This is a genomic window from Streptomyces sp. NPDC046931 (assembly GCF_040644655.1).
Taxonomy (GTDB): domain Bacteria; phylum Actinomycetota; class Actinomycetes; order Streptomycetales; family Streptomycetaceae; genus Streptomyces.
This window is the reverse complement of the sequence record NZ_JBEYWX010000031.1, coordinates 1-56236: the sequence shown is the minus strand read 5'-3', so window position 1 is coordinate 56236 and position 56236 is coordinate 1. Positions and strand designations below refer to the sequence as shown.

Annotated in this window: 50 protein-coding genes and 4 pseudogenes (1 of these 54 cut by a window edge); 19 read left to right on the top strand and 35 right to left on the bottom strand. The window is 71.1% G+C overall.

Translation table 11 applies throughout. The annotated features are described in order from the left end of the window. Nucleotides 1-313, top strand: partial view of a class F sortase gene (locus tag ABZ876_RS34415; protein WP_361789178.1) — the 3' portion only. Its footprint begins 344 nt before the window's first position; 313 of the gene's 657 nt are visible here — the last part of the coding sequence; its start codon lies beyond the left edge, outside the window; the stop codon is at nucleotides 311-313. 23 nt (nucleotides 314-336) lie between these two features. On the opposite strand, the gene ABZ876_RS34410 is transcribed toward ABZ876_RS34415, so the two are convergent. Beyond that, the gene (locus tag ABZ876_RS34410; RefSeq protein ID WP_361789176.1) at nucleotides 337-1182 is read right to left on the bottom strand and encodes a polysaccharide deacetylase family protein; all 846 of its coding nucleotides are present in this window, start codon (nucleotides 1180-1182) and stop codon (nucleotides 337-339) included. Nucleotides 1183-1375: 193 nt separating this feature from the next. Between ABZ876_RS34410 and ABZ876_RS34405 the strand changes: the two genes are divergently transcribed. The 5 genes from ABZ876_RS34405 to ABZ876_RS34385 all read left to right on the top strand — a co-directional run bounded on the left by ABZ876_RS34405 (nucleotide 1376) and on the right by ABZ876_RS34385 (nucleotide 5511). Beyond that, nucleotides 1376-1837, top strand: a complete 462-nt coding sequence (locus ABZ876_RS34405; RefSeq protein ID WP_361789174.1) for a universal stress protein — start codon at nucleotides 1376-1378, stop codon at nucleotides 1835-1837. 163 nt (nucleotides 1838-2000) lie between these two features. After that, entirely contained in the window at nucleotides 2001-3425 is a 1425-nt protein-coding gene (locus ABZ876_RS34400) for an amino acid permease (RefSeq protein ID WP_361789172.1), read from the top strand. A 97-nt stretch (nucleotides 3426-3522) separates the two neighbouring features. Further along, complete coding sequence (locus ABZ876_RS34395) at nucleotides 3523-4068, top strand: sigma-70 family RNA polymerase sigma factor (RefSeq protein ID WP_361789170.1); 546 nt, start codon at nucleotides 3523-3525, stop codon at nucleotides 4066-4068. Nucleotides 4069-4203: 135 nt separating this feature from the next. Continuing rightward, nucleotides 4204-4716 carry a hypothetical protein gene (locus tag ABZ876_RS34390; RefSeq protein ID WP_361789169.1) on the top strand — a complete coding sequence of 171 codons (513 nt, stop codon included), beginning with the start codon at nucleotides 4204-4206 and terminating at the stop codon, nucleotides 4714-4716. 138 nt (nucleotides 4717-4854) lie between these two features. Then, nucleotides 4855-5511, top strand: a complete 657-nt coding sequence (locus ABZ876_RS34385) for a zf-HC2 domain-containing protein (RefSeq protein WP_361789167.1) — start codon at nucleotides 4855-4857, stop codon at nucleotides 5509-5511. A gap of 11 nt (nucleotides 5512-5522) precedes the next feature. Here the strand turns inward: ABZ876_RS34385 and ABZ876_RS34380 are convergent, their stop codons facing one another. Both ABZ876_RS34380 and ABZ876_RS34375 read right to left on the bottom strand, forming a co-directional pair. Further along, on the bottom strand, nucleotides 5523-6383 hold the full coding sequence (locus ABZ876_RS34380; RefSeq protein ID WP_361789165.1) for a DNA-formamidopyrimidine glycosylase family protein: 861 nt from the start codon (nucleotides 6381-6383) through the stop codon (nucleotides 5523-5525). A 47-nt stretch (nucleotides 6384-6430) separates the two neighbouring features. Continuing rightward, the gene (locus tag ABZ876_RS34375) at nucleotides 6431-8506 is read right to left on the bottom strand and encodes a SpoIIE family protein phosphatase (protein WP_361789163.1); all 2076 of its coding nucleotides are present in this window, start codon (nucleotides 8504-8506) and stop codon (nucleotides 6431-6433) included. A 148-nt stretch (nucleotides 8507-8654) separates the two neighbouring features. On the opposite strand from ABZ876_RS34375, the gene ABZ876_RS34370 reads away from it, so the two are divergent. Further along, nucleotides 8655-10076: a lipase maturation factor family protein gene (locus ABZ876_RS34370; protein WP_361789161.1), complete on the top strand. Its 1422-nt coding sequence runs from the start codon at nucleotides 8655-8657 to the stop codon at nucleotides 10074-10076. 85 nt (nucleotides 10077-10161) lie between these two features. Here ABZ876_RS34370 and ABZ876_RS34365 read toward each other — a convergent pair whose 3' ends face one another. Both ABZ876_RS34365 and ABZ876_RS34360 read right to left on the bottom strand, forming a co-directional pair. After that, nucleotides 10162-13179 (bottom strand): glycoside hydrolase family 38 C-terminal domain-containing protein, encoded by a 3018-nt coding sequence (locus ABZ876_RS34365; protein WP_361789159.1) that lies wholly within the window; start codon nucleotides 13177-13179, stop codon nucleotides 10162-10164. Nucleotides 13180-13217: 38 nt separating this feature from the next. Further along, nucleotides 13218-13415: pseudogene (locus ABZ876_RS34360) on the bottom strand (hypothetical protein); the annotation flags it as partial. Nucleotides 13416-13727: 312 nt separating this feature from the next. Between ABZ876_RS34360 and ABZ876_RS34355 the strand changes: the two are divergent. Then, nucleotides 13728-15074, top strand: a complete 1347-nt coding sequence (locus ABZ876_RS34355; RefSeq protein ID WP_361789157.1) for an amidase — start codon at nucleotides 13728-13730, stop codon at nucleotides 15072-15074. A gap of 170 nt (nucleotides 15075-15244) precedes the next feature. Here the strand turns inward: ABZ876_RS34355 and ABZ876_RS34350 are convergent, their stop codons facing one another. Next, nucleotides 15245-15664 carry a CBS domain-containing protein gene (locus tag ABZ876_RS34350; protein WP_361789207.1) on the bottom strand — a complete coding sequence of 140 codons (420 nt, stop codon included), beginning with the start codon at nucleotides 15662-15664 and terminating at the stop codon, nucleotides 15245-15247. A 210-nt stretch (nucleotides 15665-15874) separates the two neighbouring features. Here ABZ876_RS34350 and ABZ876_RS34345 point away from each other — a divergent pair, with 210 nt between their 5' ends. Together ABZ876_RS34345 and ABZ876_RS34340 are read left to right on the top strand one after the other, a co-directional pair. After that, nucleotides 15875-17059: an alcohol dehydrogenase catalytic domain-containing protein gene (locus tag ABZ876_RS34345; protein WP_361789155.1), complete on the top strand. Its 1185-nt coding sequence runs from the start codon at nucleotides 15875-15877 to the stop codon at nucleotides 17057-17059. A gap of 33 nt (nucleotides 17060-17092) precedes the next feature. Continuing rightward, complete coding sequence (locus ABZ876_RS34340) at nucleotides 17093-17458, top strand: TraR/DksA C4-type zinc finger protein (RefSeq protein ID WP_361789153.1); 366 nt, start codon at nucleotides 17093-17095, stop codon at nucleotides 17456-17458. 7 nt (nucleotides 17459-17465) lie between these two features. On the opposite strand, the gene ABZ876_RS34335 is transcribed toward ABZ876_RS34340, so the two are convergent. From ABZ876_RS34335 to ABZ876_RS34320, 4 genes are all read right to left on the bottom strand, one after another. Continuing rightward, nucleotides 17466-18989, bottom strand: a complete 1524-nt coding sequence (locus tag ABZ876_RS34335; protein WP_361789151.1) for an FAD-dependent oxidoreductase — start codon at nucleotides 18987-18989, stop codon at nucleotides 17466-17468. 90 nt (nucleotides 18990-19079) lie between these two features. Next, nucleotides 19080-19964 (bottom strand): SDR family oxidoreductase, encoded by an 885-nt coding sequence (locus ABZ876_RS34330; protein WP_361789149.1) that lies wholly within the window; start codon nucleotides 19962-19964, stop codon nucleotides 19080-19082. A 214-nt stretch (nucleotides 19965-20178) separates the two neighbouring features. Further along, on the bottom strand, nucleotides 20179-20661 hold the full coding sequence (locus tag ABZ876_RS34325; protein WP_361789147.1) for a GNAT family N-acetyltransferase: 483 nt from the start codon (nucleotides 20659-20661) through the stop codon (nucleotides 20179-20181). A 54-nt stretch (nucleotides 20662-20715) separates the two neighbouring features. Then, entirely contained in the window at nucleotides 20716-20892 is a 177-nt protein-coding gene (locus ABZ876_RS34320; RefSeq protein WP_234516545.1) for a hypothetical protein, read from the bottom strand. A 481-nt stretch (nucleotides 20893-21373) separates the two neighbouring features. Here ABZ876_RS34320 and ABZ876_RS34315 point away from each other — a divergent pair, with 481 nt between their 5' ends. Both ABZ876_RS34315 and ABZ876_RS34310 read left to right on the top strand, forming a co-directional pair. Further along, entirely contained in the window at nucleotides 21374-21868 is a 495-nt protein-coding gene (locus ABZ876_RS34315; RefSeq protein ID WP_361789145.1) for an HD domain-containing protein, read from the top strand. Between the two features lie 68 nt (nucleotides 21869-21936). Beyond that, nucleotides 21937-23184, top strand: a complete 1248-nt coding sequence (locus ABZ876_RS34310) for a glycosyltransferase 87 family protein (protein ID WP_361789143.1) — start codon at nucleotides 21937-21939, stop codon at nucleotides 23182-23184. Between the two features lie 6 nt (nucleotides 23185-23190). On the opposite strand, the gene ABZ876_RS34305 is transcribed toward ABZ876_RS34310, so the two are convergent. The 8 genes from ABZ876_RS34305 to ABZ876_RS34270 all read right to left on the bottom strand — a co-directional run bounded on the left by ABZ876_RS34305 (nucleotide 23191) and on the right by ABZ876_RS34270 (nucleotide 33485). After that, the gene (locus ABZ876_RS34305; RefSeq protein WP_361789141.1) at nucleotides 23191-23928 is read right to left on the bottom strand and encodes a nucleotidyltransferase domain-containing protein; all 738 of its coding nucleotides are present in this window, start codon (nucleotides 23926-23928) and stop codon (nucleotides 23191-23193) included. Between the two features lie 241 nt (nucleotides 23929-24169). Then, nucleotides 24170-24403 (bottom strand): hypothetical protein, encoded by a 234-nt coding sequence (locus ABZ876_RS34300; RefSeq protein ID WP_361789139.1) that lies wholly within the window; start codon nucleotides 24401-24403, stop codon nucleotides 24170-24172. A gap of 97 nt (nucleotides 24404-24500) precedes the next feature. Continuing rightward, nucleotides 24501-25991 carry an SDR family NAD(P)-dependent oxidoreductase gene (locus ABZ876_RS34295; RefSeq protein ID WP_361789137.1) on the bottom strand — a complete coding sequence of 497 codons (1491 nt, stop codon included), beginning with the start codon at nucleotides 25989-25991 and terminating at the stop codon, nucleotides 24501-24503. A 259-nt stretch (nucleotides 25992-26250) separates the two neighbouring features. Then, entirely contained in the window at nucleotides 26251-27612 is a 1362-nt protein-coding gene (locus ABZ876_RS34290; protein ID WP_361789135.1) for a wax ester/triacylglycerol synthase family O-acyltransferase, read from the bottom strand. 149 nt (nucleotides 27613-27761) lie between these two features. Beyond that, nucleotides 27762-30092, bottom strand: coding sequence for a GH92 family glycosyl hydrolase (locus ABZ876_RS34285; RefSeq protein WP_361789133.1), 2331 nt, complete (start codon nucleotides 30090-30092; stop codon nucleotides 27762-27764). 183 nt (nucleotides 30093-30275) lie between these two features. Beyond that, nucleotides 30276-31493, bottom strand: a complete 1218-nt coding sequence (gene glgC, locus ABZ876_RS34280; protein ID WP_361789131.1) for a glucose-1-phosphate adenylyltransferase — start codon at nucleotides 31491-31493, stop codon at nucleotides 30276-30278. Between the two features lie 45 nt (nucleotides 31494-31538). Then, a complete protein-coding gene (gene glgA, locus ABZ876_RS34275; protein WP_361789129.1) occupies nucleotides 31539-32690 on the bottom strand; it encodes a glycogen synthase in 1152 nt (383 codons plus the stop codon). A 75-nt stretch (nucleotides 32691-32765) separates the two neighbouring features. Next, on the bottom strand, nucleotides 32766-33485 hold the full coding sequence (locus tag ABZ876_RS34270; protein WP_361789127.1) for a (2Fe-2S)-binding protein: 720 nt from the start codon (nucleotides 33483-33485) through the stop codon (nucleotides 32766-32768). 229 nt (nucleotides 33486-33714) lie between these two features. Here ABZ876_RS34270 and ABZ876_RS34265 point away from each other — a divergent pair, with 229 nt between their 5' ends. Continuing rightward, complete coding sequence (locus tag ABZ876_RS34265; RefSeq protein ID WP_361789125.1) at nucleotides 33715-34725, top strand: DMT family transporter; 1011 nt, start codon at nucleotides 33715-33717, stop codon at nucleotides 34723-34725. Here the strand turns inward: ABZ876_RS34265 and ABZ876_RS34260 are convergent. Then, complete coding sequence (locus ABZ876_RS34260; protein WP_361789123.1) at nucleotides 34695-35909, bottom strand: transglycosylase family protein; 1215 nt, start codon at nucleotides 35907-35909, stop codon at nucleotides 34695-34697. The genes ABZ876_RS34265 and ABZ876_RS34260 overlap by 31 nt on opposite strands. Before the next feature lie 330 nt (nucleotides 35910-36239). Between ABZ876_RS34260 and gndA the strand changes: the two genes are divergently transcribed. Continuing rightward, entirely contained in the window at nucleotides 36240-37679 is a 1440-nt protein-coding gene (gndA, locus tag ABZ876_RS34255) for an NADP-dependent phosphogluconate dehydrogenase (RefSeq protein ID WP_361789121.1), read from the top strand. 518 nt (nucleotides 37680-38197) lie between these two features. On the opposite strand, the gene panD is transcribed toward gndA, so the two are convergent. After that, on the bottom strand, nucleotides 38198-38617 hold the full coding sequence (panD, locus tag ABZ876_RS34250; RefSeq protein WP_361789119.1) for an aspartate 1-decarboxylase: 420 nt from the start codon (nucleotides 38615-38617) through the stop codon (nucleotides 38198-38200). 476 nt (nucleotides 38618-39093) lie between these two features. Here panD and ABZ876_RS34245 point away from each other — a divergent pair. After that, nucleotides 39094-39274 (top strand): annotated as a pseudogene (locus ABZ876_RS34245) (ISNCY family transposase); the annotation flags it as partial. A 393-nt stretch (nucleotides 39275-39667) separates the two neighbouring features. Here ABZ876_RS34245 and ABZ876_RS34240 read toward each other — a convergent pair. The 14 genes and pseudogenes from ABZ876_RS34240 to ABZ876_RS34175 form a co-directional block, all read right to left on the bottom strand. Next, the gene (locus ABZ876_RS34240) at nucleotides 39668-40060 is read right to left on the bottom strand and encodes a DUF2267 domain-containing protein (protein WP_361789117.1); all 393 of its coding nucleotides are present in this window, start codon (nucleotides 40058-40060) and stop codon (nucleotides 39668-39670) included. 322 nt (nucleotides 40061-40382) lie between these two features. Continuing rightward, nucleotides 40383-40619 (bottom strand): annotated as a pseudogene (locus ABZ876_RS34235) (MFS transporter); the annotation flags it as partial. Nucleotides 40620-40706: 87 nt separating this feature from the next. Beyond that, nucleotides 40707-41207: an Hsp20/alpha crystallin family protein gene (locus ABZ876_RS34230; protein WP_361789206.1), complete on the bottom strand. Its 501-nt coding sequence runs from the start codon at nucleotides 41205-41207 to the stop codon at nucleotides 40707-40709. Nucleotides 41208-41260: 53 nt separating this feature from the next. Then, on the bottom strand, nucleotides 41261-43075 hold the full coding sequence (locus ABZ876_RS34225; protein WP_361789115.1) for an FAD-dependent oxidoreductase: 1815 nt from the start codon (nucleotides 43073-43075) through the stop codon (nucleotides 41261-41263). Beyond that, complete coding sequence (locus ABZ876_RS34220) at nucleotides 43075-43338, bottom strand: UBP-type zinc finger domain-containing protein (protein WP_361789113.1); 264 nt, start codon at nucleotides 43336-43338, stop codon at nucleotides 43075-43077. The genes ABZ876_RS34225 and ABZ876_RS34220 overlap by 1 nt, the downstream gene beginning before the upstream one ends. 5 nt (nucleotides 43339-43343) lie before the next feature. Continuing rightward, a complete protein-coding gene (trxA, locus tag ABZ876_RS34215; RefSeq protein ID WP_361789111.1) occupies nucleotides 43344-43790 on the bottom strand; it encodes a thioredoxin in 447 nt (148 codons plus the stop codon). Beyond that, nucleotides 43787-46426 carry an ATP-dependent chaperone ClpB gene (gene clpB, locus ABZ876_RS34210; protein WP_361789109.1) on the bottom strand — a complete coding sequence of 880 codons (2640 nt, stop codon included), beginning with the start codon at nucleotides 46424-46426 and terminating at the stop codon, nucleotides 43787-43789. Before clpB ends, trxA begins: the two co-directional genes overlap by 4 nt. Next, the gene (locus ABZ876_RS34205; protein ID WP_361789107.1) at nucleotides 46417-46791 is read right to left on the bottom strand and encodes a chaperone modulator CbpM; all 375 of its coding nucleotides are present in this window, start codon (nucleotides 46789-46791) and stop codon (nucleotides 46417-46419) included. The genes clpB and ABZ876_RS34205 overlap by 10 nt, the downstream gene beginning before the upstream one ends. After that, nucleotides 46784-47728, bottom strand: coding sequence for a J domain-containing protein (locus ABZ876_RS34200; RefSeq protein ID WP_361789105.1), 945 nt, complete (start codon nucleotides 47726-47728; stop codon nucleotides 46784-46786). Before ABZ876_RS34200 ends, ABZ876_RS34205 begins: the two co-directional genes overlap by 8 nt. A gap of 6 nt (nucleotides 47729-47734) precedes the next feature. After that, on the bottom strand, nucleotides 47735-48319 hold the full coding sequence (locus tag ABZ876_RS34195) for a nucleotide exchange factor GrpE (RefSeq protein ID WP_361789103.1): 585 nt from the start codon (nucleotides 48317-48319) through the stop codon (nucleotides 47735-47737). Between the two features lie 10 nt (nucleotides 48320-48329). Continuing rightward, a complete protein-coding gene (dnaK, locus tag ABZ876_RS34190) occupies nucleotides 48330-50234 on the bottom strand; it encodes a molecular chaperone DnaK (RefSeq protein ID WP_361789101.1) in 1905 nt (634 codons plus the stop codon). Nucleotides 50235-50315: 81 nt separating this feature from the next. Further along, on the bottom strand, nucleotides 50316-50843 hold the full coding sequence (locus tag ABZ876_RS34185; protein ID WP_361789099.1) for a general stress protein: 528 nt from the start codon (nucleotides 50841-50843) through the stop codon (nucleotides 50316-50318). Nucleotides 50844-51549: 706 nt separating this feature from the next. Beyond that, a complete protein-coding gene (locus tag ABZ876_RS34180; RefSeq protein ID WP_361789097.1) occupies nucleotides 51550-52116 on the bottom strand; it encodes a type 1 glutamine amidotransferase domain-containing protein in 567 nt (188 codons plus the stop codon). Nucleotides 52117-52313: 197 nt separating this feature from the next. Continuing rightward, entirely contained in the window at nucleotides 52314-52763 is a 450-nt protein-coding gene (locus tag ABZ876_RS34175; protein WP_361789095.1) for a DUF1931 family protein, read from the bottom strand. A gap of 495 nt (nucleotides 52764-53258) precedes the next feature. Here ABZ876_RS34175 and ABZ876_RS34170 point away from each other — a divergent pair, with 495 nt between their 5' ends. The 4 genes and pseudogenes from ABZ876_RS34170 (at nucleotide 53259) to ABZ876_RS34155 (ending at nucleotide 55496) form a co-directional block, all read left to right on the top strand. Then, complete coding sequence (locus tag ABZ876_RS34170) at nucleotides 53259-53441, top strand: hypothetical protein (protein WP_361789093.1); 183 nt, start codon at nucleotides 53259-53261, stop codon at nucleotides 53439-53441. Nucleotides 53442-53709: 268 nt separating this feature from the next. Further along, complete coding sequence (locus tag ABZ876_RS34165; protein ID WP_361789091.1) at nucleotides 53710-54087, top strand: DUF2267 domain-containing protein; 378 nt, start codon at nucleotides 53710-53712, stop codon at nucleotides 54085-54087. A 94-nt stretch (nucleotides 54088-54181) separates the two neighbouring features. Further along, nucleotides 54182-54394 (top strand): annotated as a pseudogene (locus ABZ876_RS34160) (glycogen debranching N-terminal domain-containing protein); the annotation flags it as partial. 46 nt (nucleotides 54395-54440) lie between these two features. Beyond that, complete coding sequence (locus tag ABZ876_RS34155; RefSeq protein WP_361789089.1) at nucleotides 54441-55496, top strand: LLM class oxidoreductase; 1056 nt, start codon at nucleotides 54441-54443, stop codon at nucleotides 55494-55496. Nucleotides 55497-55535: 39 nt separating this feature from the next. On the opposite strand, the gene ABZ876_RS34150 is transcribed toward ABZ876_RS34155, so the two are convergent. Beyond that, the gene (locus ABZ876_RS34150; protein ID WP_361789087.1) at nucleotides 55536-56144 is read right to left on the bottom strand and encodes an NAD(P)H-dependent oxidoreductase; all 609 of its coding nucleotides are present in this window, start codon (nucleotides 56142-56144) and stop codon (nucleotides 55536-55538) included. Nucleotides 56145-56236 lie beyond the last annotated feature (92 nt).

The window sequence follows — 56236 nt, the reverse complement described above, 5'->3', positions numbered from 1 at the left end:
CTCGCCCGGTGAGAAGGGCACGGCCGTGCTTGTAGGCCATGTGGACAACAGCCAGGGACCGGCCGTGTTCTACGGACTGGGCAGGCTGAGGAAGGGCGACCAGGTGGAGGTCCGGCGCGAGGACGGCAGGACGGCCGTGTTCAAGGTGTACGGCGTCGAGGTCTTCAGCAAGGCGAACTTCCCCGGGGCCCGCGTCTACGGCAGCAAGGGAGTTCCGGAACTGCGCGTCATCACCTGCGGCGGAGCCTTCTCCGAGCAGAACGGCTACGCGGGGAACGTGGTGGTGTTCGCCCGGCTCGCCGCGGTGCGCTGAGGGCCCCACCCGTGGACGGGCGCTCAGGTGGACCGGCGCCTGGGCACCGTGAGGTGGTAGCCGGAGTCCCGCAGGTACGGCAGATACTCGCGCAGCGCCTGCACGCTCTGCGAGCGGTCTCCGCCGGCGTCGTGCGAGAGGACGATGACGCCCGGGGCGGCATTGCCCTCCACCCGACGGACGATGGTGGGAGTGCCGGGGGTCGCCCAGTCGAAGGAGTCCACCGTCCAGGCGAACGGCTCCATGCCGAGTTCGGCGCCGAGCTGGAAGGCGGCCCGGTTCCAGGCCCCGTACGGAGCGCGGAACCACAGGGGGGGCTCGCCGTAGGCGTCCGCGATGACCTCACAGGTGCGTTCCATCTCGTAGCGGATCCTCGACCGGGGCAGCCGGGTCAGCAGAGGGTGCGTCCAGGTGTGGTTGCCGACGACGTGACCGTCGTCGGCCATCTCGCGCAGCAGGTCCTTGTGGTCGACGGCCATCTCCCCGCAGACGAAGAACACCGCACGCACGTCGTACTCCCGCAGCGTGCGCAGGATGGCGGGCGTGTAGCGGGGATCGGGACCGTCGTCGAAGGTCAGCACCATGCTGGTGCCACGGCCCGACAGGCGCAGGATCGGCCTTCCGCGGACGGCGGTGCGCGCCGGCCCGCCGCGCGGCGGGCTGTAGCCGGTCATGGGCCGCAGACGGAAGGCGGACGGCTTCGGGGGCACGCCCGCCTGTGGGCCCGCGGCCGCGGCGACACTCCGCACCGGGCGTGCCGGGGGGTCCGCGGTGAGCAGCCGGGCCGTACCGGTCGCCCCGGCCGCGCCCAGAACGGTGGCACCGGCGAGCAGCGCCCGGCGCCGGGTGAGCATCTGATCCTTGTGCATGACTCATGAGTCACGTGAGGGGATGGCGCCGGGACCGCGCAACACCGGTGAGGAGACGAGAAGCACTCGATGGGATCAGCATATTTACCCATATCCCGGATTTCCGGGCTGCTCCCCGGCCGGTCGCCGTCGTTGCGCATTCCTCCGCTGCCCGCCCGGTTGCGGACCTGCGGATTCCGATAGCCTCGGTACCGTGACGGAACAGCACTCGCATCAGTTCGAGCGGGGCACCGACGGGCCCAAGGTCATCGTCGTCGGCGTGGACGGCACCGACTCCTCACTCCGTGCGGCGGCGTACGCCGGAGGCCTGGCACGGCGGCAGCACGCGCTGCTCGCGGTCGTGTACGTGCAGCCCGTGATGGCTGCGGGGGCCGCGCTCGGGGTGCCGGTGGCCGAGACGACGGACGAGATCGCGGAGGATCTGGTCACCTACATCCGTGAGGCCACCGAGCGCGTCAAGGGCATATTCGAGGTGCGCTGGGAGTTCCACACCTTCCGGGGCGATCCCTACAACGGCCTGGTGAATGCGGCCGACGAACTCAAGGCGGACGCGGTCGTGGTCGGCGCGTCCGAGCAGGCCGGCCACCGGATCATCGGCTCGGTGGCGGTCCGGCTGGTGAAGGCGGGGCGCTGGCCGGTCACCGTCGTGCCGTAGCAGGACCGCCCCCGGTCGCGCACCCATCGCCGCCCAGGGCCGACGACGGCTGCGCGGCCCTCGGCCCGTGCGGCGCCATGCGCGTGCGGTCTTCCGTCCCCGCCGTCCCTGCGCCATCATGATCCGCCGTCAGCCGGTTGCCGCTCGCGAAGAGGTGAGGCTCATGGCCAGGCTCCGCATGGGTGAGGGGATTCTCCGCCGCAAACCCATCGAGCACATCGGAGAGACGGAAGTCGGCGAGGGCGCCCGGCTGGAGCGTTCGCTCGGCCTGTGGCAGCTCACCGCGATCGGCGTCGGCGGGATCATCGGCGCCGGCATCTTCACCCTCGCCGGGACCGTCGCCAACGGCACGGCCGGGCCCGCGGTCCTCGTGTCGTTCCTGATCGCGGGCGTGGCGAGCGCGGCCGCCGCGCTGTCGTACGCCGAGTTCGCCGGGCTCATCCCGAAGGCCGGCTCGGCCTACACCTACGGCTACGCGGTGCTCGGCGAGTACGCCGGCTGGTTCATCGGCTGGGACCTGCTGTTGGAGTACACGGCGATCGTGGCCGTGGTGGCCATCGGCATCTCCGGCTACTTCGGCTTCCTGGTCGGCGAGACGGGCGTCCATCTGCCGGCGTGGATGCTGGGCGCCCCCGGCACGGGGGCCGGCCATCGGGTCGACCTGTTTGCGGTCGTCCTGTGCCTGCTGATCGCGTACCTCCTGAACCTCGGCATCCGCAACGCGGCCCGTTTCGAGACGTTCGTGGTGGCCCTGAAGATCCTCGTCGTCCTGCTGGTGATCGGCGTCGGCGTGTTCCACATCGACACCGGCCATTACCGTCCCTTCTTCCCGTACGGCGTCGGCGGCGCGTTCACCGGCGCGGCCACCGTCTTCTTCGCGGTGTTCGGCTACGACGCCATGTCGACCGCGGCGGAGGAGTCGAAGGACGCACAGCGCCACATGCCGAGGGCGATCCTCTACTCGCTGGCGATCTCCATGGTCCTGTACGTGGCGGCCTGCCTGGTCCTCACGGGCATGCAGAACTACAAGGACATCGACAAGGAGAGCGGCTTCTCCAGCGCGTTCAAGGCGGTCGGCCTGAGCGGGCTCGCCGACGTGATCGCGGCCGGCGCCATCATCGGCATCCTCACCGTGATGTTCACGTTCATGCTCGGGGTCACCCGGGTGTGGTTCGCGATGTCCCGGGACGGGCTGCTGCCGCAGTGGTTCGCGAGGACGCATCCCACCCGCCATGTCCCGACCCGCGTCACCTGGATCGTCGGGGCGGCGTCGGCCGCCATCGCCGGCTTTCTGCCGATCGGCGAGGCGGCCGAACTCACCAACATCGGGATCCTGTTGGCGTTCGTGGTGGTGTGCACGGCGGTGATCGTGCTGCGGCACCGGCGGCCGGACCTGCCGCGCTCCTTCCGCACGCCGTGGATGCCGTTCGTACCGGCCCTCGGGGTGGTCTTCTCGATCTGGCTGATCACCTTCCTCGAGTGGCAGACCTGGGTGCGGTTCGCGGTGTGGTTCGCGATCGGCCAGATCGTCTACTTCGGCTACTCGTACAAGCGCTCGGCGCTGGCCCGGTCGGGCGAGGCCTCCTGACCGCTCGCCGTGCCGTTCACCGACGAACAGCGACCGTCCACCGCACGGTCCGGCGCGCGCCCTGTCCCGGTGGTGCGGACCGCGTTGGCATACGCCCATGACGGCCGGAACCACCACCTCTCCCGGGACGAGCGCCGAGCACGAGTTGGCCGCGCTGCAGCGCGAGCACGGCCGGCCTCTCTTCGCCCTGCTGCTCAGGCTGTGCGACGGCGACCGGCAGCGCGCCGAGGATCTGCTCCAGGAGACGCTCGTACGCGCCTGGCAACACCCCGAAGCGCTCCGCGCGCAGGAATTCGACTCCGTGCGCCCCTGGCTGCTCACCGTCGGCAGGCGGCTCGCCATCGACGCGCGCCGGGCCCGCCAGGCGCGTCCCGCCGAGGTCGGGGACGGCGTCCCGGAGAGCGCACGTGTGGTCGCCGACCACGCGGAGCGGTCCGTCGCGATGCTCGATGTGCGGGAGGCTGTGAAGACACTCACTCCCGAGCACAGGGAAGTCCTGGTGCAGGTGTACTTCCGCGGGGCGAGTGTGGCGGAGGCCGCCCAGGCCCTGGGAATTCCGCCCGGTACGGTGAAGTCCCGCGCGTACTACGCGCTGCGCGCCCTGCGCCGGGTTCTTCCCGGATACGCGGCCGACCTGCGGTGAAACCGAGGGCCGGGTCAAACCTCCGTAAAGCGCCTTGCTGCGGACCATGGTTGAGCAATCAGCTTGCCTCATCCGTGTTCCGCAGCGGGGCCCGGAACCGGGCGACGCGCACGTACCGGAGGAAGGCAGGAAGGGATGCTGCACAGAGGCCAAGAGAGCAGGGACGGCACCGGCGACGGTGATCTGGCCGTCCCCATGGCGTGGCTGTACGCCGAGTACATCGCGGACGAACTGCTGCGGACCGGCGACCTCATGCCGCCCACGTCCTTCGAGTTCCGTGCCGGGCGCGACGCCCTGGCACTGACCATTTTCCTGTCCGACACCGGCGGCGAACTGCCCGGGATCCGTGTCGTCTCCCAGCTGGAGACCTGGCTTTCGCTGACGGCGTACGACCAGCCGTGGGAGGACTGGGTGCGCGAGCGGATGGCCCAGGTGACCGCCGAGGCGGCCCGGTCGCGCGGCCCGGCACCGGACCTGGAGCTGGCCTCGGCGGCCTGGCGCTGGCTGGAGGAGACCGAGCTGCTCGCCCCGGACCTGGACGCGGTGCCCGGCGGCTCGGTGACGGGGGAGGACGACGGCCCCCAGGTCTGGACGCCCGCCTGGCAGCTCGGACTCCCCCTGGGACATCTCGCCATCCATCTTTTTTGAGGACGGACCAATCCGCCGGGCCGACGGCTCCGAATGTCTTGGCCGCGATTCGGTAACGGCCTTGAGTGATTCGGCCGCCTGGTCCGTACCCGTGGGCAACAGCAGCATCACACCCCGCTCACGGCATGAGGATTTGGTATGAGGTCCCTGGAACGCCATCGCGACGTCGGCGCCTACGCGCTCGGCGTGCTCGACGAGGCGGAAGCCTTCCGCTTCGAGGAGCACCTCATGGAGTGTTCGAGTTGCACGGCCCATGTGAGCGAATTCCGGCCCGCAGCACGGCAGTTGATGCTGTACCGGAGGGCGACCCCGCGGTCGGTGCACCCCTTCGCCTCCCCCGGGCCGCGGCTGCTGGAGCGGCTGCTCGACGAGGTGACGACCAAGCACCGCAGCACGCGCAGGCGCCGGCTGTACGCGGTCGCGGCGGCCGTGGCGTTCGCGGTCGGCGGATCGACGGTGGCGGTCGTCTCCGGACACGAGTCCTCGCCCACCGCCGCCGCGATGGACGCGACCGACCCGGAGACGGGCGTCTGGGCGCAGGTCACCGCGCAGGACCGGGTCTGGGGCAGCGAGGTCGACGTGACGGTCAAGGACAAGTCCGGTCCGCACTCCTGCCGGCTGGTCGTGGTCGGCAAGGACGGCTCGGAGCAGACCGTGACGAGCTGGATGGTGCCCGCGGACGACGGCGAGGCGACCACGGTGCAGGGCGGAACCGCCCTCGCCTCGCAGCAGATCGACCGCTACGAGGTACGGACCGAGGACGGCCACCGTCTGGTCACCCTGAAGCCCCGCTGACCGGCCGGCGGCTACTTCAGCAGCCGTGACATCCTGCGGTCCGCGAGCGGCTTGCCACCGGTCTGGCACGTCGGGCAGTACTGGAGCGAAGAGTCGCTGAAGGACACCTCGCGGATGGTGTCGCCGCACACCGGGCAGGGCTCCCCCGTGCGGCCGTGGACCCTGAGGCCGCTCTTCTTCTCCGCCTTCAGGCGCCCGGCGGCCAGACCCCGTGAGCGCTCGACCGCCTCAGCGAGCGTCGTGCGCAGCGCCTCGTACAGGCACCGCACATCCTCCGGCGACAGCGACGACGCCAGTTTGAACGGGGACATCCTCGCCGCGTGCAGGATCTCGTCGCTGTAGGCATTGCCGACGCCCGCGATCACACTCTGGTCGCGCAGCACACCCTTGATCTGACGGCGTTCGCCCGCGAGGAGCTTCGCGAGGCGCTGTTCCTCGAAGTCGTCGGCCAGCGGATCCGGACCCAGCCGGGCCACTCCTGGGATCTCCTGCGGATCCCGCACGACGTACACCGCGAGCCGCTTCTGGGTGCCGGCCTCCGTCAGGTCGAAGCCCTCGCCCGTCTCCAGTGCGACCCGCAGGGCGAGCGGGCCCTTGCCGGGGCGGGGCGGGCCGTCGGGCAGGCGGTCCCGCCACTGGAGCCAGCCGGCGCGGGCCAGATGCGTGACGAAGTGCACTCCGCCGGCCTGGAGGTCCAGGAACTTGCCGTACCGGCGCACGGCCGTGATCGCGCGGCCCTCCAGGGCGGAGACCGGCGGGTCGTAGGTCTTCAGAACACTGATCGCGACGGGCAGCACACTGACGACCTCGTGGCCGACGACATGGTCGGTGAGGAAGTCCTTGAGGGCTTCGACCTCGGGCAGTTCCGGCATGTGTCCAGGGTGCCACCGGCCACCGCGCTCGCGACCCGTGGCGCGGCTCAGCGGCGGGGCGCGACCCTGAACTCGGCCCAGACGACCTTGCCGACGCCGCGTGACTCCACGCCCCACTGGTCCGAGAGCCGGTCGACGAGCAGCAGGCCCCGGCCCGAGACACCCAGGACACCCGCGTCACGACGGCGGGGCAAGGCGCTTGAGGAGTCCTCGACCTCCACCCGGAATCTGCGGTCGTGTCCGGTGATGACCCGCAGGGTGACTATCGCCGGGCCCTCGGTGTGCATGAGGACGTTGGTGATCAGTTCGTCGGCGACCAGTTCGATCTCGTCGGACCGCTCACCGGCGCCCCAGGAGCGGACGGCGGAGCGGATCATACGGCGGGCCTCGACGAGGGCCTCCGGGTCGCCCGGAGCGACAGCCTGCTGAAGCCGGCCTCCGGAGCGCTGGGCCAGGCCCCCGCGCCGCAGCAGCAACAGGGCCACGTCGTCGTCTCCGCCCCGTTCCGCGGCCACCGCGATGAGCCGGTCGGCGAGGTCCTGCACATCGTCCGGGCCGCCACAGACCAGCTTCTGCAGGGCCTGCACACCCTCGGAGAGGTCGGCCCCCGGCCGTTCGACCAGTCCGTCGGTGCACAGCAGCAGGGTCTGGCCGGGTTCCAGCTCGATGGTGGTGACCGGGTAGGTGAGCCGGCCGAACTCGGCGGACAGGCCGAGGGGCAGTCCGCCCTCGACGGGCAGCGGCCGGCAGGAGCCCCCACGGGCAGACCGCAGCATCGGGTCGATATGGCCGGCCCGGACCAGCTGCACCACCCCGGTGGACAGGTCCGCCTCGGCGTAGAGGCAGGTCGCGAAGCGATCGGGGTCGAGTTCCTTGAGGAACACCGAGGCGCGCGCCATCACGGTGGCGGGGTTGTGGCCCTCGGCTGCGTACGCCCGCAGCACGATCCGCAGCTGGCCCATGACGGCGGCCGCGTGCGTGTCGTGGCCCTGGACGTCGCCGATGACCGCGCCCACCCGGCCGCCGGGCAGCGGAATCAGGTCGTACCAGTCCCCGCCGATGTCCCGGCCGAGCGACGGCGAGCGGTAACGGACGGCGATGTCGGCCCCGGGCACGCTCGGGATGGAGCGCGGCAGCATCGCCTGCTGCAGGCCCTGGGCGAGGTCCATCTCCTGGTCGTAGAACATGGCGCGCTGGAGGCTCTGCGCGATGCAGCTGCCCAGCGCGAGGAGGACGTTGCGTTCCTCCGGGGTGAAGCCGCGGTGGTCGTCGTAGAGCAGGCCCATCGCGCCGATGGTGCGGGCCTGCACGATCAGCGGCAGATAGGCGGCCGAGGTGATGTGCAGGTCCGTGAGGTGCGGCCACAGGATCGGGTAGTGCTCGGCGAACTCCTCCGGGGACTCGATGAACCGGGGGCTGAGGGTGCGGACCACCTCGCTCATCGGATACGGCTCGTCGATACGGGTGACCTTGGTGCCCGGTACGGAGGCGCTCGCGGGCCCTTCGGCGACCAGCCGGATGCGCCCGGCCTCCACGAGGCCGACCACCAGGCTGGCGGCGCCCAGGCGGGTGAGTCCGTGGCTGTCCTTGAGGACGTCGATGACGTCCCGGACGGTGCGGGCGTGTGCGAGCGCCGCGGTGGTGGCCTGGACCACGTTCGTCTGCTGGCGTACGGCCTCGTCCTGAAAGGCCTGGTCGGCGCGTGCCCGGCTGTCGCGGAGCTCCTGGGTGGCGTCACGGACGATGCCGATGATGCGGCGCGGCCGGCCCGTCCCGTCGCGCCGGATATAGCCCTGGGTGTGGGTCCAGCGCAGGGTGCCGTCGTGGCGGCGGACGCGGAAGTAGGCGCCGTAGTTCTCGCTGCCGTCCTTGATGGCCCGGGCGATCAGGGCGTCGAGACGCCGGCCCTCGTGCGGCGGGACCCGGCAGGTCAGGGTTTCGATACGGCCGTCGAACTCCTCGGAGCGCAGGTCGAAGATCTCGTGAGCCTGGGCGTCCATGTGGAAGAGTCCGGACTCGAGGTCCCAGTCGAAGCTGCCCATGCGATTGAGCGCCAGGACCGGATCCGGGTGGGACGGCCAGTTCTCCGGGAGCGCCAGGGCGCTCGCTCCCCGCTCAGCCATGGGGCCACCATGCCAGGGATTCCGCGAATCTTCGAGTTCTGCCCGCGGGGCAGGTGACATACGTGGTGGGCGGCCTGCGCACCGCGATGGCCGGACCGGCCCGGGAAGGGGTACCAGGGCCACACTGGAGGGAGAGGAGCGGTCACCCGTGAACTGGTTCGTCGCACCGGAGTACTGGCTGAGCCGGCTGGTCTTCCAGCGGGCCCTGGCGGTGGTGTACCTCTTCGCCTTCCTGACGGCGGCCTTGCAGTTCCGTGCGCTGATCGGGGAGCGCGGAATGCTGCCGGTGCCGCGTTTCGTCGCCCGGGCACCCTTCCGGCAGGCGCCGAGCGTCTTCCACCTCCACTACTCGGACCGCTTCTTCGCCGCCTGGTCCTGGGCGGGGTGCGCGGTGTCGGCGGCGCTGATCGCCGGGCTCGACTCCCGGGTGCCGCTCTGGGCCGCGATGGTGCTCTGGCTGATCCCCTGGGCGCTGTATCTGTCGATCGTCAACGTCGGCCAGACCTGGTACTCGTTCGGCTGGGAGTCACTGCTGCTGGAAGTCGGCTTCCTGGCGGTCTTCCTGGGCAACGACGAGGTCGCCCCGCCGGTCGTGGTGCTGTTCCTGCTGCGCTGGATCCTGTTCCGCTTGGAGTTCGGCGCCGGGCTCATCAAGATCCGCGGGGACGCCTGCTGGCGGCAGCTGACCTGTCTGGACTACCACCACGAGACCCAGCCCATGCCGGGCCCGCTGAGCTGGTTCTTCCATCATCTGCCGAAGCCTGTGCACCGGGCGGAGGTGGCGGCCAACCATGTCACCCAGCTGATCGTCCCGGTGCTGTTGTTCACCCCGCAGCCGATCGCCACGGCCGCCGCGTCCCTGATGATCCTGACCCAGCTGTGGCTGGTGCTGTCCGGCAACTTCTCCTGGCTGAACTGGATCACGATCGTGCTGGCCCTGTCGGCGGTCGAGTTCCCCACCACCGCCGCGAAGGGGCCCGGACCGCCACTGTGGTACGAGGTCCTGGTGCTGGTCGTCGGTGCGGGCCTGGTCTGCCTCAGCTACCACCCCGTGCGCAACATGGTCTCCCGCGGCCAGGTCATGAACCGCTCCTTCGACCCGCTGCATCTCGTCAACACCTACGGCGCCTTCGGCAGCGTGAGCCGGACGCGCTACGAGGTGGTGGTCGAGGGCACGGCGGACGACGTGCCGCGCGAGGACTCGGACTGGCGGGAGTACGAGTTCAAGGGAAAGCCGGGCGATCCACGGCGCTGGCCGCGCCAGTACGCCCCCTACCATCTGCGACTCGACTGGCTGATGTGGTTCGCGGCGCTCTCCCCCGCGTACGCGGGGTCGTGGTTCGGCGGCCTGGTCGAACGCCTGCTCGAAAACGACCGGGACACGCTGCGGCTGCTGCGCCGCTCCCCGTTCCCGGACACGCCACCCCGATTCGTAAGGGCCAGTCTGTACCACTACCGGTTCACCACCTGGCGCGAACTGCGGGAGACGGGGGCGTGCTGGCACCGGAGCTACGTCCGGGAGTTCATGCCGCCGACACGGCTGGCCGCCCCCATGGCGCAGCGGCGGTAGACGCGCCGGCCGGTGCCCTCGAGGATCTGCAGGCGTCGCGTCGCAGGTGCACCACGGGCTGGGCCAGCGGTGCACCCATAGGCGCTCAGGCCCGCTTCAGCCGCAGCGTCACCAGCTCGAACGGGCGCAGCCGCAGAGTGATCCGGTCCCCGTCGCGGTGCGGTGCGGGCCGGTCGGCGAGCGGGCGCTCCAGGAGGTCCGTCGCGGTGACCGCCGCGACGTCGAAGTCCGCCGTGAGTGTGGCCCGCGTACGGCCGCCACGGGACTCGTGGAAGCGTACGACCACGTCACCGCTGCCGTCGTCGGCCAGTTTGACCGCCGTCAGCACGACCGCGTCCTCCGCCACGGTCACCAGCGGCGCCACCGCGCGCCCCCCGCTCAGCCGCCGCTCGGGCAGGTTGATCCGCCAGCCTTCGCGGACCGCGTCCGCGATCGTGGCCCCCGGGACCAGGGCGTGCCGGAAGCGATGGACGCCCTGGTCCGTCTCCGGGTCGGGGAACCGCGGGGCGCGCAGAAGGGACGCCCGGACGACGGTGGTCGTACCGGAATCCGTCTCCCGCACCGTGCGCGTCACATCGTGGCCGTAGGTCGAGTCGTTCACCACGGCCACCCCCCAGCCGGGTTCCTCCAGATGCACGAAGCGGTGGTTGCACGCCTCGAACTTCGCCGTCTCCCACGAGGTGTTGGTGTGCGTCGGCCGGAAGAAGTGCCCGAACTGGGTCTCGGACGCATACCGTTCGGCATGCAGGTCCAGCGGGAACGCCAGCTTCAGGAACTTCTCCGTCTCGTGCCAGTCCACCTGCGTGTCGATCTCCAGCCGCCGCTCCCCCGGCGCCAGCGAGAGCACCTGGGTGACGCGGGACGCGCCGAAGGACCGCACGACCCGGACCGAGGCGCCGTCCTCGCCGGGGACGACCTCCTCGGCATCCAGCAGGTCGGTGACCGTGTTCCGGTAGAACGCGTCCACGTCCCAGGCGTCCCACATGTTGGGGAAGTCGGGGTGGAGCTGGAGGAGGTTCGCGGCGCGTCCCGGTGCGACGGTCTCCCGGCCGGCCTCGATGTCGTGCACGGAGACGACCAGTCCCCGCCCGTCGATCTCCACACGCAGCAGCCCGTTGTCGAGGACGAAGCCGCCGCCCGGCCGTGTCTCCCGGGCGACCTGGCCCGCGTCGGCGGGCGCGCCCGCGCCGCCCGCGGGGATCCCGGAACGGGCGTGCGGCGCCGCGTTGAACGTCAGCGGCAGGTTCCCCTGGCCGGCCAGCGCCCGCTGCGCGGCCCCGGTGATCCCGTTCAGCTCCGCCGCGATCCGCTCGTATGTCGCCCGTGCCTCCCGGTGCACCCAGGCGATCGACGAGCCGGGCAGGATGTCGTGGAACTGGTGCAGCAGGACCGTCTTCCAGATGCGGTCCAGTTCCTCGTACGGGTAGCGGAACCCGGTGCGGACGGCGGCCGTCGCCGCCCACAGCTCGGCCTCCCGCAGCAGATGCTCGCTGCGCCGGTTGCCCTGTTTGGTCTTCGCCTGGCTGGTCAGCGTGGCACGGTGCAGCTCCAGATACAGTTCGCCCACCCAGACCGGCGGGTGAGCGTACTCCGCCTCCGCCTTGGTGAAGAACTCCCGCGGCGTCTCCCACACCACCCTCGCCGAACCCTCGAGGTCGTGCAGCCGCGCAGCCTTCGCCACCATCTCGCGCGTCGTGCCGCCACCCCCGTCGCCCCAGCCGGTCGGCGCGAGCGAGTGCCGGGCCACCCCCTTGTCCTTGAAGTTCCGTACGGCGTGGGCGAGCTCGCTGCCCTTCATGGAGCAGTTGTAGGTGTCGACGGGCGGGAAGTGGGTGAAGATCCGTGTCCCGTCGATGCCCTCCCACAGGAAACTGTGATGCGGGAACTTGTTCGTCCGGCTCCAGGAGATCTTCTGGGTGAGCAGCCACTTGGAGCCCGCCGCCTTGATGATCTGCGGCAGCCCGGCCGCGAAGCCGAACGTGTCGGGCAGCCACACCTCGTCGTTCTCGATCCCGAACTCGTCGAGGAAGAACCGCTTTCCGTGCACGAACTGACGGGCCATCGCCTCCGAGCCCGGCATGTTGGTGTCCGACTCCACCCACATACCGCCCGCGGGCACGAACCGGCCCTCCGCGACCGCCTTCTTCACCCGGGCCCACACCTCGGGCCGGTGCTCCTTCACCCACGCCCACTGCTGCGCCTGCGACATGGCGAAGACGAAGTCCGGTTCCGCCTCGATCAGCGCGGTCATGCTGGACGTCGTCCGGGCGACCTTGCGCACGGTCTCCCTCAGCGGCCACAGCCACGCGGAGTCGATGTGCGCGTGCCCGACGGCGCTGATGCGGTGGGCGGAGGGTGCAGCGGGAGCCGCCAGGACATCGGCCAGCCGGGCCCGGGCGCCTTCGGCCGACCCGCCCACGTCCTGGAGGTCGATCGCGTCCAGCGCCCGCTCCACCGCGCGCAGGATCTCCCAGCGCCGTCCCGACTCCACCGGCAGCTCCGCCATCAGCTCGCCGAGCACCTCCAGGTCCATCACGAGCTGCCACACGGTCTCGTCGAAGACGGCGAGGTCCATGCGCGTGAGCCGGTACTGGGGCTCGCTTCCCGCGGTCTCCTTGTCGCCGAGTTGTGTGGGCAGGAAGGGGTGGTAGCCCAGGACGACCGGATTCGACGCCGCCTCGATGCGCAGGTCCACCTGCTCACCGCCCTCGACGGGAGAGCCGATCCGTACCCACTGGTTGCGCGGGTTGAGGCCCTTCACCGGGGTGCCGTCGGGCCGGTAGACGAGCCCCTCGCACTGGAAGCCGGGCATGTTCTCGTCGAAGCCGAGGTCCAGCAGCGCCTCGACGGTCCTCCCGGTCCAGGCGTCCGGGACGGTCCCGGTCACCCGGAACCAACTGGTGCCCCACGGGGCACCCCAGCGTATGCCCACCGCGATCGGCTCGGCCGGGGCGGCCAGGCCCTCGGCGACCGGGACGGGTTCGCCGGGCGCGTGCCACACCGCCACCTGCAGCGGTACGGACTCGGGGTACACGGCGGGGCGGATGCGCTCGTCGAGGACGCGCCTCAGACGGGCCTCGACCAGGGTGCGGTCGTCATGCATGGGGTGCTCCGTGGGGGTGAGGATGCGGGGTTCCGGTGTTACCAGCGGTGGGTGGTCGTGGCGGGCGTCGAGACGTTGTAGAGCTCCCCGACCGCGCGCAGTTCGAACCGTGCGGCGCTCTCGCCCTGCTCGGGGACGAGCCCGCCGACGTAGCAGGCGCGCTGGCAGGTGCCGCCGAGGAAGCGGCGCGTGCCGTCGGGCAGGACGCGGTCCAGCTCGTAGTGGCGCGGGGCGGGGGCGGCTGCCCGGTGGACGGCGCCGGGGGCCGGACCGGCGGCCGGTCCCGCAGACGTTCCCACAGCCGTACCCGCGGCCGGTCCGGCCGCCGGTCCCGCAGACGCTCCCACAGCCTTTCCCGCCAACTCGCCACTCGTGCCGGGGAGCCGGCGAAGTGAGCGACGCGACGTCGGTGACCGGCGGGACCTGCGTGACGCTGGTGACATGACACCGTCAGGCACTCGACGCGGGACCGAGGACCGGGCACAGTGCTCTCGTACTCGCCAGTACGTCCACGCCTCAAACACGCCGAGCACCGACAGGGAGCGCCCGTGAGCAGCTGGGTCGGCCGTACCGCCGCCGAGATCGCCACCGCCGTACGCGAGAAGCGGGCCACCCCGCACGAGGTCGTCGCGGAGCACCTCGCCCGGATCGCACGGCTCGACGGCCGTGTCGGCGCCTTCCGCCACGTACGCGCGCAGGCGGCGCTCGCCGAGGCCGAGGAGGTCGCGGACCGCCCCGACCTGGCCCATCTCCCCCTGGCCGGTGTGCCGGTGGCGGTCAAGGACAACCTGGCCGTGCGCGGCGAGTCCACCCGCAACGGGTCGGCGGCGACCCCGGACACCCCTGCCGAGCACGACCATGTGACCGTGGCCCGGCTCCGCGCGGCGGGAGCGGTCGTCGTGGGTCTGACGAACGTGCCTGAGCTGTGCGTCTTCGGCACCACGGAGGGGGTGCACGGGACGGCCCGCAACCCGTGGGACACCTCCCGCACGGCGGGCGGCTCCTCGGGCGGCAGCGCGGCGGCGGTGGCGGCCGGCATGGTGCCGATCGCACTCGGCAACGACGGGATGGGCTCGCTGCGCATCCCGGCGGCCAACTGCGGGCTCGTCACCCTCAAGCCGGGCCATGGCACCGTCCCGGCCGGGATCGGCAACGGCGACTGGTTCGGCATGTCGGAGAACGGCCCCCTGGCGACGACGGTGGAGGACGCCCGGCTGATGTTCGACGTCCTCGCGGACCGGCGGGATACCCGTGAGGCGCCGGAGACGGCCGCACGGACCGTCGCCCTCTCGCTCCGCAGCCCCCTGCCCGGGGTGACCGTGAGCCGGCCGTACGCGGAGGCGGCCCGCGCGGCGGCCGGGCTGCTCGCGAGGGCGGGCCACGACGTGCGTCCGGCCGAACCGCCCTACCCCTGGTGGCTGGGCACGATGTCGCTCGCCCACTGGACGGCGGGTACGGCGGTCGACGCCGAGGGCCTCGACCCGCGCCGGCTGTCCCGGCGGACCCGGGTCCACGCGGCGGTGGGCCGCCGTTTTGTGAAGGGCGTACGTTCCGGCGGCCGCCGCGAGCAGCTGCGGCGGCACCTTGAGCCGTTCTTCGCCGGACACGACGTCCTGCTCACTCCCGCGCTCGCGCGCCGCGGCCCGGCCGCCGCGGCGTGGCACGAACGCGGCTGGCTGCGCAATCTGCTGGCCAACACCACCTACTCCCCCATGACCCCGCCGTGGAACCTCACGGGATGGCCGGCGATGGCGGTCCCGTTCGGCACGCTCCCCAGCGGGGCGCCCTGCGCGGTCCAACTGGCCGGACGGCCGGGCTCGGAGACGGCGCTCCTGGAGGTGGCGGCGCAGCTGGAGGCCCTGCGGCCGTGGCAGCGCACGGCGCCCCTGGACTGAGCGGGCCGATCCGAAGGGCCCGGGCCGAGTGAGGACCCACCGAGTGCACGCCGGGGAGGCCGGGGCACGCGATCGCGCGGCGGTCTCCGCCTCCGCTGCACGGCATCCGGCCCGGCTCCCCCTCTCCCTGGTTCCGGTCCCACTCTCCGCCGTGGGGCCGGTGCGATCGGCTAGGCGTTCGGCCGCGCGGCGCTGATGTCGCCGAGCGCCGACCCCGGATCCCGTTCGATGGCCAGGTCGCCGAGGGAGATGATCCCCACCGGGTGCCCGCCTTCCACGACCGGGATGCGGCGGACATGGTGCTCGCGCATCAGGTGCACCGCCTGGTCGATGTCCTCGTCGGGGGTGATGGTGACGAGATCGGCACTGCAGGCACGGGCCACCGTGGTCTCCCCCGGGTCCACACCCTCGGCGAGCGCGCGCACCACGAGATCGCGGTCGCTGCACAGACCGCGCAGCTCATCGCCCTCCGTCACGAGTACGGCGCCGATGTTCTGGTCGCGCATGATCTGGGCAACCCTGGTGACCGCGGTCTGCGGTTCCACCGTCACGGGTTCCGCGGTCATGACGTCGCGTACGTGCTGGGCCATCTCGGATCCCTTCTCCCGGGCGGCGGTGCCGTTCACCGCCGCTTCAGCCGTCGGGTACCCGGCGAACGGGACGCTGCACGTCACGGGCCCGCGCAATCCGGGCGCCGCGTGCGACGCGGACGTGCCTCCCGTCCCCCCCGGGTGTCGAACGCGGGTCCGAGGGGACTCGTCAGGACCTGGACCGAAGCTTCAGACGGCAGGAGAGCGCACATGCGAGCACTGACCTGGCAAGGTCGGCGGGACGTCCGTGTCGAGACCGTCCCCGACCCCCGGATCGAGAAGCCCGATGACGTCATCGTCCGGATCACGTCCACCGGCATCTGTGGTTCGGACCTGCATCTGTACGAGCTCCTCGGCCCCTACCTCGAGCCCGGCGACGTCCTCGGCCATGAGCCCATGGGCGTCGTAGAGGAGGTCGGACCCCAGGTTCACGCGCTCCGTCCGGGCGACCGGGTGGTCATTCCGTTCAACGTGTCCTGCCGTGACTGTTTCATGTGCAACCAGGGCCTGCATTCCCAGTGCGAGACGACCCAGGTCAGGGAGCGGGGCACGGGCGCCGCGCTGTTCGGGTACACCAAGCTGTACGGGCAGGTGCCGGGCGGGCAGGCCGAGTTGCTGCGGGTGCCGTTCGGAGACAAGCTGCCCGTGAAGGTGCCCGAGGGGCCGCCGGACGACCGTTACGTGTACCTCTCCGACGTCCTGCCCACCGCCTGGCAGGCGGTGGAGTACGCCGCGATACCCGAGGGCGGAAGCGTGACCGTCCTCGGCCTCGGCCCCATCGGCGACATGGCGGCCCGGATCGCCCTGCACCGCGGCGCCGGCCTGGTGATCGGCGTGGACCTGGTGGACGAGCGTCTGGAGCGCGCCGCGGCACGCGGGGTCACCTGCCTGGATCTTCGTCTGCACGGCAAGGATCTGGTCGAGGCCGTGCGCGAACTCACCGACGGGCGCGGTACGGACGCCGTGATCGACGCCGTCGGCATGGAGGCGCACGGCGCGCCGTTCGCCAAGGCGGCGCAGTGGATCACCGGACTGCTGCCGGACGCCGTGGCGCAGCCCCTGATGGAGCACGCCGGAGTGGACCGGCTCGGCGCCCTGCACGCGGCGGTCGAGCTGGTGCGCCGGGGCGGCACGGTCTCGGTGTCCGGGGTGTACGGCGGGGCCGTCAGTCCGATGCCGCTGCTGACGATGTTCGACAAGCAGATCCAGATGCGCATGGGACAGGCGAACGTGTGGAACTGGGTGGAGCGGATCCTCCCGCTGCTGACGGACGAGGACCCACTCGGTGTGGGCACCTTCAAGACCCATGCCATGCCGCTCGAGGACGCCCCCAAGGCCTATGCGATGTTTCAGGCCAAGGAGGACGGGATGGTCAAGACTCTCCTGAAGCCCTGAGCGTGTCTTTGTCCCGACGGAGGTGGAGCAGCCATGCCCACGAAGTTGTCGGCCGACGACCTGCGGGAGATCACCGACCGGCTCACCGCGGAGGCGGACGCCCTGCGCGAGGAGCTGTCGGCGGCCGAATCGAAGATGCCCACCCTCTACGCCGACTGCGATCTCGACGCGGCCGATGTGGGCGCCAAGGTGATCGCGCTGGAGGCCCTGCGCGCGGACGCGGAGCGTGCCCGGGCCCTGTTGAACCGGGTCCTCGCCACCCTGCCGAAGGTGGGGACTCCCGGCTACGGCAGGTGCGCGGTGTGCGGTGACGTCATCGGCCGGGACCGTCTGCTGGCTGTGCCGCACACGGAGGTGTGTATCAACTGCGCCCGGGCGGGGGCCGGCGCCGGAGCCTGAGAGGCCGCTACGGATCCCGCCTCTCCAGCGGCCGGGTGGCCGGGCCCTGGAGGACGCTCCCGTCCAGGCCGAAGCGTGAGCCGTGGCAGGGGCACTCCCAGGCCTGCTCGGCGCGGTTGAAGGCGACCAGGCAGCCCAGATGCGTACACCGCGCCGACAGGGCCCGTACCTGTCCCTCCTCGTCGCGGGCCACGGCGCACACACGGGTACCGACGCGGATCACCGCGCCCTCGCCGGGGGCGATGTCGTCGACCGAGCCCCCGGCCAGCGGTGGCAGCCGGTCCCAGACGAAGTGCTGGGCGACCTGGGCCTGGTGCTTGACGAAGGCGGGCGCCTCCCGCACCACGGCGGCCACTCGGCGCGGGTCGTACAGATGTGCCCACGGCGGTTCCCGGCCGTCGATCAGGGCGGAGAGCAGAAGTCCGGCCATGATGCCGCCGCTGAGACCCCATCCACCGAAGCCGGAGGCGACATAGGTGTGGCGGCTCGCGGCATGCAGGGGGCCGACGAGCGGCACCGTGTCGGTGGAGTCGTTGTCCTGGGTGGCCCAGCGGTATGTGAAGTCGAGCGGCCCGAAGTGCCCGGTGGCCCAGTCGGCCAGGCGGGTGAAGCGTTCTTCGACGTCCGCCGTGCCGGGGGCAAAGTGCTCCCCGGTGACGATCAGCAGCCGGGTGCCGTCCCCGTGGGGAGCGGTACGGAGCGAACGGGTGTTCTCTTCGGGTGTGATGTACATGCCCCTGGGTGCGCGGCTCGCGTCGATCGGGGCCGTGAGCACCAGTTCACGCCGCGGGGAGAGCCGGGCGAACAGCATCGCGCGGTCGAAGATCGGGTAGTGGGTGGCCACCACGACGTCCCGGGCCGTGACCGTGTGCCCCGCCTCGGTACGCAGACGGCAGGGGTCGCCCTCGTGGAGCCCGACGACGCGGGTGTGCTCGTGGAGCCGGGCACCCCGGTCCTCGAGCGCGTCGGCCAGCGCGAGGAGGTACTTGCGCGGATGGAACTGCACCTGGTCGGTGACCCTGACCGCCCCCGCGACGGGATAGGGCAGCTCCGTCTCGGTGACGAACTCGGCCGGCAGCCCTGCCTCCCGGGCGGCCTCCGCCTCGGCACGCAGCTCCGGAATCCGCTCGCGGTCCGACGCGTAGGTGAACGCCGGCGCGGTCTCCCAGTCGCAGTCGATGCCGAGCTGCCCGACCAGCTCGGCGGCCCTGCGGAGGGCCTCCGTCTGGGAGCGGCCGTACAGCCTCGCGCCCTCGGCGCCGCGGGTGCGGCGCAGACGCTGGTAGACGAGCGTGTGGAGGGCGGTGAGCTTGGCCGTCGTGTGCCCGGTGACACCCCCGGCGAGACGGCCTGCCTCCAGTACGGCGACGCTGCGGCCGCTCTGCGCCACCTCCCAGGCGGTGCTGAGCCCCGCCATCCCGGCGCCGACCACGGCCACGTCGACGGTGAGATCCTCGGTGAGGGCCGGACGGGGAAGCCCCGGCGCCGTCTCGATCCAGTACGACGCCTGCGCGCCGGTGTGCTCGCTCATGGGAGCCCGGGTTCCCAGAACCCGATCTCCGAAGCGTGCTCCGGTGTCCGGTGGTCCGCCGCGCCCGGACGGCGCCCGGCACCGCGCTGGTCAGGGCAGTGGCGTACCTCCCGTGGCGTTGAGGATCTCGGCGGTGATGTAGCTCGCCTGCTGCGAGGCGAGGAACACGTACGCGGGGGCCATTTCGGCCGGCTGGGCGGGCCTGCCCAGGGGAGCCTGTTTGCCGAACTCGGTCGTGTCCGGCATGGTCGCGGGGATGAGCGGTGTCCAGACCGGACCGGGGGCCACCGCGTTGACGCGGATGCCGTCGGAGGCGACCATCTGGGCCAGGCCCTGGGTGAACGTCACGATGGCGCCCTTGCTCGCCGCGTAGTCGAGCAGGTGCGGACTGGGCTTGTACGCCTGCACGGAGGTGCTGTTGATGATCGACCCTCCGGGAGGCATGTGGGGCAGCGCCTTCTTGCACAGCCAGAACATCCCGTACAGGTTGGTGCGCATCACGCGGTCGAACTGCTCGGTGCTGATGGCCTGGATGCCGTCGGGCTGGGACATCTGGTACGCGGCGTTGTTGACCAGGACGTCTATGCGCCCGAACTCGGCGAGGGCCCGCTCGACCAGCCGGTCGCACTGCTCCTCCTCGCGGATGTCGCAGACCACGGGGACCGCCTTTCGGCCCGCCTCCTCGACCAGCCGCGCCGTCTCACGCGCCTCGTCACCCTCCTCCGCCAAATGGGTGAACAGGACGTCCGCGCCCTCGCGGGCGAAGGCCAGTGCCACGGCCCGCCCGATCCCGGAGTCACCCCCTGTCACCACGGTCTTGCGGTCCCTGAGCAGACCGCTTCCGCGGTAGGAGTCCTCGCCGTGGTCCGGCGGCGGGTCCATCGGGCCGGTCCAGCCGGGATGCGGCTGGTCCTGCTGGGGGAACTCCGGCCGGGGGTGCCGCTTTCCGGGGTGCTGCTGTGCGTTGTCCTTCACGTCCCTGCCTTCCTGCCGGTACGGGCGGTCCGGGCGGAGGGCAGTCGGCCTCCCCGTGCCCGGCCACAGCAGTGGGGCGCGACCGCTCGGGCTCCCACCCGCACCGGCTCACGCCCGCACCCCCATCGAGTCCCCCGCCGCACGTGATCGACACGTGCGTCTTCCGGCAGGCCGTCCCCGGCGCACCGCACCGGCGGCCGCCGGGGACGGACCCTCACAGTGGCCGATACATGACATGGAGCCCGACCGTGCCGAAGCGCGGGTGCTCGTAGGCGTCCGGGATGGTACCCAGGATGGTGAAGCCGAGGGACAGCCACAGCCTGACGGCCGGATTGGTGTCCACGACCGCGTTGAAGACCATGGCGCGGTAGCCCTGGGCCCTCGCCGCGTCCAGGATGTGTTCGGCGAGCGCACGGCCGATGCCCTGACCTGCGTGATCCGGATCGACCATGAAGGCCGCGTTCGCGACGTGCGCGGCGGGGCCGCCGTAGTTCGGGGTGACATATGCCGAGCCGACGACCGCACCGGCGTCGTCCTCGGCGACGTACACGCGTTTGCCCGGCCCCATCCACAGGGCGCGGGCCGCGTCCTCGGGGGTGTCCGGGTCCCAGGTGTAGGTCTCGGCGGCGGCGACGATCCGGCGCCGGAAGGGCCATATGCGCGGCCAGTCCTCGGCCGCGGCTTCCCTGATCAGCATGGGCGCGAGTCCGGCACGCCCATGCGATCAGCGGTCACGACGGTTTTCCTGAGGTCAGTCCACACTCGGCAGGATGTGTGGCTCGGCAAGGTCGTCCTCGTAGCCCGCCAGCCGGATGGGAGCGGACCTGGCCCACACGTCCAGACTGCCGAGTTTCTGCTCCGTCCGCCGGCCCCCGCGCTCTCCGCGTTCCTTGGGGCGCTGATCGCGATTCGTTTTCTCCGGTGTCACCGCGCACTCCTTATGTGTCGGGTAACCCTCGGGACGTTCCGGTCCAGTCTGCCGCTGCGCCCTCGACGTCCGCTCGGGTCTGAGTCGAAAACAGGTCGGACGCGGTGGCGCCGGCAACTCGTACGAGAGCAGGCCGTGGTGACCGGCTTGTCCCGGGACGGACCGCGGGTTGGATGGAACCCAAAGACTGTCCGCACGGTCCAGGTTAACCAAATGAGCGGGTGCCCGCTCGATGGGGCTGAAACAACCAGGTAACTGTCGTGAGTCATCTGGCGCTCATCCGGTCAGATTATTAACCGTTTTGACATGAGAAACCCTGTTTACGACCACTCGTTCAGCGCCGTCCTCGAATCGGTTACCGATACCGGGGGTGTCCGGGTCGGAGCCTACGGTGCTCAGTTCAGGTCCTGTTGGCTGAGTCGCAAGCTCCACATGATCTGCTGAGCGTCGGCAACGGCTTTTCTCGCGGGAGGACTGACGCATGGAGCTGCGCAGCGTCGAGGAGCTGATGGATCTGCTGCACGCCTGCCGAGGAGCGCGGCGCACGCCGCACCGCGGCGGCAAGCCGGTCGATGTGCACGAACACGCCCTGCAGACCGCCGCCCTGCTGCGCCGAAGTCACCCCGCGGACAAGGAACTCCAGGTGGCCGGCCTGGTGCACGACATCGGGCTGCTGCTACGACCGGACGACGACAGCGGGCACACGGACCGGGCGGCCGACGCGGTACGGCCCCTGCTCGGTGAACGCGTCTCCCGTCTCGTACGCCTGCACTCTGTCGCGGGGCGCTATCGGGCGATGACACCGCAGGAGGCGGCCGCGTTCGCCCGCGACCCGCTGGCCGACGACGCCCTCACCTTGCGTCAGGCGGACGAGGCGGCCCACGTGAGGGGCCTGGACGCCGGTGTGCTGGAGGACTGGCGGACGGTGCTCGAACTGGTGGCGGCCCGCCATGCCCGGTTGGGGGCCGTGGACTGAGGCGTGCGACGTGCGGCCGTTCGGAGCAATGGCTTCGACGGCCGTCCCTCCGTGCCACACTCTGCGGGGTGCGCCGCCGACACCCCACCGCTCCCGGCAGGGGCCGGGCCATCCGCACATGGATGACCCGGCATGCCGGGTGGTGTCTGGCCGCCTCCCTGACTGTGCATCTGCTGGCCGTACTCGCCTTCCCTCCCGGCCCCCTGGATCTGCGGGTCTACCGCGAGGCGTCCCCGCTGGTGCTCTCCGGCGGCCTCTACGACTACCGGCTGCACACGGATCCGCCGATCCCCGTGCTTCCGTTCACCTATCCGCCGTTCGCTGCACTGGTGTTCCTGCCGCTCGCACAACCGCCCTGGACGGTCCTGGTCGTTCTGTGGCAGGCGGCCTCCGTGGGGGCCCTCGCGGTGGTCGTCGGCTGTGCCGACCGGCTGCTGTCCAACGGCAGTGAGCGGCCCGTACGGTCCCGGGTCCTGCTCTGGACCGCCGCCGGCCTGTGGCTGGAACCGGTGCGCCACACCCTGGACCAGGGCCAGGTCAATCTGCTGCTGTGCGCCCTGGTCCTGGCGGCGTTCGCGGTGCCGCGCACACCGGCGGCCCGGGGAGCGGGCCTCGGCCTTGCCGCCGCGGTCAAACTGACTCCGGCCTTCGGCGGGTTGTATCTGCTGGCGACGCGGCAGCGGCGGGCCGCGGCGTGGGCCGTCGTCGCCACCGCCGGGGCGACGGCCCTGGCCTGGGTGATCGCCCCGCGGGAGTCGGCACGCTACTGGTTCGGCCTGGTGACGGACACTCAGCGCATCGGTCCCGCCTGGTCGGTGCGCAACCAGTCCCTGCGCGGAGCGCTCGAACGGCTCCTCGGCCCCGACGCCCTCGCCCAGCCTGTCTGGTGGGCAGGACTCGCGCTGGTCACCGCTCTGGCGGCCGGTGCCGTGCGGAGCGCCGTACGGCACCATGACCCGCTCGGTGTCCTGGTCGGCGTCGAGCTGTACGGGCTGCTGGTCTCTCCCATCTCGTGGAGCCATCACTGGGTCTGGTGCCTGCCGGCCATGATGTGGCTGGCGCACGGGCCGGGCCGGCGGCGGCCGCTCCACCGGGTCGCGCTGGCGGCCTGGGCCCTGGCCGCGGCCGGCCGTCTGGTCCCGCTGCTGATCCGCGCGGAGGACCGGCTGCCGCACCCGAGCCCGTACCCGGCCCTGCTGGCCTGGCCCGGAACGGCCTACGCCGTCTGCGCCTTCCTGTCCCTGCTCGCCATCGCCGCGAGCCCCGACCGGACCCCCGCCCGGGAGGCCGCGGATCTCTCCGCCATCCGTGCGTAGGGCGCCTCAGCGCCGTTGCCCGGGGACGTCCACGGCGCGTCCGGAGGCGACCGCGGCCCCCGGGGCGTAGAAGCGGGCGCGCACGCGGCGCAGCCATGCCTCGGCCGGTGCCTCGTCGGGCTGTTCCGGCAGCACGCTGGGCCTCTCGTCGAAGGCGCTCTCGTAGGACCGGAGCAGCGGCACTGCGACGGAGGGGTCCGCGGCCACCCGCTCGCCGAAGTCGTGGTACTCGTGCGGGTTGTCGACGCGGATCGTCAGCCGTCCCGTCGTGTACAGCTCCAGGCCCTGGTGGCACAGCCGCTTGAGGTGGCGGGCGTGTTTGGCCGTGCGTGTGCGGGTGTCCGCCGGGAAGGAGCCGTCGCCGCGGGCTTCGAGGCGCCGGAACTGCTGGGTGGCGTACCCGAGATAGGCGTCGCGGACGCGCCTCGCGCACAGGAACGACGTACGGATGCCGATCAGCTCCTCGCCGAGCGGCGTGCGCACCTCGTACAACTCCTCGGGCAGCCATACGAGTTCCATGGCGGTCGGGTTGCCGCCGAGGACGAGCCGGCACCACTTGGCGGCCTCGTGCAGGGTGCGGTCCGGGGCCGTGGTGACATGGGACTCCTTCGGCCGGTGCAGACCGTGCAGTTGCTCGGTGGGCGCCGCGAACAGGCCGAGCCGGTCCACGTCGGAGCCCTGGTGGGCGAGCCCGTACGCGGTCGAGCCGACGATGCCGGAGAGAAGGACATGGGGATCGGTCATGGCCGGCCGGCCTCCTTGAGCGCTGTGGTACCGGGGGACGCGGAGTCCCGCCGGCCGGCGTCCCGGAGGGCGGCTCGGACGGGGTGGACGAAGTCAGCGGGAAGCCGGGTCATGCCGGGGACGCTAGCCAGCGGCCCCCTTTCCCGGCCAACCGTTTTTCGCACGTCTGCGCAGGGCGGCGCGCGCCCCGGAGTCCTCCGCCTCCGGGGCGTACGCCGTCACGCGTGGGACGTTCGATCTCTCAGGGGAACAACGCGATCCCGGCCGCGATCAGCAGGAAGATGCAGACGATCAGCAAGAACGTGCTCCACGCACCGCGGTGCCTCAACGGTGCAGGGGCCGTGCCGCCGCGTGGCCGGTCCTCCGGCAGGACGGAGTCCGCCGGGCGGTCGGACCGGTAGAACTGTTCGTCGCTCACATACCGATTGCGGGGATCGCCGGCGGCACGCGGGTCGATCTCGTGGGGAATGGACATGAGAACTCCTTGCGGTGCTCATCAGAGCGAGTTCCCGTCCGACACCGGTCCACGCGCCGGGGGCGGCTCGTCACCGCCTGCCGGGCCGAGGCCCGGCTCACCACTTGCCGGGCGCGTAGTCCTTCAGGAAGACGCCGTACAGGTCCTCACCCTGCTCGCCGCGCACAATCGGATCGTATACCCGAGCAGCGCCGTCCACGAGGTCGAGCGGGGCGTGGAAGCCGGCGTCCGCCAGGCGCACCTTGTCGGGGTGCGGGCGCTCGTCGGTGATCCAGCCGGTGTCGACCGCCGTCATCAGGATGCGGTCCTTCTCGAACATCTCCTGGGCGCTGGTGCGGGTGAGCATGTTCAGGGCGGCCTTGGCCATGTTGGTGTGCGGGTGCCCCGCGCCCTTGTATCCGCGGGCGAAGACGCCCTCCATCGCCGAGACGTTCACGATGTACGTGCGCCGGGCCGCCGCGGCCGTCATCGCCGGGCGCAGGCGGCTGATCAGTATGAACGGGGCCGTGGAGTTGCAGAGCTGCACCTCCAGCAGCTCGACCGGCGTGACCTCCTCGACGGTCTGCACCCAGCTGTTGGTGTCGTGGAGATCGGGTACGAGTCCGCCCGCGTCGATGGCCGTGCCGGCCGCGATCCGTTCCAGCGAGGCCGAGCCGGAGACCAGCGCCAGGCCGGTGACGTCCTCCGCGGTCAGCGCGCCGCCGCCGGCCACGGGCAGCGCGGCCACGGCCCCGGAGCCGAAGGTGCCGATGACCTCGGCGGACGGCAGTTCGCCCGCGGGCAGCGGCGCCGACTCGGCGGCCACCAGCTCGCTGTATGCCTGCGGGGAGCGGCGCACGGTCTGCGCGGCATTGTTGATCAGAATGTCGAGGGGGCCCTCGGCGGCCACCGAGTCGGCGAGCGCCACCACCTGGGCCGGGTCGCGCAGGTCGATTCCGACGATCTTCAGACGGTGGATCCACTCGTCGCTGTCGGGCTGGGCCTTGAAGCGGCGGATCGCGTCGTTGGGGAAGCGTGTGGTGATGGTGGTGTGCGCGCCGTCCCGCAGCAGTCGCAGCGCGATGTACATGCCGATCTTGGCGCGACCGCCGGTGAGCAGGGCCCGCTTGCCCGTGAGGTCGGTGCGGGCATCACGGCGGGCCCGGTTCTCGGCGGCGCAGGCCGGGCAGAGCTGGTGGTAGAAGTAGTCGACCTCGACATAGCGGGACTTGCAGACGTAGCAGGAGCGGGGGCGCTGGAGTATCCCCGCGACCTGGCCGGTCTCGGTCGCCGACGACGGCAGGATGCCCTCGGTCTCGTCGTCGATGCGCTGCGCGGAGCCGGTCGCCGTCGCCTCGGTGACCGCCTTGTCGTGAGCGGTCTTGGCGGCCCGGCGCTCCTGCCGTCGACGCTGCTTGACCGCGCGGTAGACGTGCGAGGTGGCCCTGCGCACCTTGATCGCGTCGGGGTGGTCGACGTCCAGCCCGTCGAGTTCCTCCAGCACGCTCAGGCAGACGGCCAGGCGCTCCGGGTCGATGCCGGGCACGTATGGCACCTCGTCCGTGGCCGCCGAGCCGCCGCCCGTCAGGCCGTCCTCTGTCACCGTCATCGCGCTGCCGTTCCTCGCTCACCCGCGCAGCGCTCCGACCGCGCTCGCCTTCGAACGCGGAATTTTACGGAGCGCCGGGCCCGGTCGCCAAACCCGGGCCGATGGCGACGGCGGGCGGTGACCGGCCGGCGGAACCGGACGGCCCGGAACAGGGGCGGCGAGCCGTGGGCGTCGTGCCGTCCACCGGGTACCGGCGCGGGCCTCACCCGCGGCGCGCGGGCGAGCCCCCGCCGAGCCCGGGGGCGGCCGGAGGCGTCGGTCAGGTGCCGCAGGCCGCCAGCAGCGCCTCCACCTCCTCCGTCACCGCACGTGCCAGCAGTTCCAGGTCCGGGACCGCCCGGCCGTCGGCGACGAGGCCGTAGTGGACCCTGCCGCGGTACGTCGAGACCGCCACCGCCAGGGACTGGCCACTGGCCAGCGGGGCGAGCGGGTAGATCTCGGTGAGCGGGTTGCCGCCGAGCTTCAGGCCGAGGCTGGGCAGCGGCACGCTGGTGACCAGGATGTCGAACCAGAGCCGTGCGGCCTGGCTGACCAGCGGTCCGCCCAGCCGGTGGCCCAGCGCGGGCACATGGTCCGCGAGCAGTGCGACCGCGCCCGCGCCGCGGTTGGGCCCGGCGTCCTTGTTGCGGTCCATGGCCGTGCGCACCGTCCGCAACCGCTCCAGCGGGTCCGGGTCACCGACCGGGAGCCGTATCAGGTAGCCGGAGAGCCGGTTGCCCTGGGGCTGGGCGGTGCGGGGGCGGCGGTTGGAGACGGGGATCAGGGCGCGCGGCGCGACGCCCTCGCTGCCGTCGCCGCGTTCGTCGAGCCAGCGGCGCAGGGCTCCCGCGACGACCGCGATCAGTACGTCGTTGACCGTGCCGCCCGCGGACTTGCGCACCCGGTGCACGTCGTCGAGGTCGAGGACGACTCCGGCGGTGCGGCGGGTGCCGCTGGGCTCCGAGACCAGCGCTGAGGAGGTCCGCATGCCGAGGGTGGACAGTGCGACGGAGGCCCCGATGTCCAGGGCACGGCCCATGTCGGCGAGGGTGCCGCGCAGGAGACCGGGGAGTTTGCGCACGTCGGGGAGGAGTCCACGGGCGGGCTGCGGGGGGCGTGGGCGAGGCTCCGGCATGTCCATCGGGTCCATGACGGCGGCCGCGAGCGTCAGGGCGCGCAGTCCGTCGGCGAGGGCGTGGTGGAACTTGAAGAGGACGGCGAAGTTGGTGCCGGACTCCCCCGGCAGCACATGCGCCTCCCACGGCGGCCGGCCCCGCTCCAGCGGGCGCTCCATGAGCCGGCCCGCGACGGCGTGGAAGTCGGTGGTGGGCGCATGCAGCCGCACATGGTCCAGCGGGTCGAAGTCGGGGGCGGGTTCGCGGGTGGCGCCGCCGAGGGCGAGCGGCAGCCGCACGCCGGCGAGGTCGCGGGGAAGACGCACGGCCGGCAGCCAGACGTCGCGGATTCTCATACGCAGCCCGGACACCGCGGCGGCGCGCGCCGCCAGGAGATCGGCGGCGTGGGCGCCCGCGGTGGGCGAGTGGCACGAGAAGACGCCGAGCGCCCCGAGGTGCATCGGGTGCCGGGCGGACTCGATGTTCCAGAACGCCAGGTCGAGTGGTGCGAGCAGGTCAGAAGTCAATGGCTTGCCTCGCGTCGACGGTGGGTGAAGCAAGAAGTCAACCTCCGACAGGTGATTACGGTCAAGTACGATCAGGCTACGTACAGTTAATGGCGGATTAAGTCCCTCCTCTTGGGTGAGTGGGGGACTCGGGGAAGTGGTGACGGCGGTCACCTCAGCGAAGGCGGCGCGGCGTCCGGCGCCGTGCCCCACTCGGACGGGCGCGGGCCGACCGTGAACTCCAGCGTGCCCAGACGGCGCAGTGCGCCGGTCGTGATGTACGTCCGGTCGTAGTCCACCCCGTCGATGCGGACGTCCTGTACGTACCGGTTCCGGTCCGAGGTGCCCGGCGCGGTGATGGTCAGTCCGCCGCGCGGGTAGTAGGCCGGGTCCAGGACCAGGTCGACCCGGTCGAAGACGGGCGTGCTCAGGCCCCAGGTGCCGAAGCCGGGCTGCACCGGGAAGACGCCGATCGACGACAGGACGTTCCAGGCGGACATCGTGCCCAGGTCGTCGTTGCCGGTCATGCCGGTCGGCCCGTCCGTGAAGAGGGTCAGCGCGGCGTGCACCACGTCCGTGGTCTGCCACGGCCGGCCGGTCCACAGATAGGTGTACGGGGCGATGAGATCGGGCTCGTTCTGCGGGTTGTACCTGTCCGCGTTGTAGTACGCGTAGGGGCCGTTCACCCAGACCTTGCGCGCCGTCCCCGCCGGGTCCTTCAGCAGGCGGTCGTAGGCGAAGAAGGCGTCGAGGCGTTCGTTGGCCGCCTTCTCGCCGCCGAGCAGGCCGACCACGCCGCGGAGGTCCTGCGGCACGAGCCACTGGTACTGCCAGGCGGTACCCTCGTGGAAGCCCTCGCTCCTGGACGGGTCGGCCTGCCCGGTGAAGGCCCCGGAGGCGTCCCGGGCGCGGAAGAAGCCGGTCGAGGGGTCGAAGATGGTGCGGTAGTTGCGCGACCGGGCCGCATAGCGCGCCGCGTCCGCGCGGTGTCCGAGGTCGCGCGCCATCTGGGCGAGCATCGCGTCGGACAGCGCGTACTCCAGGGTCACCGAGGCACCGTGGTGGTAGTCGGAGTCACCCGGCTTGGCGTACGGGCGGCCCTTGACGTACGGCGCGAAGCCGTGCGCGATGTAGTCGCGGTTGGCCTCCCTGCCCACGTACATGGTGTCGGGGGGCGGGATGCCGTCCGCGTTCTTCTTGAGCGCGCGATACGCCCGCTCCTCGTAACCCTTGAGCAGTCCCTGCTGGTAGGCGTGGGTGAGGAACGGGGTGACCGGGTCACCGCTCATGATGTTCGTCTCGACCGTGCCGTAGCCCCACTTGGGCAGCCAGCCGCCCTGCTCGTCGACCTTGAGCACGGAGACCGCCATGTCGCGCGCCTCGCGCGGCGCGAGCAGGCTGAGCAGCTGGGACTGGGTGCGATAGGTGTCCCACAGGGACCAGTTCTGGTAGTACGTGAACCGCGTCGCCCGGTGGATCCGCTGGTCCCAGCCGGTGTACCGGCCGTCGGCGTCGCTGCCGATGTTCGGCGCCAGGAACGACCGGTACAGGGACGAGTAGAACGTGGTGCGCAGGGTGTCGTCGCCGCCCTGGACCCGCACATGGCCGAGGCGGTCCTCCCATGCTCGGCGGGCGTCCTCCCTGAGCCGGTCGAACGAACGTCCTTGCGTGGTAGTGAGGTTGACAGCGGCGCCGTGCGCGTCGACATAGGACAGCGCGGTGGTCGCCTCGACGGTGTGGTCCCCGATGGTGTCGAAGGTGACGTACGCGCCGTTGCGCCCCGGGCCCGACGACTTCGTCGCCCCCGGCGTGATCGAGTCCTGGTACCAGGTTCCATGCGCGGTGAACGGCCGGTTGAAGCGGGTGACCGTGTAGAGCCGGTACGGCCGGGTGGAGCGGCAGAAGCCGCTGCCCGTGATCTCGGTGCGCACCGTGCGGTCGTCGAGGATCTCAACGGTGGACGAAACGTTCTTGTGCAGCGCCTGGCCCGCGTTGAGCAGGACGTTCGCCTTCTCGGTGGGCGGGAAGGTGTAGCGCTGCACTCCGGTGCGCTCGGTCGCCGTCAACTCGGCCTCGACGCCATCCTCCAACCGGACCCGGTAGTACCCGGGGCTCGCCTGCTCGTCGGCGTGGCGGAAGCCGGCCGCGTACCTGGCGTAGTCCGTCTCGGTCACGTCCCCCGTCGTCGGCAGGACGGGCAGGTCCCCTCCGATGGCGCATCCGACACCGGAGAGGTGCACCAGGGAGAACCCGCGGATCCGGTGCTGGGTGTAGTCGTAGCCGGTGCTGTGGCCGGTGTCCGGCGAGAGCTGCACCATGCCGAAGGGAACGGCGGCACCCGGGAAGGTGTTGCCCTCGTTCTGTGTGCCGATGAAGGGGTTGACCAGGTCGGTGAGCCTGCCGTCGTTCGGCTCGGCGGCATCGCCGGCCTGCGGCGACACCAGCGCGGATACCGCCAACACGCCCACGGCGCACACCCGCAGGCGCCGGGTCCATCTCATCTGGGAAGACCTCCGGAAGATCGACATCGTTTGGTGCACATGGTGGTGGCGCGATGTCGGATTCCGGAGCAATGAACGGATTTGACCTGCGGCGCGTCGCGGTCCATCGGCCTACCGCGCGCCCCCTGGGGTGCCAGGGGGCGCGGCTGGCAGGCTCCTGCGGCCGGGCGGGGCGGGGGCGGTTCAGGACACGCGTCGGCCCTTGCCCAGGGCGATCACCCCGCCCTTGGAGACCGTGTAGAGCTCCGCGTCCCGGTCCGGGTTGACGCCGATCGTCGCACCCGGCGGCACCTCGACGTTCTTGTCCAGGATGGCTCCGCGCACGATCGCACCCCGCCCGACGTGCACATTGTCGTGCAGGACCGATCCCTGGACGACGGCACCCGGATCCACCACGACCCCCGGCGAGAGGACCGAGCGTGTCACCTGGCCCCGGATCAGACAGCCGGCGCTGATGATCGACTCGCTTGTGATGCCGCCCGCGTTGAAGCGGGCCGGTGACAGCTGGCCGGAGTGGGTGTAGATCGGCCAGCTGCGGTTGTACAGGTTGAAGGCGGGACGCTCGGCGATCAGGTCCATGTGCGCCTCGTAGTAGGCGTCCAAAGTGCCGACGTCCCGCCAGTAGCCCTGGTCTCGGCTGGTCTCCCCGGGCACGTGGTTGGCGCTGAAGTCGTACAGCCGGGCCTCGCCGCGGTCGGTGAGCGCGGGCAGGATCGAACCGCCCATGTCGTGCACCGAGTCGGGGTCCTCGGCGTCCCGCTGGAGCGCCTCGACCAGCACCTTGGTGGTGAACAGGTAGTTCCCCATCGAGGCGAAGACGCACTCGGGGTCGTCCGGCAGACCGGGGGGATCGGCGGGCTTCTCCAGAAAACGCTCCACGGACTGGCCGTCGGAGCCAGGGCTGATCACGCCGAAGGAGGACGACTCGGCGCGCGGGACGCGTATTCCCGCCACGGTCACCCCCGCGCCGCTGTCGATGTGCTGGGCCAGCATCTGCCGCGGGTCCATGCGGTAGACGTGGTCGGCGCCGAACACCGCCACGTACTCGGGCCGTTCGTCGTAGATCAGGTTCAGGGACTGAAGGATGGCGTCGGCGCTGCCCAGGTACCAGCGCGGCCCGAGCCGCTGCTGGGCCGGGACGGGGGTGACATAGTTGCCGAGCAGGCTGGACATCCGCCAGGTGGTGGTGATGTGCCGGTCCAGCGAGTGCGACTTGTACTGCGTGAGCACACAGATGCGCAGGATGTCGGCGTTGACGAGGTTGGAGAGCACGAAGTCGACCAGGCGGTAGGTCCCGCCGAAGGTCACGGCCGGTTTCGCGCGGTCCGCGGTCAGCGGCATCAGCCGCTTCCCCTCACCACCGGCCAAGACGATTCCCAGCACCGAAGGTCCACCGCGCATGCCGCCGCCCCTCTTCGCCCGGTTGTGCCGCTCTGTGATCGATGACTACCCGTGTGCGAGGACTTTCTCGTACAGATGAACCGTCCGGCGGGCCACCGTGTCCCAGCCGAACTCCCGTACCGCGCGCTGGCGTCCGGCCTCGCCCATCCGCCCCGCCGCCACCGGGTCCGCGAGGACGGAGTCCAGGGCGCGAGCGAGGTGCTCCTCGAAGTCGTCGTCCACGTCCACCAGAAGGCCGGTGCGGCCGTCGTCCACGACCTCCGGGATGCCGCCCGTGCGCGAGGCCACCACGGCCGTGCCGCACGCCATGGCCTCCAGGTTGACGATGCCGAGCGGCTCGTACACCGACGGGCAGACGAACACGGCGGCGTGCGTGAGGAGCTGGATCACCTCCGGGCGCGGCAGCATCTTCGGAATCCAGTGGACGCCCTCGCGGATCCCGCTCAGCTCGGCGTACAGGGCGCGGAACTCCCGGTCGATACCGGGTGTGTCGGGGGCGCCCGCGCACAGCACGATCTGGGCCTCGGGGTCGATGTGCCGCACCGCGCGCAGCAGATGCGGCACGCCCTTCTGGCGGGTGATGCGGCCGACGAACAGGACGTAGGGACGGTTCGGGTCCAGGCCGAGGCGGGCGAGGACGTCCGTGCCGTGGTCCGGCCGGTACAGCGAGGTGTCGATGCCGTTGTGCACCACGTGGACCCGCGCCGGGTCGAGGGCCGGGTAGCAGCGGAGGATGTCCTCGCGCATGGCACCGGAGACGGCGATCACCGCGTCCGCGGCCTCCATCGCGGTGCGCTCCGCCCAGCTGGACAGGGCGTATCCGCCGCCGAGTTGCTCTGCCTTCCAGGGGCGCAGCGGCTCCAGCGAGTGCGCGGTCAGCACGTGGGGGATGCCGTACAGCAGCTTGCCGAGGTGGCCGGCGAGATTGGCGTACCAGGTGTGCGAGTGGACCAGTTCCCGGTCCGTCAGGGCGGCGGCGACGGACAGGTCCACCGAGAAGGTGCGCAGCGCGTCGTTGGCGGTGTCGAGGGCGGGCCACGGCCGGTGGCGTACGACGCCGCCCGCGCCGCCCTCCCCCCAGCAGTGCACGTCCAGGTCCGTCAGAGAGCGCAACTCCCGGGCGAGGAACTCGACATGGACGCCCGCACCGCCGTACACGTCCGGCGGGTACTCCCGGGTCAGCAGCCCCACACGCACCCGGAACCCCCTGTCTCAGCGGCTGGTCCCCACATGGTCACCCAGATACGGCCGTTGTGGAAGACCACGCGTGATTCACCGGCGGCCCGGCGGCCGGTCGAAGCAGCAGTCGCCGCACAGGCCGCCGCCGGGCACCCGGTAGTACAGGCAGCAGGTGCGGCGCCGGCCGGTGGCGGGGTCGACGGTGCGCGCCAGGTCGGGGTGCGTGAACAGCCCGGCGGCCAGGGTGCGGGCCCGGTCCGCCACGTCCCGTCGCCCGCCGGTACGCGCCCAGCGGTCGATCATCCGGACGCTGCTCGCGAGCGCGGCGCCCGCGTTGCCCCAGAGCAGTCGCGCGGAGACCCGGTGACGAGCGCTCAGCACGGCGGTGAGCGGGACCAGATGTCCCTCGCGTACGACCGCGTCGAGCGAGTCGACCGGCAGCGCGCGGACCTCACCGAGCCACAGGTCGTCCGGCGCGCCGCCGTCCGGGTCCCAGTGCATCAGCCGCGGATCGAGGTCCGGCACCCGCCCGTACACGGCGGCACAGCCGAGGGCGACGGACCACAGCCGCGCCGCGAGACCCTGGTGGGCGAGGGAGGCGGAGACGCGGGACTCCGGCGTGCCGAGACTGCCGGCGACCTTGCGGACGCGGAAGGTCATCGGATCCGCGTACCTCCCCCCGTGGGCAGCGTGCGCCGCGGGCGCGTACGCCCGCGCGAGCGTCGGCAGTCCGGTGCGGGGCGGCACTCCGGTGTGCAGGACGAAGAAGCCGCCGAGGGGGCGCAGCGCGGCGAGTCCGGGGTCGAGATCCACGAAAGTCAGTAGTACCAAGGCTTCCCGGAGAGCTCCTGCCCGGGGCGACGCGTGCACGGCGCCCCTCCTGAGGTGGACGGAAACGCAGTCGTACTCCATCGGCGGTATGACCCAATGCGTGCTCAGGTACGACGACGGGAAGAGCAGCGGGCGGCATCGTGGTGACCATGCAAGACGACCGTTCGCCGCGCCGGGCTTCCTGTCCCGGTCCCACGCGAAGGAGCCGCTGGTGAGCGCCCTCGCGTTGTCCGTGCTTCTGTCGCTGGTCTCCGCCGTCGCCTACGCGGGCGGGGCCATCGTGCAGGAGCAGGTCGCCGTGTCCACCCCCGACCGGCCCTACGCGCCGCTGCGCCGGCCCGCCTGGTGGGCCGCCGTGGTGCTGAACGGTCTCGGCGGGGTACTGCACGTGGTGGCGCTGGCCTGCGGTCCGCTGAGCCTGGTCCAGCCGCTGGGCGCGCTGACCATCGTGTTCGCCCTGCCGATGGCCGCCTTGTTCGTGCGCCGCAGAGCGGGGTCGACCGCCTGGCGGGGCGCCGTCATGGCGACCGTCGGACTCGGGGGCCTGCTGGCCCTGATCGGCGCCTGCGACCCCCGGTCGCTGAGCGGCGCCCAGCGTGTGACGGCCGCCCTGGTGACCGCCGGCGGGGTCGTGGCACTGATGGTCGCGGCCCGCGCGACGCACCGGCATCCGGCGGTCCGCAGTGTGCTGCTGGCGGTGGCGGCCGGGGCCGCGTTCGGCATGTCCTCCGTGTTCACCAAGACGGTCGCGGTGGACTGGAGCGGCGGGGTACGGCTCGCTGATCTGCCGAGCCTCGCGGTGATAGGCGTCCTCGCCACCGCCGGCACGCTGTTGTCACAGGCCTCCTACCGGGGCGCGGGCCTCGCGGCGCCGCTGTCCACGCTGACGGTCGTGAATCCGGTGGTGGCGGCCGGGGCGGGCATCACCATGTTCGGGGAGACCTTCCGCCACGGTACGGCAGGCACCGCGCTGGCCCTCGGCTGCACGGTCGTCGCCGCGGGCGGTCTGATCCTGCTGACCTCCGAGCGGATCGGCGCGGAGGAGGCGGCCCGGGTGCCGGCGCCCGTCCGGCAGGCGCCGACCGGGGGCCGGGAGCCGGTGCGCCACGGCGAGCCCGCGCACCCGTACGACCCCTTCCCCGACGGGCCGCTCGTACCCGTTCCGGCCCCGGAACTCCACCGGGACCCGGGTCAGATCCTGATGCCGCCCGCGCGGAGATAGGCGATCGGGTCGATGTCACTGCCGAACTCGGGCCCCGTCCGCACCTCGAAGTGCAGATGCGGGCCCGTGCTGTTCCCGGTGGAGCCGGAGCGGCCGATCCGCTGGCCGGCCACCACGCTCTGCCCGTCCTTCACGGAGATCGCCGACAGATGGGCGTACTGCGTGTAGCGGCCGTCGGCGTGCCGGATGACGACCTGGTAGCCGAAGGAGCCGCCCCAGCCCGCGCTGACGACCTGGCCGGCCGCCACCGCCTTCACGGAGGATCCGGTGGGCACGGGGAAGTCGACGCCGGTGTGGTAGCCCTTCGACCAGGCGGATCCCGCGGCGTGGTACGGCGTGCCCGTCGCGGCGTTCACCGGGGCGACCAGCGCGTGGTGGGTGGTCGCCCGGCCGGAAGTGGCCTTCTCCGCGGACGACTTGTGCGACGGCGGGGACGATGTGTGGGCCGGGCCGCGGGACGGCTGGTGGGCCGGGTGGCCGGACGGCTTGTGGGGCGCCTCATGGGTGCGGGTGGAGGGTGCCTGAGGGTGCGCGGGCGCCTTGGCACGCAGGTTCAGCCGCTGACCGGGCAGGATCAGGTCCGGGTCCGCGCCGACGGTCGTTCGGTTGGCCCCGTAGAGCCGCTGCCAACCGCCCTGGACCCGGTGGGAGTCGGCGATGGCGGAGAGCGTGTCGCCGTGCACCACCGTGTACATCTCGGTGGTGCCCGCCCGCGACTGCGGCGTGGTCTGCGGCTTCACATCGCGGACGGAGCGCTTGGCGCTCTGCGTTGCGGCACGCGAGGTGTCCGGGTCGGGGACGGAGTCTCCCCGGGCGAGTCCGGCGCGCCCGGAGCAGACCGGCCAGGCTCCGGGACCCTGACCGGCCAGGACCTTCTCGGCCACGGCGACCTGCTGGTCCCGGGTGGCGAGATCGGCGCGCCGGGCGTAGGCCGTGCCCCCGTACGCCTCCCAGGTGGACTGGGTGAACTGGAGTCCGCCGTAGTAGCCGTTGCCGGTGTTGATGCTCCAGTTGCCGCTCGACTCGCAGGCGGCCACCTTGTTCCAGGTGTCCACGTCGGCGGCGTGCGCCACGCCGGCGCCGATGAGCGGTATCGCCATGCCGGCGCCGCTCGCCGTGACAGTGAGCGAGGCGCGGTTGATCCGAGTCGGCTGATACCGGCGATGGCGACCGCGTACGGCCATGGTGAGCCCCCTCGACACGCGTCAGGAGGGGCAAAAGTATGCGCCGGGAACACGCCATGACAAGGCGGCAATCGGCCGCTCCCCCACTCCAACTGACCGGGAATCGCCCCTTGTTGTGAAAGCGCGTCACGGAAACGGCCGGGACGGCGGGAACTCGGGCGGGAGCCGCACGGGCGCCCCGCCGACACGCCCGGATGTGCGGCGGGGGTACCGGCACGCCAGGATGGTCACCGGGCAATACTGACGTGCACGACCGGCACCACGCATCGAGGACGTCCTGCAGGACCGAACCGGTACCGACGATGCCAGTACCTCTAGGAGCCAACCGTTATGAACGCTTCCGCCCAGATCGGCGTCACGGGTCTCGCGGTCATGGGCCGCAATCTCGCCCGGAACTTCGCGCGCAACGGCTATACGGTCGCCCTGCACAACCGGACCGCCTCGCGGACCCATGACCTGGTGAAGGAATTCGGGCACGAAGGCGACTTCGTGTCGACCGAGACCGCCGAGGACTTCGTCGCGGCGCTGGAGCGGCCGCGACGCCTGATGATCATGGTGAAGGCGGGCGAGCCGACCGATGCGGTGATCGAGGAGTTCGCGCCGCTCCTGGAGCCCGGAGACATGATCATCGATGGCGGCAACGCGCACTTCGCGGACACCCGCCGCCGTGAGAAGAAGCTGCGCGAGCAAGGCATCCACTTCGTCGGCACCGGCGTCTCGGGCGGCGAGGAGGGCGCGCTGCACGGACCGAGCATCATGCCCGGCGGCTCGAAGGAGTCGTACGGCTCTCTCGGCCCGCTGCTGGAGAAGATCTCCGCGAAGGCGAAGGACGGCGCGCCGTGCGTGACCCACGTCGGACCGGACGGGGCCGGCCACTTCGTGAAGATGGTCCACAACGGCATCGAGTACGCCGACATGCAGCTGATCGGTGAGGCGTACCAGCTGCTCCGCGACGTCGCGGGCTACTCCCCCGCCGAGATCGCGGAGATCTTCCGAACCTGGAACACCGGCCGCCTGGACTCGTATTTGATCGAGATCACCGCAGAGGTCCTGTCGCACGTGGACGCGGCGACGGGCAAGCCGTTCGTGGACGTGGTCCAGGACCAGGCGGAGCAGAAGGGCACCGGGCGCTGGACGGTCCAGATCGCGCTGGACCTCGGGGTACCGGTCTCGGGTATCGCCGAGGCGGTGTTCGCCCGCTCGCTCTCCGGGCACACGGCCCTGCGGGAGGCGTCGCGCCACCTGGCCGGCCCCAAGGCCACGCCGATGGGCAAGGCGGAGGCGGGGGCCTTCGCGGACCGCGTGGAGCAGGCGCTGTACGCATCGAAGATCGTGTCGTACACGCAAGGCTTCCACGAGATCGCGACGGGCAGCGAGGAGTACGACTGGAACATCGACCTCGGCCAGGTGGCCTCCATCTGGCGCGCGGGCTGCATCATCCGCGCGGCCTTCCTGGACCGCATCCGCGCCGCCTACGACGCCCGTCCGGACCTGCCCAGCCTGCTGTCGGACGAGACCTTCGCCCAAGAGATCGCCGCGGCGCAGGACGACTGGCGCGAGGTCCTGGCCGCGGCGACCCGTCAGGGCGTCCCGACGCCCGGCTTCTCGGCCGCCCTCGCCTACTACGACGCCCTGCGCGCCGATCGGTTGCCCGCCGCGCTCACCCAGGCACAGCGGGACTTCTTCGGGGCGCACACCTACCGGCGGACGGACCGCCCGGGCTCGTTCCACACGCTGTGGGGCGGGGACCGTTCGGAGGTCGAGGCGTAGCTACTTGAGGGGCGGTCCCGGTTCGGGCCGGGGGACGGGATCGGGGCCCGGCGGTTCGGGGATCGGGGAAGGCGGCGGCTCCGGGGCGGGGACGGGCTCCGGTCCGGGCACCGGCTCGGGGCCGGGCTGCGGACGGTCGGGCCCGGGACCGGGGGGCGTGGGCTCCGGGCCCGGCGGCGTCGGTCCCGGAGCCGGCGGCGTGGGCTTGGGACCCGGCGCCGGAGGTGTGGGCTCCGGGCCTGGCGTTGGGGGCGTGGGGGACGGTCCCGGCGGCACGGGCTCGGGACCCGGCGGCACCGGCTCGGGGGTCGGCTCCGGTCCCGGGGTCGGTCCCGGTCCGGGGGGCGGTCCCGGCTGTGCGGGATCGGGGAACGGATGCGTCATCGTGTCCTCCAGCCAGTAAATGCGTCGGCCCTGGACTTGTCCCCCGTGTACCCGGCCGCCCCGCCCGCACTCACTCGCCCGGCCGATGCCGAACGGGCGCCGCCCCCGGTCTCCCTGCGCCGCCGCCCGGGCGGTCAGACCGTGACGGCCCCCGGGCTGCGCTCCTGGTCGGAGCCCGGTACCGGCGCGGACGGGTCGGCGCCCAGGGCCACGATCCGGTTGTCGCCGTCCACGTGCACGACGCGCGGCCGCAGGGTGCGCGCCTCGGCGTCGGTGACCTGGGCGTAGCTGATGATGATCACCAGATCGCCGGGGTGCACGAGGTGGGCCGCGGCCCCGTTGATCCCGATGACGCCGGAGCCACGCTCGCCCTCGATGACATACGTCTCCAGACGGGCACCGTTGGTGATGTCGACGATGTGGACGAGCTCACCGGGCAGCAGGTCGGCGGCGTCGAGGAGGTCGGCGTCGATGGTCACGGATCCGACGTAGTGCAGGTCGGCCTGGGTGACCGTGGCACGGTGGATCTTGGACTTGAACATGGTACGAAGCACGGAGAAACTCCCGATCTGTCTGCTCCCTGCCCGCTTTTGCAGGTCAAGGGCGGTCTTCACTTTACACTGGCACGCGTCGGGCTCGGAGATCGCAAACAACATCGGTCCACTGTGAGAAGAAGGCTCCCTGCCTGCGCTTCCGTGAGAGCCGGGCTGTTGTGACGCCGCCGATCAGACGTCTGCCGGGAAGACCCTATGGGGACTGGCGCTGATCAGACGCTGACTTACTTGACGGTACGTCAGTTATGGAAAGTTGACGAAGGCGTTGCCGGAGGGTGCCGACGCCCGTGAAGAATCCCCAGACCCAGCACTGGGACGAGGCCCGAGCGGTCTTCGACCTCCTGTTGTGAGTGGCGACCGGACCGGCGGTGCGAACCACGGTCAAGCTGCGGCCAGCAGCACCAGACGGTCCAGAGCCCGCGCTGCAGTGCCTCGTCCACGTCGAGCTCGTCCTGCGGTGGTGCAACGCCGGAGGCGCGCTGGGCAAACGGCCCTTGGGGCGGCTGACGCACTTGGTCGGTGAGTTGGCCGAGACCGCGGCGGGCACCCGCCGGCTGCGGAGCAGACCGCTGTGCGCCTCCGGGTATCCGCACGATCCCCGACCGGCTGGTGTCCTCAGCCGATCCCGATGCCCGACCGATCCGCAAGGGCAAGCCCCATCATGCCAGGCTGATCGGGCCACATCCCGGATGTCGGAGAGCTCAGATTATGGCGGCTCGATCTCGCTGGGATCGTCGAAGGCGTGGACAGGAACATGTCCGTCGGGTCCGGTGAGCGGCTGCTGGAGGAACTGGTCAGAGCAGCCCAGCCGGCATCACCTGCCGAACTGCCCGTGGTCCTGAACCGGTATGCGGCCATGGGTCTGGGCGGGGCCGTTGTCTGTTTGGCCGACATCCGGCAAAGACTGCTGGTGCCGCTTGCCGAAAGCGAGCCGGCACGTCATCCACGGCCACCCTTCCGGAAGATCCGGACAGAGCGTTTTGGGGCCGCCGCACACTCCGGCAGCAGAACCGCGATCATCACGCTCGGCAACCACCGCGCCTCACGGGCTCAGTCCGCGAGGTCGGCCTTGCCGAACAGGACCGCGTAACCGGAGGGGAGTTGGCTGATGATCTGATTCAGCTCTCCGCCGGTGACAGCGTCGGCAACGGTGGTCAGGACCGCGCTGGCGTCCCACTGCGCGGTACGCGGCCGGGCGTGGGTGCGCTCGGCGACCCGGCGGTAGAACTCTTCGATCCCGAAGCCTCGCTCCTGCTGCGGCGCGGCATGGTCCAGAACTTCTCGCAGCGGGCCGGGCAGCTGGGATGCGAGGTCCTTGACCTCTCCCGGGCTGATCCGTTGGGCCAGGACTTCCAGCACGGCGTTGGTGACGTCCGCGGCTTCGTCCTGGTCCTTGTATTCGCCTCGCTCGCGCACACGGGCGAGGAATCCGTCGTATTTCATGGCTGCCTTCCCTCTGCCCGCCCCGGTCACCGTTGATCGAGGGGGTCCTCAGGTGCGCCGTCGGGCCGACCGGGTCCGCCCGCCGGCGCGTAGCTGCCGCTCGCAAGGAGTCCCGTACGGACTTCACGCAGGGCACGGCGGAAGCGCCCGGGGCCCAAGGAACGGTCCGCAGTTCCCGCTCGTGTGCGGCGTGCCGGATGCGCGCGGGCCGGAGGCAGTCTCCTGCATCCTGTGGCGCGGGCTCGTTGCGCCAGGCTGCCTCGGTTTCCTCAGCGGTGAGCGGCCGGGCAATGTTCTCCAAGGACTTGTTCGGCCTGGACACAGGAATCAGCTCGTCGCTGGCCGAGTTGATCGCGGCATACTCTCCGCCGATGTCCATACCGGTGATGAAGCGGGCGACGTAGAGGTACCGGGCGTCGTGGGCGAGCGCGGTCGCGGCGGTGGCGAGGTTGTAGATGCCGAACGTGAGCATGAACAGCTTCTTGCGCCCGTGGCGGTCGGTAAGACTCCCGAACAGGAGAGCGCCCGCACATGCGCCGGCCACGTAGACGGCGGCGGCCGCGTCTCCGCCGCCGTGAGGGGTGTCGAGCCTCGCCGGCCCCGGCCGCAGTGCCGGACGGGTGCCCGGAACCGCGGCGCTCGCGTCTCAGCCGCTGCTCTCGGTACCTTCACTCGTCTCGGTGATCTCGACGTGTCGCGGCTTTGCGACGTCGGCCTTGGGGACGGTGATGCTGAGCACTCCGTCCTGCATCTCAGCCTTGATCTTGTGGGTGTCCAGTTCTCCGGGCAGCCGCAAACGGTACTCGAAGGCTCCGACGCGGCGGGTGCTGCGGCGCAGGACACCCTTGCGCTCCCGCTCCTTGATCTCTCCGGTGACCACGAGTTCGGGACCGTTGGCCTCTACGTCGATGTCCTTGCTCTTCACACCGGGGAGTTCGATCTCTATGTGGAACGCGTCCTCGGTCTCCGACACGTCCGCGAGAGGCGTCCACGCAACCGCGGGTGCCGCGCCCACCGTCGACTCCAGCAGGCCGCTCATCTGGTTGAGCAGTTCGTCGAACTCGACCAGGGGATTGACAGGGGTGGGTGCCCAGACGGGCCTTTCCTGCAGGCCGCCACCGCGGTGGCGCCGGACGGGCATGGCCATGGCCATCGCCATCGCCTCCTTCTTCTTCTCGTGATCTCATCGTCCGCCATTCGTCATGCGAGCCATGCGGACTCCTTGTGACGTATGCGTGGGGAGACGTCCGAGTGGCCCGCGACAGCTGACGTGCCCGTGGTGCCGGGTACTGCCGAGTGCCCCAGGTGCCGGTGCACGAAGTGGATGGCCATCGCGCCCTCACCGGCCGCGGAGGCCACCCGCTTCACCGAGCCGCTACGGACGTCCCCCACCGCGAAGACCCCGGGCAGGCTGGCCTCCAGGGTCATGCACGGACGCCCGCGGCCGTGCCAAACCTCGGGGGAGGCACAGGCTTCCTGGGCCTCCGGCCCGGTGAGGACGAAGCCGCGGGAGTCGAGGGCGACGATGCCGGCGAGCCACTCGGTGTGAGGTTCGGCGCCGGTGAAGACGAACAGGCTCCGTACCGCGAGCCGGCGGTGCTCGCCCGTGCGGTTGTCGACCACGTCGAGCTCCTCCAGCACTTCCTGGCCGATGACCTCGGTGACCTCGGTGTGCAGGCTGACCTCCACCCGCGGATGGCGCTCGACCTGGTCGACCAGGTAGCGGGACATGTTGGCCTCAAGGCTGGCTCCTCGGACCAGCAGGTGCACCTTCGGCGCGTACCCGGCGAGGAACAGCACCGCCTGGCCCGCCGAGTTGCCTCCGCCGACGACGGCCACCGGGTCGGTGCGGCACTGCTGGGCCTCGTAGACGGTCGCCGAGTAGTGCACGCTCGTTCCCTCCAGGCGTTCGATGCCGGGCACCTGGAGCCGGCGGTAGCGGGCACCCGTGGCCAGGACGACGGCGCGGGCGGCGATTTCGCTTCCGTCGGCGAACGCCACGACGTAGTGGTCGTCGTCCTTGGGATGGAGACCGGTCGCCTCCAGCGGAAGACTGATCCTGGCGCCGAACTTGTCTGCCTGGAGTACGGCGCGTTCGGTGAGTTCGGCGCCGGAGATGCCGGATGGGAAACCGAGCAGATTCTCGATGCGGGACGACGTGCCGGCCTGGCCGCCGGTGGCCATCGCCTCCACCACCGTGGTGCTCAGGCCCTCGGAGGCGGCGTACACCGCGGCAGCGAGGCCGGCGGGTCCGGAGCCTACGATGAGGACGTCGCCGTGACGGTTTCGGGCGGGTAGTGACGGCAGGCCGATGAGCCGGGCCAGTTCCGCGTTGCTGGGGTTGCGCAACAGGGTGGTGTCCCGCCAGATGACAAGTGGTGTCTCCGCCGGGTCGACGCCGAAGCGGCGCAGCAGCTCCTCGGCCTCCTGGTCGGTCTCCAGGTCGATCCAGCGGTGCGGCAGCCGGTTGCGGACGGCGAACTCGCGCAGCCGTCTGGTGTCGGGCGAGTAGCGCGAGCCGATGATGCGGAAGCCGGCGCCCTGCCCGACGAGCAGCGCGCGACGGCCCAGACAGGCGCGCAGCACGATGTCCCCGATGGTGGAGTCCTGGGACACCAGGTGGCGCAACCGGTCCAGGGGGACGACGAGGACCTCGCCCGGCTCCCTGGCGACAGCGGTGTAGAAGGCCACTTGTCCGTACAGCAGGCCGAGTTCGCCGATGAAGCGACCGGGGCCGTGCACGCGCAGCTCGTGCTCCTCGGCAGTGCCGTAGTCCTCGACGACGGCGACGCTACCGCTGAGGACCACGAAGAACGCCTCGCAGCGCTCCCCCTCCCGGATCAGCACGTCGTTCGGAGCCATGCTCCGGCGTTGCCCGTGCTCCGCCAGACGTGCTATCTGGTCCTCCGTAAGGCGCGGATACGCGCCGTAGATGTCCGGGGTCTCCCAGAAGGCGGCCTCGTCCGCTTCCTCCGGCACCGGTTCTTCGCCCGGCTGCGACTGGTCGCCGGACATCAGACGAACGCCTCGTGAACGTAGCACCAGCGCCAATCCTCGCCGGGCTGGAACGACCTCACGATCGGATGAGCGTCGGCAGCTGCGTGCTTGCGCGCGTGCTTGTTCGGCGAGGAGTCGCAGCAGCCGACGTGCCCGCAGGTCAGGCAGAGCCTCAGGTGGACCCACGGGGAGCCGAGCCTCAGACACTCCTGACATCCTTCTGGGGTCAGCGGCCGGACCGGCCGGACAAGCGCGAGGTGGGGGTCTGCGTGCAGGGTCATCCGGATCACCCTTTCCGGGCGGTGATCGACTGTTCCACCCACTGGCGCAGAGCGGGGGCGGGCGCCGCCCCCGCCTGCCGGGCGATCGTCTCGCCCTGGTCGAGGATCAGCAGTGTCGGTACGGCCCGGACCTCGAAACGCTGCGACAGTCGCGGGTTCTTGTCGACGTCGACCTTGACGAGTTTGATTCGGCCGGCGAGATCGGTGGCGACCTTCTCCAGTGCGGGGCTGACCATGCGGCAGGGGCCGCACCAGGTGGCCCACAGGTCGACCACGACGGGGATGTCGGCCCGCTCGGCGACCTCGGTGAAGTCGTCGTCGCCCGCGTCCACCATCCACGGCAGGGGCTGCTTGCAGTGGCCGCACTTGGGGTGGCCCTCCGCGGCCACGGGCACCCGGTTGGTGCGCCCGCAGTTGGGACAACTGACGGTCGTCGCCTGCATCGTGCTCATGCCGCCCGCGCTCCCTTCACGTCCTCGGGCTGGTCGTAGGTGACCACCAGTTCCCCCGCCTCGGCGTCGACGCGGACCGTCGCGCCGTCCTGGACGTCACCGCGCAGCAGGGCGCGCCCGACCATCGTCTCGACCTCATGGGAGATGTAACGCCGCAGCGGCCGGGCCCCGTACACCGGGTCGTAACCCTGATGGGCAATCAACTCGCGTGCGGCATCGGTGAGTTCGACCGTGATACGGCGTTCGGCGAGGCGGCGGCGCAGTTCGTCGAACTGCAGCTCCACGATCCGCTCGATCTGCCGCTCGCCGAGCGGCTTGAACAGCACGATGTCGTCGACGCGGTTGAGGAACTCCGGGCGGAAGTGCCCGCGCAGCTCGCCCATCACCAGGGCGCGGGCGTCCGGCTTGATCTCACCCTCGGCGGTGGCGCCGTCGAGGAGGTACTCGGAGCCGATGTTGGACGTCATGATGATCACGGTGTTGCGGAAGTCGACGGTGCGGCCCTGGGAGTCGGTGATGCGGCCGTCGTCGAGGACCTGCAGCAGGGTGTTGAAGACATCGGTGTGCGCCTTCTCGATCTCGTCGAACAGCACGACCGAGTACGGCTTGCGGCGTACGGCCTCGGTGAGCTGGCCGCCTTCCTCATAGCCGACGTATCCGGGTGGTGCGCCCATGAGCCGGCTGACGGTGTGCCGCTCCTGGTACTCACTCATGTCGAGGCGGACCATGTTCTCCTCGGAGTCGAACAGGGCCGCCGCGAGGGTCTTGGCCAGCTCGGTCTTCCCGACGCCGGTGGGGCCGAGGAAGATGAACGAGCCGATGGGGCGGCGCGGGTCGCGGATGCCGGAGCGGGCGCGGATGATGGCGTCGGCGACGAGTTTGACGGCCTCGTCCTGGCCGATGACGCGCTCGCGCAGGATCTCGTCGAGGCGCAGCAGCTTCTCGCGTTCGCCCTCCTGGAGACGGGCGACGGGGATGCCGGTCCAGGCGGCGACGATCTCGGCGATCTCCTCCTCGGTGACGACCTCGCGCAGCAGCCGGTTCTGCCCTTGTTTGGCGGCCAGTTGCTCCTCCTCGGCCTTCAGCCGGCGCTCCAGTTCCTGAATGCGGCCGTAGCGGAGTTCGGCGGCGCGGTTGAGGTCGTAGGCGCGTTCGGCCTCCTCCGCCTCGTGGCGGACCTGCTCCAGTTCCTGGCGCAGTTCCTGCACGCGGCGGATGGCCTGCCGTTCGGCCTCCCACTGGGCGCGTTTGGCGTCCGCCTCGCCGCGCAGGTCGGCCAGTTCCTTGCGCAGTTCCTCCAGGCGAGTCTTGCTGGCGGGGTCGGTCTCCTTGGACAGGGCCGCCTCCTCGATCTCCAGACGGGTGACGCGGCGGGTGATCTCGTCGAGTTCGGCGGGCATCGAGTCGATCTCGGTACGCAGCCGGGCGCACGCCTCGTCGACGAGGTCGATGGCCTTGTCGGGCAGGAATCGATCGGTGATGTAGCGGTGGCTGAGGGTGGCCGCGGAGACCAGCGCGGTGTCCTGGATCTTCACGCCGTGGAAGACCTCGAGGCGTTCACGCAGTCCGCGCAGGATGGAGATGGTGTCCTCCACGCTCGGCTCGTCGACCAGCACCTGCTGGAAGCGGCGTTCGAGTGCGGCGTCCTTCTCGATGTGCTTGCGGTACTCGTCGAGGGTGGTGGCGCCGATCATGTGGAGGTCACCGCGGGCGAGCATCGGCTTGAGCATGTTGCCCGCGTCCATGGCCCCTTCGGCGGCGCCCGCGCCGACGACGGTGTGCAGTTCGTCGACGAAGAGCAGGATGCGCCCCTGGGCGGCCTTCACCTCGGACAGGACGGCCTTGAGGCGTTCCTCGAACTCGCCGCGGTACTTGGCGCCAGCGACCAGGGAGCCCATGTCGAGAGCGAACACCGTCTTGTCGCGCAGGCCCTCGGGGACGTCGCCGCGAACGATGCGCTGGGCCAGGCCCTCGACGATGGCGGTCTTGCCGACGCCGGGATCGCCGATGAGGACGGGGTTGTTCTTGGTCTTGCGGCTGAGGATCTGGGTGACGCGGCGGATCTCCGCATCACGGCCGATGACCGGGTCCAGCCGCCCGGACCTAGCCTCGAGGACGAGGTCGCGGCCGTACTTCTCCAGAGCCTCGTAGGCCACTTCGGGGTTGGCGGAGGTGACGCGCTGGTGGCCGCGGACCTGGGTGAGCGCGCTCAGGAACGAGTCCCGGGTCACGCCGTGCTCCTTGAGCAGGCGTCCGGCGGCGGTCGCCGAGCCCTCCTCGGCCAGGGCGAGCAGGAGGTGCTCCACGGACACGTACTCGTCCTTGAGGCGTTTGGCCTCCCGCTCGGCGGCATCGAGCAGGCGGGACAGGCGCTGAGTGACGAAGACCTGGCCGGGTGCCGCGCCCGGACCGGTGACCTTCGGGCGGCGGGAGAGTTCCTCGCGCACGGCCGCGCGCAGCTCCTTCGGCTCGGTGCCCAGCTGTTGCAGCAACCGTGGGATCAGACCGTCCTCCTGATCGAGAAGCGCGAGCAGCAGGTGTTCCCCGTCGACCTCGGTCTGCCCCATGCCGACGGCCGCGCTCTGGGCCTCCTGGAGGGCTTCCTGGGACTTCTGGGTGAGGCGGTTCATGTCCATGGGGGTGTTTCACTCCTCGTACCGGCGCGGCGCAGGGCGGCTTCGAGCATGCTGATGCGGTCCAGCAGGTCGAGCACCAGGCCGATGGATGCGTAGTTGAGGCACAGCCCGGTGCGCAGCCGCTGGACGCGGGCGAGGGCGGCCGGTGCCGTGGGTTCGAACACCAGCCCTCCGAAGGCGTCGCGCTCGGCCTCGACCAGGCCCAGGGCGACGAACCGGCGGATGAGGTCGGGATGGACGCCGGAGCGGCGGGCCACGGTCTGCAGAGAGAGTCTGGGCACCGGCACGATCGCGTACCGGACGCGTGTCGGCGCGGGAGCCGGCAGCCGGGACGCCTGGCGCGCCCCGGGGCGTGGGTCACTCATCACGTGTCCTCCTGGGGTCGAACGAGGAGACGGCGGCTAGCTCCTCGAAGAGTGCGCGCTCCCGGTCGCTGAGCCTGGGCGGCACCATGATCCGGAGCTCGGCGTAGAGGTTGCCGTTCGTGCCGCGCGGGTTCGGCATGCCCTCACCACGCAGCCGCAGCCGCCGGCCGCTGGACGAGCCCGCGGGCACGCTCACCTTCGCCGTCGCCCCGCTCGGCGTGGGCACCGGAACTGTCGCGCCCAGCGCGGCCTCCCATGGTGTGACCGGAAGCTCCACGTACACGTCCCGGCCGTCGAGGCGGAACTGGGGGTGCGGCTGGATCCGCACCCGCAGGTACAGGTCCCCGGCGGGGGCGTCACCGTTGCCCCGGCCGCCCTGGCCCGCCAGCCGGATACGCTGCCCGTCGGTGACACCCGGTGGCACGTCGACCTCGTACCGCCGCGGCTGCCCTGTGGGACCGGCGAGCGTGACGGTGCGACGGCCTCCCCGGTAGGCCTCCTCGACGGTGAGCGGCAGTTCGGCCTCCTGGTCGGCTCCGGGGACACGCACCCGTCCGGCGCCCCCGAAGAACGAGCCGAACAGGTCGTCGATGTCGACGTCCTCCGCGCCGAAGCCGCTCGTGGCGTACCGGACCCGGGGGCCGCCCCCGGTGGACCAGCGGAAGCCGCCGCCGGGTCCCGCGCCGGCACCGACCCGCTCCTCCCAGTCCTCGGGAACCTTCCGGAAGTCCTCGCCGAAGCGGTCGTAACGGGCCCGCTGGTCGGGCTCGGACAGGACACTGAAGGCCTCATTGATCTCCTTGAACCGCTCCTCCGCCGAGGGGTCCTTGTTGACGTCTGGGTGGTACCTGCGGGCCAGCTTGCGATACGCCCGCTGGATCTCGTCCTTGTCGGCGTCTCGCGGGACCCCGAGAACCTCGTAGAAGTCGCGTGCCATGGCCGCTCACTCCCGCTTGGCGACGGTCACGGCGGCCGGCCTCAGCTGCCGCTCGGCCTCGCCATAGCCGGGGCGCAGCACCTGCGCCACGGTGTTCGGTTCGGCGTCGGGATCCTGGACCACGCCGACGACCTCGTGCCGGGAGGGGTCGAACGGGACGCCGGTCTCGGCGTGACGCTCGTAACCAAGGCGTTCAAGGATGGACACGGCCTGGTCGCGCACGGCGCGAACCCCCTCGACGATCGCCCCTGGGTCGGAGCCCGCGTGGTTCAGGGCCAGTTCGAGGTTGTCGATGACGGGAAGGAAGGCCGCCGCCGTGCGGGCGCGTTCGACCGCGCGCTCCCGGTCCAGTTCCCTGGCGTGTCGCTTACGCAGGTTGTCCAGATCGGCGAGAGCACGCCGCCAGCGGTCCTCGACCTCTTTCAGCGCGGCCGCGTACTCGTCCTCGACCCCGGCCGGACCGGTGGCCGCGTCGGGCCCCGGTTCGGCCTGCGCGGTCGGCGGTGCGGGCTCGGGCAGGTGGCCCTGCCGCGGTTGTGCGGCGCCTTCGGGCGGTAGGTCGGACGATCGGTCCTGGGGAGGGATCGGCATGGCGGGTACCTCAGCCCTTGTCGAACTCGGCGTCGATCACGTCTTCGTCGGCGCCGGCACCGCCCTGCCCGGAGCCGTCCGGCCCGGTGGTGTCCGACGGACCGCTCGCCGCCGCGGCTTCGGCCTGGTGGGCGGCGAGCCCGGCGTAGACCTGCTGGAGTTCGGAGATCAGCGGCCTGACCTTGTCCACTCCGGCCTCGTTCTTGACCGCGTCGCGGGCCTCTGCCACCAGCATCTCGGCTCGCGCCTTTTCGTGCGCGGGCGCGGCGTCGCCCAGTTCGCTCAGGCGCTTTTCGACCTGGTAGGCGATCGCGTCGAGTTCGTTGCGGGCGTCGACGGCCTCGCGGAGTGCCTCGTCCTGGCCCCGGTTGCTTTCGGCCTCCTGGACCATGCGTTCGACCTCGCTCCGGTCCAGGTTGGAGCTCTCGCTGATGGTGATGCCCTGTTCCTTGCCGGTGTCCTTGTCGCGCGCGCTGACGTTGAGGATGCCGTTGGCGTCGACGTCGAAAGTGACCTCGATCTGCGGTTCGCCCCGCGGCGCCGGCCGGATGTCGGTGAGCTGGAACCGGCCGAGCGCCCGGTTGTCGGCGGCCCGCTCGCGCTCGCCCTGGAGGACCACCACATCGACGGCCGGCTGGTTGTCCTCGGCGGTGGAGAAGGTCTCGCTGCGGCGCACCGGGATGGTGGTGTTCCGCTCGACGATCTTCGTCATCACTCCGCCGCGCGTCTCCACGCCCAACGACAGCGGGGTGACGTCGAGCAGCAGGACGTCCTTGACCTCGCCCTTGAGCACCCCGGCCTGGATCGCGGCGCCCAGCGCCACGACCTCATCGGGGTTCACGCTCATGTTGGGGTCCTTGCCGCCGGTCAGCCGGCGCACCAGCGCCTGGACGGCGGGGATGCGGGTGGAACCGCCGACGAGGATGACCTCGTCGATGTCGCTCTCGCCGACCTTGGCGTCGGCCATGGCCTGCTGGACCGGTCCCAGGCAGCGCTCCACCAGGTCGGCGGTGATCTGCTCGAACGTGGACCGCATGATCGAGTCGGTGAGATGCTTGGGCCCGGAGGCGTCGGCGGTGATGAACGGCAGGCTGACCTGGGTCTGGGTGACGGAGCTGAGCTCGGTCTTGGCCTTCTCCGCCGCCTCGAACAGGCGTTGCAGCGCCTGCGGGTCCTTGCGCAGGTCGATGCCGTTCTCCTTCTGGAAGTCGTCCGCGAGGTAGTCCACCAGACGCCGGTCGAAGTCGTCGCCGCCCAGATGGCTGTCACCCGCCGTGGACCGCACCTCGACCACGCCGTCGCCGACGTCGAGGATGCTCACGTCGAAGGTGCCGCCGCCGAGGTCGAAGACCAGGACGGTCTCGTGCTGCTTCTTGTCCATGCCGTACGCGAGGGCGGCCGCCGTCGGCTCGTTGATGATCCGCAGCACTTCCAGTCCCGCGATCCGTCCGGCGTCACGGGTGGCGGTGCGCTGGGCGTCGTTGAAGTAGGCGGGCACGGTGATGACCGCCTCCGTGACCCGTTCCCCCAGCTGCTTGGAGGCGTCGTCGGCGAGTTTGCGCAGCACCAGGGCGCTGATCTCCTCAGGCGCGTACAGCTTGTCACGCACCTTGAAGCGGGCCTCGCCGTTTTCTCCCGGGACGACGTCGTAGGCGACGGCCTTGGCCTCGTCGGAGACCTCGTCGAAGTGCCGGCCGATGAACCGCTTGGCCGAGTAGATGGTGCCCTTGGGGTTGAGGATCGCCTGGCGCCGGGCCAACTGGCCCACCAGGCGCTCGCCGGTGTCGGTGAAGGCCACCACGGACGGTGTGGTCCGGCTGCCCTCGCTGTTGGGCACGACGGTCGGCTCGCCGCCCTCCCACACGGCGATCACCGAGTTGGTGGTACCCAGGTCGATGCCCACTGCCTTGGCCATGAGGAACTCCTTCCGCGGCGGTCGACGTCCGTCGGCGACCGTTCATCCTCCGGGCCCTGTCCGCCCGGCTTCGAAACTCGTTCAGCTGGGGGCGGGGTCGCTGCGCGGGCGGCCGCCCCTGGAGGAGGCGCTCTCCGTGTTCGCGCCGGCCCCGCTGTCCAGCCCGGCGACCAGCCGGACGGCCTCATCGGCGACGTCCTCGTCGGCCACGACGTCGTACCAGCTGGGCTCCATCGAGCGGACAGAGGCGAAGTTCCGGCGGCCGCCCTGGGCCGCGTGCAACAGCACGCCGAGCAGCGCACCGACGACCGCTCCGAAGATCAGCCCGTACAGGGCGAGGAGCAGACCGGAGACGACCGGATTCAGCCAGTTCAGCAGCCCGAAGATCCAGCCGACGAGTACGCCGGGCAGCGCTCCGGTGGCTGCGCCGTGGAGGGCGGCCTCGCCGTACCCCATTCGACCGATCACCTGTTCGACAAGGCGCATGTCCCGACCGATGATCGCCACCTTCTGAACGGGAAAGCCCTGGTCGGCGAGGTGATCGACGGCACGTTCGGCTTCCTGGTACGTCGAGTACGAGGCAACGGCCCTGCGGGCCTGCTCGGTCATGGCCACTCCTTCCGTCGACGGACCGCCGAGCGGTCCCGACAGGCCCCAGAGTCGCTGTTCGCCCGGTCGCCCCGCCTGCGCCCAGCGGGTCGAAAAGTGGCACCGGCGGTCGGTCTGCGAGGACAGGAGGCGGGACGACGATTCGGGTTCGCGGCTCGGGGCGGGGTACCTCAGGGTTCCGCCCGGCATGAGTCAGCGGGGCTCACGGATGTTCCGAGGCAAGGGACTTTCTCCCCGCTTCGGCGCTCAGGAGGCGGGCGGCACCCCGGACACCACCGTGCCCGCGGACGAGCAGCGGCACGGCCCCACCCGAACGGCCGCCCCGCTCGGGGCTCACCCTCACGGGCTGATGGCACTGTGCCACACACCTTCGACGGCGTGGACGAGCGCGAGATCCTCGGTCTTGCCCTGTGCAGGTCGCTGCCCCCGGGCCGTACCGCGCCGGATATTCTCCCGGGGCCATCTGCGCCTGGCGGTGTCGCCCTGGTTCCCACCCGGGACGCAGGACCCCTTCCTCCTCTCCAGGCTGGTACGGCGCACCGCGGCGATCCTGTCCCTGGGCGTGGCGACATTCGCCGCGGCTGCGCGACGCTACGGACCGGCGGCCGTACGGAGGCGACCGCCACGGCTGACCGGCCCGTGGGGTGGAGAGCGGGCCCACCTCCACCGTGCACCGCCTGCTCTCTTCGCAGTCAGGCCTTTGGGTTCAGCCGGGCATGGGGTGGTGCGCCCGGGCGAACTGCTCCACGACGGCGGCGCAGAAGGCAGGCAGGTCGGCCGGGCTGCGGCTGGTGACCAGCTGCCCGTCGACGACCACCTCCTGGTCGGCGACGACCTCCGCGCCGGCGTTGCGCAGGTCGGTGCGGATGCTGGGCCAGGACGTCAGGCGGCGGCCGCGCACGGCGTCGGCCTCCACCAGGGTCCACGGGCCGTGGCAGATCGATGCGACCGGTTTCCCGCTGGCCATGAAGTCCCTGACGAACTGCACCGCGTCGCGGTCCATGCGCAGTTGGTCGGGGTTCATGGTGCCGCCGGGCAGGAGCAGGGCGTGGTAGTCGTCGACGGAGGCGTCGGCGACCAGGCGGTCCACGGGGAAGGTTCCTGCCGCGTTGAGGTCGAACTGTCGGGCCTGGATCTCGCCGGGATGGAGCGAGACGATCTCGGTCTTCGCCCCCGCGCCCTGCAGCGCACCGCGCGGTTGGTCGAGTTCCACGCGCTCGACGCCGTCGGTGGCCAGAATCGCCACCCGCATCCCCTGCAGTGCCTGTGTCATGGTACGGCTCCCTTCACGAGTCGCTGGTTGTACGACGCGAGCGGCAGGGACACCCGGCAGGGCCCGTCCGGATCCCTTTTCCGGACCGGGGACTGCAAGGCGTGGCCGAGGGTGCCCCGAGCGTGTATGTGCGCGCGGTCAGCCGGAGCTGCCGTCCGGGTGGAGGAAGATCGGTGACATGCACCGGGGCGCGACCGCTACAGCAGCCGGTCGAACACCGCGGTCACGCCGTCCCAGTGGCTGGTCTGCGGGTTCTTGACATCCGGATACATGATTTTGAACGTCTCGGCGAGGGCGACGCTGAGACCGCCGACGATCTCGGGGTAGCGCTCTTCGGTCTCCTGGGTGGGTGTCCGGTCGAGGGGAGGGTGCGCGGCGAGCTGTTCCAGGATCGGCTTCAGCTCGACCTCCTCGTCGAGCCGCCGGAACCGGTGGATGCTCTCCTGGAGGCCCTTGGTGATCGGTAGGTCCCACGGTTCGACGGTATCCCGGCCGTTGGCCTTGGCCGACGCCTGGCCGACGACCAGGAGGTCGTAGAGCTTGGCGTCGACGAAGTCGCCGTACCGCTTAAGGTCGTTCTTGTCCACGTCGAGGCCTGCGGCGGCGCGGAAGAACCTCTCGAACTTCGACACACCCATCACGGTCATGCCTCTCGCCTCCTCACCGGGAACCGGACGGCGTCGTTCGCTCCCGCCAGCGCCGCCATCGGCTGTTACCGGTCGAGATTCGCAGAGCCCGCCTGCTGAGCGCCTCCGCATCCCAGGCCGAAAAAGAACACCCCCTCCTACCCTGGCAGAGCAGCATGGAATGCGCAGGCATCCCCCGGTCAGCCGTACGGCCGTCCCTCCGCAGGAAGCTGCGCGGCGTTGCAGCACCTCGAACGAGAGCCGCTGACCGGACGACATGACCGACTCGGGGAAGCGGGAGTGTGTCAGGGCGCCCCGACGAGCTTGGAACAAGACCGGGCCCGGCGCAGGGGTCGGGCTGAAAAGTACGCATCACCCCGCCCCTCACCAAGCCGGCAACACACCAGATCAGCCACCACCCCGACCATCACCCCCCGAGCGTCACGCAACGGCTTCGAGGGCCCTGGAGGAAGCGGGGCGAGTCGGCACCGTGTCCGACGAGGTCATGCTCATCTCTTGGGTGCGGGAGAGAGCCGCGCCGCGGCCGTGCCCCCACGGTCCATCGACCTGGCAGGGTGGCTGATGGACATCGCCCGACAGCTCGCCGCCGTCGAACGCTCGCCGCCGAACGGGATGACCGGGCCGGCCGGAAACGCGGCGGCGGGAAAGCCGACCGCGCCCACAGGCACGGCGCCCTGACGCACATCCGGCAGACCCGCCGGTGTCCCCTTTGCCGTGGCGGAGGCCGTCTGCACTTGTGCTCGGAGGTCTATGGAGCCCGCCGCTTTTCCGCCCACCGGGAGCAGGCAGGGTGTGGCCCACATCCGGAGCATGGAAACGGCCTCTGCTGACGCGCATGCACCATGACGCGCATCAGCCCGCCACCCCCACACGCACGACGCACCATTCGGCGGCTGTCTCAGTTCCCACGCCAGGCAGTTGCAAAGCTTCAGAAAAAGGACGGCTCATGGACTACAAGACCTTCCTCGACACCATCACCCGGCGCGCCCCTGTCCCCCCGGAGAAGGCGGAGCCCCTCACCCGCGCCACCCTGGAAACCCTGGCCGAGCGGCTCACCAGGGGTGAGGCGGAGGACCTCGCGTCCGAACTGCCCAAGCCGCTGAAGGAACCGCTGGTCTCTCCCACTCCGGAGGCCGAGCGCTTCGGACTCGACGAGTTCATCAATCGGGTGAGCAGGCGAGCAGGGGTGAGCCCGGACGAGGCCCGCGAGGGCGTACGGGCGGAGCTGAGCACCCTGAGGGAAGCGGTCAGTGATGGCGAGTTCCGCCACGTAATGTCCCAGCTGCCCCGGGACTTCGAGGCTCTCGTCGGCGCCCCGGGCTAGAAGGAGCCATGACCGACGAGGTCGGCGCCATCATCGAGGAGACGGAACCGCCCGTACTCACGGCGGCCACCTTCACACTGGTCGAGGGGCGGACGTGACTGGCAGATCCGGGGGGACGGCCACCGGCGCACCACCTCAACGACCACCGGCGCACCACCTCACCGTGCTTTCCCAGGGCCCCTACAGCCCCGTTCGTCTCCACGTCCCGCCACACGGCGCGCAGAGCGAACTCCTGTTGGAACGTCGGCGCTACGTCGGCGAGGGGATGCGCGAGGACCTCCGGTTGCGCAACCTCAGCACACGTCCGATGCGGACTCGGACTCGGACTCGGCATGAAATCGCCGGAGGATCGCATGACACAATCGACAGCTCCTTCAGCCGGCGCACCCGTGGACGTCGAAGGCGGGGCGCAGCGGCCGTTCTCCCAGCACGTGGCCATGGCCAGGGCGTATCCCGGCGGCAGGATGACCGTTGGCGCCATCACGCCCCTGGAGGGCTTCGAAGGGCCCGTGCCGTCCCTGGCCGGGCACATCGAGCGGATCCAGCAGGCCGAGCGGGCCGGCTTCGCCTCGGTGTGGGTCCGTGACGTGCCGCTGCTGGACCCGAGCTTCGGGGACGCCGGGCAGGTCTTCGACCCGTGGGTGTACCTGGGGCAGCTCAGTGCCCGCACCACCTCGATCACACTGGGGACCGCCAGCATCGTCATGCCGCTGCGGCATCCATTGCACACCGCCAAGGCGGCCGCCTCGGTGGACCAGCTGTCAGGCGGACGGCTCCTGCTCGGGGTGGCCACCGGTGACCGGCCGGTGGAGTTCCCGGCCTTCGGTCAGGACCTGGGCAGCCGGGCCGAGAGGTTCCGGCAGTCGCTGGAGTACTTCCGTGTCGTCCTCGAGCACCGTTTCCCGAACGTGGAGTCGCCGCTCGGCCGGATGGGCGGCACCGATCTGCTGCCCAAGCCGGTGTACCGGCGGATCCCCGTACTGATGACGGGACGCGGCAGGCAGGACGTCCGGTGGATCGCCGACAACACGGACGGCTGGCTGTACTACACCCCGCCGCTCCAGCAGCAGGCCGAGAACATCGAGCGGTGGCGAGAGCTGACCCGGGGCGATGGCGGTGGGTTCAAGCCGTACGCGCAGGCCACCTATCTGGATCTGACCGAGGACCCGCTGGCCCTGCCCCGGCGCATCCACCAGGGCTTCTCGGTGGGCCGGACGTCGTTCCTGGCGATGATGCGGGCCTGGCAGGACATCGGCATCGACCAGCTGATGATCAACTTCAAGCACAGCCGCCGTCCGGTCGCCGAAGTGATTGACGAACTGGCCGAACACGTGCTGCCGCACTTCCCGCCCGGGCGCTCCGGGGCGCGCGGCGAGCACCGGCGGCCCGTGGAGCGGACCGGGCCCTGAGGAAGGACGACCGGCGCCCCCTGCGTGACAGGGCCGGGCTCAGTCCCGGACGGCCCCGGACGGCCGCTCCTGCGCGTAGTCGCACGTGCCCTCCGCCCGGAACTGCAGGGCCGCCCTGGTCACCTCCGCGCCGAGGCCGCGCAATTGGTCCGCGACCGCCTGGTCGGTGAGGCGTCCGTCGCCGTCGAAGACCCGGGAGGACCGCGGGACCGCGAACACCAGCGGCACGGCCCAGCCGCGCAGCGACCGCACGATGAACTCCATCGCGTTGATCGCCTGCAGGCCCTGCACTCCGCCGGCGGTCGTCAGCATCCCCACGGGTTTGTTGCTGAGGTAGGGCGGGTCGTGGTCGGCCAGGAGGGCGAGCCAGTCCACCGCGTTCTTGAACGCGCCGCTGACCGACCCGTGGTACGTCGGGCTGCTCCACAGCAGGGCGTCGGCGGCCTGAACGGTGTCCGCAAGCCGGCGGGCGGACGCAGGGATCCGGTGCTCGGCCGTGTAGAACGGAAGAGCCAGCCGCTTGAGGTCGATCACCAGGGTGCCGGCGCCCGCATCGGCCGCCCCCTCGACCGCCACACACAGTGCGGTGAGGCTGGTCGACGGGGTGCGCAACGAGCCTCCCATTCCCACGACGAGCGGGCGCGCCATCCTGTCAACTCCTTCAGAGCATCTCCAGGGGCGTGGGCCCGCTGGGCGGCGGGAACGCCTCGTCGAGGGCGTCGAGCGCCTCGGTGGGAAGG

Coding starts and splice junctions, on each gene's coding strand:
- ABZ876_RS34180 (WP_361789097.1), bottom strand. CDS start 52,116: ATGACACAGGCACTGCAGGGGATGCGGGTGGCGATTCTGGCCACCGAC.
- ABZ876_RS34155 (WP_361789089.1), top strand. CDS start 54,441: ATGACACAATCGACAGCTCCTTCAGCCGGCGCACCCGTGGACGTCGAA.
- ABZ876_RS34345 (WP_361789155.1), top strand. CDS start 15,875: ATGCGAGCACTGACCTGGCAAGGTCGGCGGGACGTCCGTGTCGAGACC.
- ABZ876_RS34385 (WP_361789167.1), top strand. CDS start 4,855: ATGAGGTCCCTGGAACGCCATCGCGACGTCGGCGCCTACGCGCTCGGC.
- ABZ876_RS34375 (WP_361789163.1), bottom strand. CDS start 8,506: ATGGCTGAGCGGGGAGCGAGCGCCCTGGCGCTCCCGGAGAACTGGCCG.
- ABZ876_RS34300 (WP_361789139.1), bottom strand. CDS start 24,403: ATGTCCATTCCCCACGAGATCGACCCGCGTGCCGCCGGCGATCCCCGC.
- ABZ876_RS34205 (WP_361789107.1), bottom strand. CDS start 46,791: ATGAGTGACCCACGCCCCGGGGCGCGCCAGGCGTCCCGGCTGCCGGCT.
- ABZ876_RS34260 (WP_361789123.1), bottom strand. CDS start 35,909: ATGGCCGTACGCGGTCGCCATCGCCGGTATCAGCCGACTCGGATCAAC.
- trxA (WP_361789111.1), bottom strand. CDS start 43,790: ATGAGCACGATGCAGGCGACGACCGTCAGTTGTCCCAACTGCGGGCGC.
- ABZ876_RS34295 (WP_361789137.1), bottom strand. CDS start 25,991: ATGACGGTGACAGAGGACGGCCTGACGGGCGGCGGCTCGGCGGCCACG.
- ABZ876_RS34240 (WP_361789117.1), bottom strand. CDS start 40,060: ATGAAATACGACGGATTCCTCGCCCGTGTGCGCGAGCGAGGCGAATAC.
- gndA (WP_361789121.1), top strand. CDS start 36,240: ATGAACGCTTCCGCCCAGATCGGCGTCACGGGTCTCGCGGTCATGGGC.
- ABZ876_RS34340 (WP_361789153.1), top strand. CDS start 17,093: ATGCCCACGAAGTTGTCGGCCGACGACCTGCGGGAGATCACCGACCGG.
- ABZ876_RS34195 (WP_361789103.1), bottom strand. CDS start 48,319: ATGCCGATCCCTCCCCAGGACCGATCGTCCGACCTACCGCCCGAAGGC.
- glgC (WP_361789131.1), bottom strand. CDS start 31,493: ATGCGCGGTGGACCTTCGGTGCTGGGAATCGTCTTGGCCGGTGGTGAG.
- ABZ876_RS34185 (WP_361789099.1), bottom strand. CDS start 50,843: ATGACCGAGCAGGCCCGCAGGGCCGTTGCCTCGTACTCGACGTACCAG.
- ABZ876_RS34285 (WP_361789133.1), bottom strand. CDS start 30,092: ATGAGATGGACCCGGCGCCTGCGGGTGTGCGCCGTGGGCGTGTTGGCG.
- ABZ876_RS34325 (WP_361789147.1), bottom strand. CDS start 20,661: ATGCTGATCAGGGAAGCCGCGGCCGAGGACTGGCCGCGCATATGGCCC.
- ABZ876_RS34225 (WP_361789115.1), bottom strand. CDS start 43,075: ATGTCCGGCGACCAGTCGCAGCCGGGCGAAGAACCGGTGCCGGAGGAA.
- ABZ876_RS34395 (WP_361789170.1), top strand. CDS start 3,523: ATGACGGCCGGAACCACCACCTCTCCCGGGACGAGCGCCGAGCACGAG.
- ABZ876_RS34390 (WP_361789169.1), top strand. CDS start 4,204: ATGCTGCACAGAGGCCAAGAGAGCAGGGACGGCACCGGCGACGGTGAT.
- ABZ876_RS34175 (WP_361789095.1), bottom strand. CDS start 52,763: ATGACCGTGATGGGTGTGTCGAAGTTCGAGAGGTTCTTCCGCGCCGCC.
- ABZ876_RS34305 (WP_361789141.1), bottom strand. CDS start 23,928: ATGACCGATCCCCATGTCCTTCTCTCCGGCATCGTCGGCTCGACCGCG.
- ABZ876_RS34410 (WP_361789176.1), bottom strand. CDS start 1,182: ATGCACAAGGATCAGATGCTCACCCGGCGCCGGGCGCTGCTCGCCGGT.
- ABZ876_RS34350 (WP_361789207.1), bottom strand. CDS start 15,664: ATGGCCCAGCACGTACGCGACGTCATGACCGCGGAACCCGTGACGGTG.
- ABZ876_RS34335 (WP_361789151.1), bottom strand. CDS start 18,989: ATGAGCGAGCACACCGGCGCGCAGGCGTCGTACTGGATCGAGACGGCG.
- ABZ876_RS34230 (WP_361789206.1), bottom strand. CDS start 41,207: ATGGCCATGCCCGTCCGGCGCCACCGCGGTGGCGGCCTGCAGGAAAGG.
- ABZ876_RS34150 (WP_361789087.1), bottom strand. CDS start 56,144: ATGGCGCGCCCGCTCGTCGTGGGAATGGGAGGCTCGTTGCGCACCCCG.
- ABZ876_RS34365 (WP_361789159.1), bottom strand. CDS start 13,179: ATGCATGACGACCGCACCCTGGTCGAGGCCCGTCTGAGGCGCGTCCTC.
- ABZ876_RS34315 (WP_361789145.1), top strand. CDS start 21,374: ATGGAGCTGCGCAGCGTCGAGGAGCTGATGGATCTGCTGCACGCCTGC.
- ABZ876_RS34200 (WP_361789105.1), bottom strand. CDS start 47,728: ATGGCACGCGACTTCTACGAGGTTCTCGGGGTCCCGCGAGACGCCGAC.
- ABZ876_RS34220 (WP_361789113.1), bottom strand. CDS start 43,338: ATGACCCTGCACGCAGACCCCCACCTCGCGCTTGTCCGGCCGGTCCGG.
- ABZ876_RS34400 (WP_361789172.1), top strand. CDS start 2,001: ATGGCCAGGCTCCGCATGGGTGAGGGGATTCTCCGCCGCAAACCCATC.
- clpB (WP_361789109.1), bottom strand. CDS start 46,426: ATGGACATGAACCGCCTCACCCAGAAGTCCCAGGAAGCCCTCCAGGAG.
- dnaK (WP_361789101.1), bottom strand. CDS start 50,234: ATGGCCAAGGCAGTGGGCATCGACCTGGGTACCACCAACTCGGTGATC.
- ABZ876_RS34165 (WP_361789091.1), top strand. CDS start 53,710: ATGGACTACAAGACCTTCCTCGACACCATCACCCGGCGCGCCCCTGTC.
- ABZ876_RS34380 (WP_361789165.1), bottom strand. CDS start 6,383: ATGCCGGAACTGCCCGAGGTCGAAGCCCTCAAGGACTTCCTCACCGAC.